A 46,880-nucleotide genomic window follows, 5' to 3' on the forward strand; every position below is an offset into this window, starting at 1 on the left:
AGAATCAGTGTTCAAGACTTACCAGAATGGGTGTTCAAGAGTTACCAGAATCGGTGTTCAAGTTGTGCCAGAATACGCAGCTGGCGCTAAACCCGTTCAACGACGTACGACACACGCCATGCCCCACCAGGCTGACCAGGTTGGGGCCACAGCCATGTCCCTGGATGCGTTGCTGATACCCCTTGAAGCTATGCCAGCTGATATCGCCATGGCCTTCCTTGAACAGGGAGTTTTCAATCAAATGCTGATGGGGCGTATTGCATTTAAACCCGAACGGGCTGAAGCCACAGTTGCCTACCACCATTGTGGTAATCCCCTGGGCAATGAAGGGATCAAAATGTTCGGGGGCATTCTCAATGGCGAAGTAATCCATATGACTGTGGACATCAATAAAACCGGGTGCGATCACCTTGCCGTCACAGTCGATGGGGGAGGCATCGATCATCGTATCGCCCGGCTGGAGTACACGCAGGCGACCGCTATCCATCAATACATCAGCTTTTCTAGGAGGGTTTCCCGTGCCATCCACCAGCAGGCCATTTTTCAGCAGAATTTTATTATTGTTTGTTGCCGTGCCCATGGTTACCTCGCACTTGTGAGACGATAGTACAGCAATAGAATATTGCTCATCACACTAATGCGATTAACGACAGAGTCAATATATTTATCTTAATGGTTATGAAGATGTCCTACTGCGCTTTTTGCATCAGGCCTCCAGCGCTTCCCTTAATACTTCCCTCACCTGGTTTTGCAAAGCCTGGCTCTTTTCTGTCGTTAACCTGGCACGCCGAAGTTGCCGTTCAGCTTTAGCCAGCTGGGCTTTCAGTTCATCGACTTCCCGCTCAAGGGCGCGCCGTTTTTCGCGATCCTCACGCGCCCTGTCCCGCCATTTGATTGCCTGTTCTTTCCATCTGTCAGTCATTGGTTCACCCCGGTGCCTGATGGTGATCCTTACTTATCGTTCACAACAACGGTCACTGAGACTGCCTGCACAGGTTACTGCGAATACGCGACAACTAACAGGGCTGATTGTGGCTATAAGGCGACATTGCTTGCCTAAACCTGACGTGAAGCAATACGCTCGACGTTGGGAGCCAGCGCACAGCCCCCAACGTCGATCCTTATTCACCGAATAGTCTGCAAAATCACAAATCCGTCTTAATGAGAAGCATACACACTGGTCTTCCCATCCTTGGTATAACTGATGGTGTTATACGCATCTTTCCGATCCCCATACTCCATCCCCGGGGAACCCATCGGCATACCAGGCACGGCCAGCCCGCGAATGGCCGGTTTTTCCGTCAACATGCGCTTGATGTCAGACGCCGGCACATGCCCTTCCACCGCATAACCGCCGACAAACGCCGTATGGCAGGAACCCAGCCCGTAAGGCAGGTTGGCTTTCTCCTTGTACTTATTCATATCCTCCACATTGTGGTTCATCACCTTGAAGCCGTTGGCCTCCAGGTGGTTTGACCACTCCGTGCAGCAGCCGCAGGTCGGCGTTTTGTACACCATCACCATGGGAAACGACTCCTCCGCGAAGCCGTTCATGGAGGCCACGGTTAACACAGTACCTAACAGCAGTGACTTAACGTTTTTCATTGCATTCACTCCATTTCTTCCTAACCGGCAGCGCCTGATGACGCTGCATTTTACTTAACCAACGATTCAGGCGTCTGCCTTAACGACGGTTCGCCCATGCCACAGGAAATAGACGGCGGGCACCAGCACCAGCGTCACAATCAGAGAACTGGTGATACCGCCGATCATCGGACCGGCGATACGCTGCATGATTTCCGCACCGGTGCCGTCGTTCAGCATCACCGGCACCAGGCCAAACAGGATGGTGCAGACGGTCATCATGATCGGGCGCAACCGCAACACAGCGCCGTCTATCACCGCATCACGGATGGCCGCCTGCGTAAGCGGCAGCCCCTGTTCCTGTCCCCGCAGACGGCAGTCATCCAACGACTGGTTGAGATACACCAGCATCATGATGGCGTTCCCCACCGTCACCCCCGCCAGGGCGATAAACCCGACACCAACCGCGACCGACAGGTTGTAACCCTGCAATGCCATCAGCCAGATGCCGCCTATCAACGCAAATGGCAGCGTACCGAGAATGGCCACCACCTCGAAGGCACGCCGGAAAGTCAGGAAGAGAATCACCGCGATGAAAAACAGGGTGGCCGGAATAATGATCCCGAGTCGTTCATTGGCCCGCTCCATGTATTCATACTGGCCGGTCCATTCCAGTGCATAACCGGCCGGCAGCGTCAGTTGCTCCCGTACCAGCGCCTGCGCCTCGCGCACCCAGGAACCCAGGTCCCGCCCTTCGATATCCACCAGCACCCGTCCGGCAGGCCGGGCATTCTCGGAACGGATCGCGCCGGGGCCGTCTTCAATCACGATATCCGCCACATCCCCCAAGGCAATGCCCTGTCCGGACGGTGTCACCACCGGTAGGATTTCCAAGGCTTCCACCGAATCCCGGAAGCTTTGCGGGTAGCGCAGATTCACCGGATAACGGGCCAGCCCCTCAACCGTGTTGGTGACGTTCATGCCCCCAATGGCGGAGGTCGCCACCGCCTGGATATCACTGATATTCAGTCCGAACCGCGCTGCCCGCACCCGGTCGATATCCACACGGATATAGCGACCGCCCACTACCCGTTCCGCGTAGACGGAGAGTGTGCCGGACACTGCCGGCAGCAGCTGTTCCAATTCACGACCAATGCCGTCAATACGCTTGAGGTCCGGTCCCGTCACCTGAATGCCGACCGGTGTCTTGATACCAGTGGAAAGCATGTCGATGCGCGTGCGGATCGGCATGACCCAGGCATTACTCACACCGGGCAGTTTCACCCGCTGTTCCAGTTCCGCGCGCAGGCTTTCCGGAGTCACCCCGTCCCGCCATTCGCTGCGGGGTTTGAGCTGCACGACGGTTTCAATCATGGTCAGTGGTGACGGGTCTGTCGCCGTTTCCGCACGGCCGACCTTGCCAAACACCGTCTCCACTTCCGGTACGGTCTTGATCAGGCGGTCGGTCTGTTGCAGCAACTCCCGGGCCTTGCCGACCGAGAGTCCGGCATAGGTGGTCGGCATATACATCAGGTCGCCTTCATCCAGGTCCGGCATGAACTCACTGCCCAGCTTGGTCGCCGGCCAAAGGCCAACCACCATCAGCACCAGTGCCGCACCCACCAGCCACCGAGCATGGGCCAGCGCCCCTTTCACCAGCGGGCGATAGGCCGCCATCAGAACGCGGTTCACCGGGTTACGGTGCTCTTCCATCACCTTGCCCCGCACCAGGTAGCCGATCAGCACCGGCACCAGGGTGATGGTCAGGCCCGCCGCCACCGCCATGGCGTAGGACTTGGTAAAGGCCAGCGGCGAGAACAACCGCCCTTCCTGCGCCTGCAGGCTGAACACCGGCATGAAACTGATTGCTTCAATCAGCAGCGAAAAGAACAGCGGCGGCCCCACTTCCAACGACGACTGTTGCACAATCGCCCAGCGGTTGGCCGCCGTGACCTTGACCCGCTGCAGATGTTTGTGGAAGTTTTCAATCATCACAATGGCGCCGTCCACCATGGATCCAATCGCCACAGCGATGCCACCCAACGACATGATGTTGGCGTTTAGCCCCTGCAGGTACATGATCGAAAACGCACCCAGAATCCCCAGCGGCAGGCTGATGACCACCACCAGCGACGAACGGAAATGCAACAGGAACAGGGCGCAGATCGCTACGACGATGACAATCTGGATCAGCAGCGTTTGAGTCAGGGTCGATACAGCTTCTGAGACCAGCGTTGAACGGTCATAGGTCGTGACAATCTCCACGCCATCCGGCAGGCCCTGCTGTAACTCGGCCAGTTTCTGCTTGACGCCGTCAATGACTTCCCGGGCATTTTCGCCATAACGCATGACGATAATGCCGCCGACCACTTCCCCTTCGCCATTCAGGTCCGCAATCCCCCGGCGCATCTGCGGACCCTGGCGCACGTCAGCGACATCCCCTACGGTCAGCGGCGTACCGTCAGCGGTGACTTTTAATGGCACCTGCCGTATATCCTCAACGCCCTGCAGGTACCCGGTAATACGCACGATATATTCCGCCTCTGCCATCTCGATGGCAGACGCACCGGCCTCGCGGTTACCTTTCTCCAGCGCCTGACGGAGTAGCTGCAGGGGAATGCCGTAAGCCCGCAGTTTGTCAGGATCTGCCACCACCTGGTACTGCCGGACCATGCCGCCCACCGTGGCCACTTCACTGACACCGGGCACCGACTGCAGCGGGTATTTCAGGTACCAGTCCTGCAGGCTGCGCAGCTGCGCTAGGTCATGCTGTCCGGTTCGGTCAACCAGGGCATAATTGAACACCCAGCCGACACCGGTGGCGTCCGGGCCCAGCGCCGTGACAGCTTCATCCGGCAAACTCGACTGCACCTGGTTCAAGTATTCCAGTACCCGCGAGCGGGCCCAGTACATATCCGTGCCATCCTCAAACAGGATGTAGACGTAGGAGGTGCCGAACATGGAGGAACCCCGCACATCCACTGCTCCGGGCACCGCCATCATCGCCGTGGTCAGCGGATAAGTCACCTGGTCTTCCACCAGCTGGGGTGCCTGACCGGGGTAGTCTGTCTTGATAATCACCTGCACATCCGACAGGTCCGGCAAAGCGTCCACCGGCGTGTTCCGGGTCACCCAGGTTCCGGCAAACAACAGCGCCAATGCCGCCAGTAACACCAGGAAACGATTTCCCAGTGATCCGCGAATAATCGCTCCGATCATGGTCGTCTCCTCAGTGCCCCATCTGGCTGTGGTCCATCATGTCATGGTTCATCTCGCCATGTTTCATCTGGCTGTGATCCATCATCTCGTGGTTCATCTCACCGTGATTCATCTGGCTGTGATCCATCATTTCGTGGTTCATCTCGCCATGATTCATCTGGCTGTGATCCATCATCTCGTGGTTCATATCACCATGATTCATCTGGCTATGATCCATCATCTCGTGGTTCATTTCGCCATGATCCATCAGGCTGTGATCCATCGTTTCATGGTTCATCTCACCCTTTGCCATCGCTACAATCCGGTAACTGCCTGCCGGCGTCTTCTCCATTTCAAAGCGGATGGCCTGCCCCTCATCAAACACACTGATGCCGACCTCCGGGGACAGGTCGAAGTCCATGGTCATACCGGGCCAGCCCCATTCGGGTACAGGGTCATGGGTGATCGTAAGCACACCGTCTTTCTTTTGATCCAGGGTACCCGTCGTCCAGACACGGTCACGGGCTAAGGACTCATACCGGGTCAGGTCAGCCGTCACGCTGGACTCCGAATCCAGCAGGAACTGGGCCGAGGTCACAACCCGCTCGCCCTGGTGCAGTCCTCGAAGAATCTCCACCTGTTCACCGACAACCCGGCCGCTGTCCACCCGAACGGAACGGAACTGGCCATTACCCAAAGCCTTGACTACCCGTTCCTGGTCACCGGTTAGGATTAACGCTTCCTTGGGGATCGTCAGTGCCTCAAAGGCATCGGTAACAATGCTGACCCGGGAGTACATGTTGGGTTTCAATGCATCATCGGGGTTATTAAACCGAAGTCGTACACGCAGACTCCGGGTCTGTGCGTCCAATTCCGGGTAGACATAGTCGACTGTGCCCTGCCACGTTTTACCCGGCAGGTAGCCAACAGTCATGGACGCCACCTGACCGGCCCGCACCAACGGCGACTGACGTTCAAACACATCTGCCACCACCCAAATAGACGCCATACTGGCCAGCTCAACCAGCAGGCTGGATGGATTGATATACCCACCCTCACGGATATTGAGTTTCGAGACATAGCCATCCCGTGGCGCATAGACCGACAACGTTCTCTCAATACGCCGGTTGCTGATGATGCGACTGATGGTCTGTTCAGGCACATCCAATGAAGCAAGGCGCTCGCGGGATGCCCGGATCAGCCCAGTATTGCCTGAGCGAAGCGCCGACAGCAGTTCCTCCTGGGCATTGACCAGCGCCGGAGAATAGAGATCAAACAGCTTGTCGCCCTTGCGCACATCATCGCCGACTGACGACACCTGCAGATTTTCGACCCAGCCCTGCACCCGGCTGTTAATCTGCAGCAGGCTGTCTTCGTTATAACCAATACGTCCCACTGTGCTTATCTGTGGCTCAAGGGTCTTCAGGCTCGCAGTCTCAGTGCGCACCCCAAGGTTGTTCTGAACCGCTGGAGAGATAGTCACTGTACCTGGCGTATTGTCTGCCGCGCCCTTATCTTCATAGACCGGCACCAGATCCATACCCATCGGGGACTTGCCCGGCTGGTCGCGCCGGTAATTGGGGTCCATCGGCGCCACCCAATAGAGAGGCTTTTTTTCATGGCTTTCCGCCGCCATCGCATCACTGAGCGGTGCTAAAACATACTGGGCCGCCATACCGGCGGAAAAGGCAACCGCCGATGCCAGACTGATCAGAGTGATTGTCTTCATTACCGTTCCTTCTTTTCGTCTGACAGTGGCTGACTATTCACAGGCAGCAGGTAATGCAAACGCGCTTCACTCTGCCGTGTATCAGCCTGAAGCCGTTTATAGGCCAGGGTGAGATCCAACCGGGACTGGTAGGCCTGTATCACGCTGGTGAAATCAGCGGTATCGGCCTGGTAAGCCTTGAGTGCCGCATCCGCCTGACGCGTAACCGTGGGTAAGATCTGGGTTCTGTAGAGTGCAAGGCGATCTTTCAGCCCGTTATAGCGGGCAGCTTCCGCCTGCAACGTCCCCTGCAACTGCTGCAGCGTGTTCAGGCGTGCCGCTGTGCTGGCCTCACGGCGGTACTGGCTGGCGGACAGCTGGCGATCCTGGCGGTTGCCGGTGAAAAGCGGGATATCGAGCATCACCATGGCGGAGAACCGGTCACGGTTATCGATGCCCATCCCGCCCATATCGCTCTGTTCGCGACCATAGGTCAGCTCAACGCCCCACTGCGGCTTATAGCTCTCCCGGGCCAGGGCAACATCCTGGTCAGACTGGTCAATGGCCAGGTCAGCCACCTGAACCTGCGGATGGGATAGCAGTGCCTGGTCGGTTATTGCGGGCAAGGCGGGCAAGGTGGGTAATGCTTCACTGACAGACACCACCGGCTGTTGATACAACCATCGCGCCAACCGGACGCGACTTTCATTGGCGCTTGCGGCGGCGGTGGCCATACGATCATCCAGCCGCGACAGCACCACTTCCGCCTGCAGCACATCCTGCTGGGTTTTACGACCCTGGCTGTACATGGACTCGGTGACCGTCACCAGGCTTTCAAACAGATATCGATCTTGACGCAGCTGTTGCAGTGACTGTTGCCAGTACCAGGCATCCAGCCAGGCCAAACGGACATCCCGCACCACAGACAAACGACGATCGTCTGCCTGCTGACTGGCAGCGGCTTCCTGCAACTCACCTTTACGGCGGAGAATGGCAGCGTTGTCACCCCGGGGCAGCATCTGCTCAAGCTTCAGTTCAAGCATGCCCTGGTCAAAGGGATCCAGGTTATCCCCCGGCAAGTTCATGGTACCAATGGAGAGTTTGGGATCAGCCCAGCTCCCTGCTGCAACGGCCTGCTCGGAAAATGCACGGGCCTTGGCCTGCAGGGCCTGGGTGCCGGCATCAGATGACAACGCCTGCTGCTCAGCAACTGTCAAGGAAAGCGGACTGCCAGATGCCGACATCGCAAAGACCGACCACCACGCCAACCAGAGCGGGTTACGGTTCAGTGCCGCAAAAAAGCGACGTAAGAAAAACATGGTGTTTCTCCGTTGAGGAGCTGCCTCTCCGGCTTTTTGTCAGACGACCAACCAGAGTCAATGACGCCAATTCAGGCGCAGGCTAACGACAGCTCATGGGCAATAACGGGCTCAAATCAGGGTTATTGCGCCAACGGACTATTCGAGGAAGGCGGCTTTCGCCAGATAGATATCGGGTAGGGAGGTTCGTATGTCCGGCTCAGTGAACACTTGCCAGTTACGGGTTTGCGGCACCGGGTCGAACATCGGTTGCACGACCGTGAACAACAGCATGAAGACCGGTTTCAGATCCGGTGAAGACACCTGCAGGGCAGGCGCATCACCTTCACAGTCAGGACAGACTTTATCTGCCATGGCGGTTGGTGATACCGGATTATCCGGCAGGCAGCAGTCATGCACCATACCATCACCGGTATCCATCGCCATCATCATCGCGCTGTCCATCTCCATGACCATCGTGCTTTCCATGGACGACGGATGCATGGTTTTCCCCTCGGCGACACCCATCAGACAAAACTGCAGCACAGACAGCAGCATCGCAACCAGCAGGGCGATACCGACGTGACGTCTATGATGGTGATGCAGTGTTGTCAGTGTCATAGCTTCAGGGATTAGCGTATTCCGGCTAATAATGTGATGTCGGCAAAAACAAGTCAATCATAAGATCACATCCATTAAACAGTTTCTGACGCTTGATCCAGGGCGTGTTTCATCGGCTTCGTGAGATCGCTTGCCATAAAAAGCGTTGCAGCCGCATGGGGAGCACTGGCGAAATAGGCATGGTGGTAGGATGCCTGGATACTGCCTTTTCGATAGACAGCCTCCCCCGTGTCTGAGCCATAACGCGCCCGCTGACGCCGGGTATGCTGCCACGGTGTCATGGGGGTTGTCATAGTGGAATAATGGAAACTGTGGCCACGCAGTTCCCCTTCCGGCAAATCCAGTGCTTCCAGGCCCAGGTTAACCAGACGCTCCTGCAATGTTGCCGAACCCGGCAGCAGGCCCGCCATCATACCGGTTGCACCATGCTGATCAGTCAACGATTCCAGCAGATAAAGCATGCCGCCACACTCAGCGTACAGCTGTCGGCCAGCCGCCACATGCGCTTCCAGATCCGCTACCAGTGCACAATTTTCCGCCAGTGCCGTCATGTGCAGCTCCGGATAACCACCAGGCAGCCAAACCGCATCACATTCAGGCAGACGATCCCCAGCTACAGGTGAGAATATCTGTAACTCCGCCCCTAACGCTTTCAGGGTGCGAAGGTTTGCCGCGTAGATAAAGGCAAAGGCATCATCACGTGCAATCGCAATACGACAACCGTTGAGTAAGGGTTCCACACTGTCACATTCCGGCAGCGTAAATGTCACGTCGGGAGGCAACGCACCGAAGCCGCGGCTTTCCAGCAAGGCAGCCGCGTTATCCAGTTGCTGATCCAGGGTGGTTGCCAGTTCGCTGGCCTGGACAAGCCCCAGATGACGCTCCGGCAGTACCATGGCGGAATCACGGGGTATGGCGCCAACCAGGGGAATGTCCTCCGGCAAACTCTCCCGCAGTAGCTCAACATGGTAATCGCCGCCTACCTGACCGGCGATAACGCCTGCTAATGGCGTATCCGGTTGATAATGCTTGAGCCCGTATGCCAGCGCACCAAAACTCTGAGCCATGGCTCTGGCATTGATCACCGTCCAAATCGGCAGGCCCAACTGGCGGGCCAGCGCTGCCGGTGACGAATCACCATCAAATAGCCCCATGGCCGCTTCAACGATCAGGACATCATGACAAGCCGCCGCTTCTGCCAACATAAACCGGGTATAGTCATCCGTGGTCATCCATGTATCGACGACATCGACCGGGTTACCGCAGGCCTGCTCATGGATCATGGGGTCTAGGAAATCCGGTCCGCACTTGAACACCTTCACGCTCAGGCCCTTATTGCGGTACAGGCGCGCCAGCGCAGCGGTAAAGGTGGTTTTTCCCTGACCGGAGGCGGGGCTTGCGATCATGACTGCCGGGCATGAAAACGGTTCAATATTGGCAAGCGATAGTGAAGCGGGATGGTCGGTCATGGGCATACGACAACAGCGTCAACATTAACTGGAAGCCGCGAACAATACTCGAAAAGTCTGCCCAGTGTCCCGTGATATACGTCAACAGCCAGTACTTTGTTCACGTGACGCTGGTTGTTTATTGGAAAGGCAATCGGTCATAACGCGATTTGGTTGGCTTTCGCCTTGTCAATCGCCTGCTCCAACTGTGCTGCCGGCAGATCAAAATCGGCTTTTTTCTGCATGGCATGTTTCACATAACCAGCACTTTTTCGGGACAGCACCATAATCTCAATGCGCCGGTTACGCTGATCTTCCGGACTAAAGCCCTGTAATGGTGCCTGATCCGCCATGCCGACAACCTGTAGCACCTTGTTCTCTGGCATACCACCAAACACTAAAGTGCGACGCACCGTATCCGCCCGGTTAGCCGACAGTTTCCAGTTATCCATGGAGGATGCCGGCGACCAGGGAGTAGCATCGGTATGTCCTGAAATAATCATTTTATTGGGAAGTTTGGAGAGGATGGGCGCCATTTCAAGAAAGAGGTCTTCATACAGGTAAGTCAGGTCTGATTTTCCCGCCAGAAACATGGGTTCATTGTTTATCTCAGGAATCGTCAGAATCAGGCCATTGGGAATCCGCTCCACTTTATACGACGACCGCATACCACCACGGCCTTTCTGTGAACCCACTTTAGAGAGTTCCGTGGCCACCCCATTCAATTCATTAACCCCCGGTGCCGTATTGCCCGCCAGTTCAAAACCTTCATACCCTGTCGCCTTGGCACGCACCGGTGTCGGAGCCCCCTGATGCACAGACGTCGCCCCTTCCATACGGATCGGGTTATCACTGGAAGGATGCTTGAACATGCCAGGGTTGGAAAAGTAGTCTGCGATCACTTCCTTTTGTAACCGGTTGGTCGCAGCCACCAGCCACAACACCAGGAACAGCGCCATCATGGCGATAGCAAAATCTGCAAAGGCCACTTTCCAGGAACCGCCGTGGTGGCCGCCATGGGAGACATGCACCACCCGTTTGATAATCAGAGGATGCTCAGACACGGACAATTACTCCCGGCTGCCTCTCAACCACCGCTCCAGTTCAAGAAACGTTGGCCGTAATTCGTCGTACAACACCCGTCGACCGGCATCGACGGCCAGTATCGGTGGACGGCCCAGCTGGCAGGAGACCAGCGCTGACTTCACGCAATCGAACGCCAGGCATTCATTCTGCGCGGTATAGCTGACCGCACTGGCCAGAGGCCCCACAATGCCGTAACAGAGTAGTATCCCCAGAAAAGTACCCACCAGCGCTGCCGCTACATGGGCACCGATTTCGCCTATCGGCCCATCCATAGACTGCATGGTGATAACGATCCCCATTACCGCCGCCACGATACCGAACCCCGGACAAGCATCTGCGATAGACTGTAACGCATCTCCCGGTCGTTTAAGGTCTGCCTCAAGCGTGTGAATTTCCTGCTCCAGCAACCCCTCCAGCTCATGCGGGGTAATATTAGTCATACCGGTGATGCGAAAGTTATCGGTAATAAAGTGTAATAGTCGCTTATGGGCGATGATGCGGGGATAGGCGGTAAAGATCTCACTGTTTTCCGGGCTTTCGATATGGTCCTCAATACCCGCAGCCCCCTTGGTTCGAAGCAGGTCAAACAGCTGGTATTCAAGCTGGAGTAACTCCATGAAAAAATCTTTTTCAAAACCGGCCTGTTTGACGATGACATAATGCAGATGGGTCGCCACCAGTTTCTGAACCGACGATGGATTGGCCACCATAAAAGCACCCACAGCGGCACCCACAATGATAACGATCTCTGCCGGCTGCCAGAGTGCCATCAGTTTGCCGTTGGCCATGGTAAAACCACCGAAAACGCTGAGCACCAGGATCAGGAAGCCCGCCAGTCTCAACATTGTGCACTCTCCCCCGGGTTCAACAGGATACGCAGTTTCAAAAGACACTGTTTGTGGATCTGGCTGACCCGTGCCTCAGTAATCCCCAGACCGGATGCGATTTCCTGCATAGTCAACTCCTGGCCATAATACATAGACAACAGTTGTCGCTCTCGAACCGACAGTTGACTGACTGCCGCCGTTACCTGCGCCTCCGTTTCCCGACGAGACACCACACTTTCGCAGCCGGTGTCACTGGCGGGTTCATCAGGTTCCTGGGGTAACACCTCCAGCTGGCCCATGTGGATGTCATTGAGGCAGTGCTGGTAATCGGTCAATGACATGCCCATGGCCTCGGCAATCTCCCGCTCCACCGGTAAACGTCCGAGGGATTGCTCCAGCCTGACCATGACCTGGCTGATGTTGCCGGCCATTTTCCCGATCCCCCTGGGGCGCCAGTCCTGTCGACGGATTTCATCGATCATCGCGCCCCGGATCCTCGGCAGGGCATACCCCCAAAAGGCGACACCGGCATCCGGCTGGTAACGCTGAAGCGCTTCCAGCAGGCCGGATAACCCCGCCTGTACCAGGTCATCCATCATGTCATCGGCCTGCAGCCGGTCAGATACGTAACGCGCCTGTCGTTTAACGGCCGGCAGCCACTGGGTAATCTGGTGCGACTGCCGTGTACTCGACAATTGCGTCGTCTGATAACGCAATGGCGCACCCTGCTGCGTACCGTTCATCTACTGGATGACCATGCTGGTCAGGAACAGATCATCCACCCGCTGGCGGTGAAGGTGTATTTTCGCCACCTCCCGAATCCGTTCCAGGGCGCCTTTGCGCAGCACCTCCCGCTGACCGGGATCGTCCATGGCCTCGTAGTACTGGGTGGAAAAATAATCACTGAGAGCATCGCGCAATACCGGGTGGTATTGCGCCAGTTCTGCCTGATATTTCTTGCTGGCTACCTGGATGGCCACCTCAAGCTGAAGGTAGTGAATCTCCTGCTCCTGGCTGCGCAGGTTAACCACGATATTATTGAGCGTGACAAAGTAAGGCAGGATCGACTGTGTGGATTCTTCCGCTTGTTTTTCATCTTCTGACAAAAAAAACATCGCTGCGCCTCCGGCAGCCAGCAGTACAGCAATCGCAACAACACCCAGAACCCACTTACCTTTCATACGCTTGAACCACTCCGTACCGGTGGTTGGACATCAGGCAAACAGATCCACCAGCTGACTGGAAGCCTGCAATAACTGAACTGACGACAACGCCCCTTCACGTTCGTTGCCATGCTCCGAGGACTGGGACGCCCTCTGTGGATCACGGGCAGAAGACTCTTCACCACCCGCTAAGCCTGTTCCTAGCCACGTCGCTTTTTCCACATTGACTGCAACACTTCCCGGTGGATACCGCCCTTCGCCCCACCCCGGGTTTTCCAGCATAAGCCTGACACTGTCGCCATGTGCCGAGAGAAGATGGTGATCCGTCGCCGTTTCCGTCATGAGTTGTACAGACAATTGCTGATCCTGTTTTTTCACGGCAATCGTCAGATAGCCCATACCCGGCGGCTCGACCCCCAGCTGCAGGTTATTGTTATCCGCCTTCAAGAGTGCCACGGCAGGATCAGCGGGGGCGGTGGGAACCGGTGACAATGAAGAAGCTGCTGGTTCGGCAGACACCACTGACACCAAAGGTGTCAGTGGCTGTACCGCCCCTCGCGTCTGATTAGGTATCAACAAGGCGGCGCTTGACGGGGCATCACTCTCAATTGCCGGTACGATGGCATTAATAAGCTCCGACAAAAAACATTCAACCTCCCAGGAGCCTTGGTTCGTAACGGGCTCCTGTTGACAGGATGTCAGTTCGCTCACTGGATTATCAGGGAAGACACTCGTGTCTTGATGGATAGATGACAGTGGCAGCCGACTGACCGGAGCGCCCGGCATAACACGACTCTGAATGTTTGATGCATCTTCGATGCTGACAGACTGTCTCAGTGCTGCAACATCAGAGTCAGTTTGGTAAAAGGCAGAGTTCACTATCGCAACAGGTTCGTGTTCGTGGCTCTGATGCAATAAGACTGTATCCACTGCTGTCTTATCGGCAACACTCGGTAACCCGATTTCAGACGACACATCATCCGACTTCGACGTCAGGACGTCGTCTATCGGTACCACTGAGGTCAACGTCGCAGGCGAATCACCATTGTCAGTATCAATGGCAGTCTGCAGGAACGATGAAAATGCCGGCAACGCTCCCGGCGATGACAATCCTCCCTCCGGCTCCAGACAATCATCGGGCACGCCGTCCACGTTGCCAGCGGTCTCCTGCCCTGCAGTATTTTTCGCAAGCGTGCTCGAATCGACAAGGGATAAAAGAGTCAACATAGACTGGCAACTGCAAACGCTGTTTAAGGGAGATGAGCCATACGACCAGCGGTATGGCCTTGGCAATATTAGACTATTTCATCCCAGGCGGATTTGAGCGTTTTCACCAGCGTCACGATTTCAGCAATGATGGCCGGATCATTCGACCGGCTGGCCTGCAGCAGCCGCAGCATGCAGTAGCGGTATAATTCATCCAGATTGCCAGCAATGGCACCGCCTCTGTCATGGTCCAGAGACGACTGCAGGCAGGTAAAAATATCCAGGCAACGACCCACCGTTTCTCCTTTGGCCGCCCACATGTGTCGCTCCATATATCCCTGCGCCTGCATCAGCTGGTTTACTAACGTCGCATACACCAGCAGCAGGCGTTCCCCCTGGTTTGCGGCCATCGAACGGTGACGCAGCGTATTGCCGTAGCCCTCAGCGACCGGATTGTTCTGACTGCCCATGGAATACGCCATCACCGTTTTCCTTTCTGCACATTAAGAAGTTGACTGGTCAGCAGATCAAGACGCTCACCGACAGCCTTGAAGCGCGCAACCTGGCGATCCATTTCAAAGAATTGCCGCTGGGTACGATCCTGAATCACCTGCTCATACAGAGACAGCTGTTCACGCTCCATGGCCACCTGGTCAAGACTCCGGGAGAGGGTATTCACACGGGTACCCAGCACGCCCGACGGGCCAGCCCACTGGGCCATCACCCGGCTGACAGCAGACATGATGCCATCAGGACCAGTAACCACTGCCTTGACATCGTCACCCTGTTGCGCCAGTGCGGACACCAGTGTCGACTCGTCCAGCACCAATGTGCCGTCACGCTGGGTTTCGATACCCAGATCCACCAGCGAACGTACGTCACCGTGGGGAACCGTCTGCCGAAGCACTGTCCGCATCTGGTTCAGCAAATCGCTGGCCATGCGGGCTTCCATCCGACCGGCGCGGTCATCATGAAGCCCTGGCCGGGCTGCCTCCACCAGTGCATTGGACGCTTCCACAAAGTACGACACCTGCTCAATGACCGGTTGGTAATCAGAGGTCACGGACACCCTCACAGTCTGCCCGGGATCCGATCGCTGCAAATCCAAGGTAATACCTGGTATCACATCCTCCACCCGGTTGTCATGGCTGACCAGTTCCACACCGTCCAGCGAGAAACGTGCATCCCGTCCCAGCTCTACCACATGGAAAGCCTCTGCCAACGCAGTACCACGCCCCTGCCCCGCCACCTTGATTGCCTTATCCGCACCCGGTGCTTCAGCACTCAACAATAACTGTTCACCATTGACGTCTTTCAACACATCCATACGGGCGCCATATTGACGGGCCACGGTATTGATCGCAGCAGCAATAGCCTGCAAAGACATGTCCGCCTTGATATCCACCTTGAAGGTACCGCCGGCAACGCTGATTTCCAGAGCGCCCTCGCCCAGGCGGAATACGGGTGAAAACGGGCCGGCCAGGTGTTTTTCCCGCGCGGCCAGTTCATGGACAACAATCTCGTGAGCACCACCGGTCTGGGGCTTGCCGGTAACAGACACTTTTACACGACTATTGTCGACACTCTCTCCCTGCCACGTCTGCCAGGCCTGTCCGGATGACAACAGGGCGGCGCGCTGCTGCAGCGGGGTGGCGATAGACAACAGCTTGCCAAGCCCGGTCAGCTCGACTTCCGCCGCCTTTTCACGTCGCTCAATCTGCGCCTGTTTCGGGGCAACTTCAGCCTGGGTGATGGCCTTCACCATCGCATGGACATCCAGTCCAGAGCTGTTGATATTCAAGGGAGGAGCGTTCATTGGCATCGCCTGTGTGCGCTTTCGGGCATTGTGCGGTGGGACTTGCCGCAAACCTGACAAATTTTCCCTGAACTGTCGTTGATCTGCCGTTATACGACTTATCCGATGCAACGCCCTGACCGGCATAACGCGTAACATGATAATGTCCTCATGCTACGCGACCAGCCGTCTTCACTTAACGGATCAGCATCAAGACATCCCGGGCCATTTCATTGGCCTGGGCCAGATTCGCAATACTGGCCTGCTTGAGGATCTGCTGCTTGGTCATTTCTGCCATTTCCGCCGCATAGTCGGTGTCTTTTATACGGCTGCGGGAGTTAGTCACATTTTCCCGAATGCTCTGCAGGTTAAAGATGGTGTGCTCAAGCCTGTTCTGAATCGCACCCAGCGTACCGCGCTGGGAGTCAATATCGGCAATAGCGTCATCAATGATGCTGACCGCCTGCTGGGCACCGGCCTCCGTGGTGATATCGATGTCAGTGACATACATGGTTCGGGTCTCAACCGTTGACTTGCCATCAATCAGATTGGTCGTCACACCATCAACGGCTGGCCCTTTCAGGTTGATATCACCATCGGCCTGTAACTCAAAGGTACCGGTCACCAGTGCACTGTTATGGGCTGCATCCAGTACCTTGCCATTCACCTTGACGCTTTCATCATTGGAGACATTCGCCCGGAACTGGTTGATTTCGATATTACCGCCCACATCGGAACTGATCAGTACCGAGCCATCGGTATTGTATTTGGCTGAAACCCCCAGCTGCTGCAACCTTGGATTGGCATTGATGGCATCGGCGAACTGCTTGGGTCCCGGGATGGAAAACTGCTCACCATTGATCACTACGGAGACTTCACTGGGCGTCATACCATCACGGCCAGAGCCAATATTGATATCAGTGATCAACGCCTCGGTGTTCGCCTTCGCGACCACACCGGTTTCACCACTGACAGCATTAAACTTGTTGGCGATATTCTGCGCCGTATCCGTGCCATCCACCAAAATTGTGCCCGAACCCACCGGCCCTTTGACGACCATGCTGCCGGCATGACTGAGGATACGTGTCGGGGATGGCATGCCTGCATTTACTTTGCTGAAATCGCTGCCTGATTTGATCACACCAGAAGAGCCACTGGCACTGGTACTGGTACTGGCAAAATCGCCGACTCCATAGTTTCCTCCAATCGTGATGTCACCATCAGCTTTCAACTCGAAGACACCAATTATCGTAGCTGAATTGTTTGTGGCATTTGCAGTGACCGTTTTGCCTCCGACCATGAGGGATTCAGTGGAACCACTCCCTCCCGTTTTATCAAAACCTGAAAGTTCAAGGGTTTCACCTGTCGCATGCGTTACGGTTACAGTATTTGCTGATGTATCGTGAGCAGCAGTCAATCCAGTGAGTTTATTGATTTCTGTTGCCAGGCCAGCCATATCAGATACATTCGAGATTTTTGTTGTTGAGCCTTTGACACCAAAGTTGAAATCAACTGTAGAACCAGCAACATTAAGATTGCTCAATACCACTGACGTTGTTGAAGTCGCTGAAACACCGGTTGTGCCTGTCAGCTTATTGAGTTCATCAGCCACCTGCTTGGCACTGGAATACTGTGCAATCGACCCGGTAGTTCCACTTCCTAGTGGACCGGTTATATCAACGGTCCCTCCCCCCGCAGCGCCAGCATCAGGGGCAGTTCCCTTAGTGGTTGATAGTGCCACAGCACCAAAGTTGTCGCCTGACTTCAAAGTTGCAGAACCTGTAGCTTCTACAACATTCGTTGGTGTCGCCGCAGTCCCAGAAACCACCACTGCACTGCCATCCGTGGATGATAATTCAAACTGTCCCATGGCATAGGCGGACGGTGCCTGCTCAGTCATTACCTGTGTACCAAACGTAAGGTTTGCGCCTTTCAGTTCAGACAATGTGATCGTATCCCCACGAGCGGCCTCCAACTTTGCACCTGAGGCGCTCGCAGTAATACCCGCTGCCTGCAAAGTTTTATCGGCATTCACCGCACTCTCCAAGTCATCCAAGCTCTTCAATCCACTCAGCTGAACACCATTAATGTTGGCTGAAAACGATTGAGCACCCGCCAAGCTAAATCCACTCAAGGAAACACCAGTTGCCGCTGTGGCCGTAACCCCTGTATCCATCGACAGTTGATTCACTTTAGTCGCAATCGACTTTGCGGAATCAGCCCCGTCTATTGCAATGGTTGCAGCCCCTCTGGATCCGGTAATCGTCATGCTGCCAGGATTGCTCAACGTACCGTCGCCGCCAATGGACACTGTGCCAAACTCACTGCCGGAACGGACGACATCCAGCGTTTTGTCGATACCGCCAATGGTAGACGCACGCATGTTGCCAATGCTGACGGAAATAGTTTCATACGCATTCGCGCCCACCTGGAAATTCTTGTTGGTATAGGAACCATCCAGCACCTTGAGGCTGTTGAATGTGGTTGTCTCGGCAATCCGGTCGATTTCTGACTGCAACTGGGAGACCTCACGTTGCAGCGCAATCCGATCCTGTGCATCATTACTGGCGTTGGCAGACTGGAGTGAGAGGTCACGGATACGGTGCAAAATAGAGGTAGTTTCCGCCATCGCCCCTTCAGCGGTCTGACTCACTGAAATCCCATCATTGGCATTGCGAATCGCTACAGACAGACCATTGACCTGGGACGTCATCCGGTTACTGATCTGGAGACCCGCCGCATCATCCTTGGCACTGTTGATCTTGTAACCGGTCGACAGTTTCTTCATTGACGCTTCGAGCCCGTTCTGGGCACGCTCCAGACTTTGCTGGGCAGTCAGGGAAGGTGAGTTGGTGATGATACTCAGCGACATGGTTTTAGCTCCGTATCAGTAACAGGTGCTATCAAACTCGACGCAAATCACCGTGCGCTTAAATACCGTTTTTCTCTATAGGCATGCGTTGCCGTAATAAACGACAGCCATCATCTGAACAGCTACAGGTAATCAAACAGGGAGAGACCTGCCAATTGCACGACACTTTTTCGGGTTGCTTCCAGTGCAGTCATCTCACGGTTCAGTTGTGTCATGGCGGCAGCATAATCCAGGTCGCCTAATTCACCGGCCAACTGTTCAGCATACAGCTGCCGCTGATCAAGGGATTCATTACTGATAGCCATGATATGCTGTCGTGTACCGACCTCCGTTTGTACCCGGAAGACCTGATTCAACCCTTGGTCAACGGCCTGCAGTGATTGATTGAGCTGTTCATTAGTATCTTCACCCGGCGCCAGCAACAGGTTATGGAGACTGCCCAGGGCATCCAGCAGGTTAAAGGTCCCGCCCTGACCATCGTTGATACGGAAACACAGTTCAACCGCGGTATCGTTCGCCAGCATCTGCCAGCCCTGGGCAATTGTCACCTGCCGCTGGCCCGGGTCATCATTGTTAACCACCCAACTGCCGTCCGTTTTCTGCAGGACCGGTGCCTGGTCATCCCGAAAACCACCAAACAGATAGCGACCATCCGGCCCCCGCGAGTTGATCACAGAGGCAACCCCATCCGTCAACCCTTGAACTTCGCCGGCAATCGCCCGCAGGCTGGCAGGATCCATCGCGCCATTTGCCGCCTGTAGGATCAGCTCACGACAGCGCTGCAATAGAGCGCCATAAGCCGTCAGGGTATTATCTTCGCGAGCCAGCAGGGCATCCAGCGAGGCACTGTTTTCCAGGTAACGGCTGTCAGCAACCTGCTCGCGAGAAATACCCTGAAGTCTCACAGCCGTCAGGGGGTCGTCCGCCGGCTGCGATAAACGTGTACCCTCAGCAATACGATCCCATGTCCGGTTGAGGTCACCGGTGGTCTCCTGCAATCGATCCCGGATGTTATCAAACACCTGACCGGTACTGATCCTGAACTCACTCATGTCACAACCTCTCTTGCCTGCGCAATACGGCCACGTTGCCTAGAGTGACAACAACGTATCCAATACCCGTTGCGCAGCCGATAACACCCGGGCATTAGCCTGATAATGCTGCTGAAAACGCATCAGGTCACCCGCCTCTTCGTCCAGATTAACCCCACTGCGCGATTCCCAGGCTGCATCCGCCTCCTGCTTCAGCAAACCAAGGGATTCCGCCTGCTGTGTCGCCTGCCAGCTACGGGTCGCAATACGCCCCAGTAACCGGTCAGAGGATTCCGGCAAAGTGCCTGCACTGAAGGTTTCTGACTGCATGAAGGACATCAGGTGGGTAAGGTTGCTGTTGTCACCAGGGCCATTCCCCGCTGCGGCCAGCCCCAGTCGATCCGGTTCCGATAAGACGGTTCGAATCGCAGCGGTTTCATGTCGCCATGGGGTCAACAGGTAACTGTCGCCTTTCGCGGAACCCGCCGAGAGTTCCAGCACCAATCCTTCAAAGGGCACACGGGTTGTCGCTGTCGCATCCAGCGTACCGGATGCGACTTCGCTGTTATCCGTCACTCTCTGGATGGTGTAATTTAACTGCCCGCCCTGCTCTGTCACCCTAAGTCTGTAATCATTGGGTTTCAGCGCAGCCAGTTGTGATGTATCCACGGCTAGCGTCGCCTTGGCGCTGCCTGATGACTGTTCAGGAATGACCCGCGCACGGCAGGCATCAGACGCATTCACATCGTTAAACAGGGCTGCACCGGCATTCCCCGCCATATCCTGCCCGTCCGCCAGGATCCGGTTGTTGCCGGCACTGATAATGACGGCCTGCCAGCCCAGCATGTTCAATACCGGTAATAACACCTCGGACCGGAAACGCGCCAGCCCATGCATTTCGCCACTGTCGGTTCGTAACGGTTCCAGGGAGCCGTCTCTGTCCAGCTGAGGTTGAATCGCCATGGCATCCTGCGCACTGTTTGGCATCACTACGCCATAACCACACTCGCCCTGCACCAGTGACTGACCGGATCGGAAAAACAGGCTGGTCATCCCGTCCGGCTGACGCAGGCTCTGTACACCGACCTGCGTCGTGAGTTGATTAATCAATTGATCCCGCTGGTCTTCCAGGTCAGCCATATGGGCGCCACGGCTGTAACCATCCCGAATGGTTCGGTTCAATGTCGCCACACTGTCTGAGAGCGCTGACGCTTCCGCAGCTATCGCACCCAACTGGTCATCCACCTGTTGGCTGAAATCCACCAACACCCGCCCAAGATTGTTGTATTTAACAGCCATGGCTGCCGCTTCGCTGATGATCTGCTGTCGGTAAGCGGTCGATGCCGGTTCTGTTTCGGCCGCACTCAGAGCACTGACAAACCGTTCAACCGATGATGACACCCCGGTATACTCATTGCCCAGGTAAGCATCCAGTCGCTTCAGGTAGTCACCGAACTCCCTGGCCTCGCCATAGTCTGCCGAGGTCGCATGACGCTGGTCGACCAGGAAATCACTGGTCACCCGTCGGATATCGTCAATGCGTGTACCCGCCAGCATGACCTGTTGATCCGCAGGATACCATTCGCAGGTTGATTGCAGGACTTCACGTCGGCTGAAGCCCTCAACCGCCACATTGGCCACATTGTGCCCAGCCGTCTCAAGCCGGGTACGGGCGCTGTTCAGGCCACTGAGCCCGATATCCAGAAGGTTCATGGTGCTTCAATCCGTAACTGACGGAGCATATGGTCGGAAAGGCCGCTTTGACTGTGCCGGGTCATGGCTTGCGCCCAGATGCCCGACAACCAGTCATCGGCCCAGCTGCGGTCCGGCGACAATGGGTTATCACCGGATTTAATGGCATCTGCCGTACGGTGCATGCTGTTCAGTAATTCCTGCCAGAGCAGCGTTTCAAACCCCTCAACCACCGCTCTCGCTTTTGCCTGACTCGAATCAGTGGCTTGTACTGACGATACGTCCAATGCCGTCGGTTCTGACAAGGATAATAAGGTATTCATAAGCTCCTCAAGGGTGGGGGGTCAGAGCACATCAATCTCGGCTTCCAGCGCACCGGCCTGCCTGAACGCCTGAAGGATGGACATGAGTTCACTGGGCGTCGCCCCCACACTGTTCAGTGCACTGACCACATCACTGAGTCTTGGGCTATCCGGCAACTCATAAATCGTGCCCTTCTGCTCACTAATCTGTACTTCACTGCGCGGTACCGTGGTGGTCTGACCACGGGAGAACATACCCGGCTGGCTGACCTGAGGCTCTTCCGACACAGTAACAACCAGACTGCCGTGACTAACCGCCACCGGTCGTATACGAACATTCTGCCCAATCACCACCGTACCGGTTCTTGGATTAATGACGACTCTGGCAGGCAATTCCAACTGCGGAATCGTCAGGCTTTCCAGCCGCGACATGAAGGCCACCCGCTGGTCTGTATCATAGGGGGCGGACACCGCCACCCGGGCTGCATCAATGGCATGGGCGGTTCCTTGTCCAAACTCCCGGTCAATGGCATTGACGATCAGACGCGCCTGCCGGAAACCCGTCTCGTTCAGGTTCAGCATGATATGGCCGTAATCGTCAAACAGCGGAATCACGGAACGTTCTACAACCGCCCCACCGGGTATCCGACCTACCGTGGTAATATTCACCGTCGCCTTGCTGCCACTTGCACCTTCCGCCGTGACGCCACCCACCACCAGACTGCCCTGAGCAATGGCATAGACATTCCCGTCCAGCCCTTTAAGTGGCGTCGCCAGCAGGCTGCCGCCACGCAGGCTCTTGGCATCACCAATGGACGACACCACCACATCCAGCGCCTGCCCTGGCCTTACATAGGTATTTAGCGTCGTATGAACACTCACTGCCGCGACATTCTTCAGCCGGGGCTCAGCGTTTTCCGGCAGCTGCACTCCAAACTGTCTCAGCAGGTTATTGACTGACTGGGCGGTAAACTGGGTCTGCCGGGTCTGGTCACCCGAACCCTGTAAACCGACGACCAGACCATAGCCCACCAACTGGTTTTTCCGGGTTCCCTCCGGTGTCACCAGATCCAGCAATGGCATCGCCCGCAACGTCAGGCTGATAAGCCACAGGGCCATAACCGCAAAAGAACCCGCCACTTTCATCATCAAAACGGTGACCACCGGCTGTTAAAGAAACGCCCCATCCACCCCATGACATTGGCCTCGGCCATATCCCCTTTGCCGGTGTAGCTGATCTTGGCATTGGCCAGCCGCAGGGAGGAGACCCGGTTATCCAGCGTAATATCTTCAGGCCGCACAAGGCCGCTCAGGTAAATGATTTCATCGCCCTGCCCGAGTCGGATCTGCTTGTGCCCTTTGACATAGAGACTGCCGTTATCCAGCACCTGTTGTACGACAACACTCACATAACCGGTCAGCAGGTTGTTCTGTTCATTACTGGCCTTGCCGCTGAAATTACGTTTCATATTCATGGAGTTCTGCAACGACCATTCGCTGCCCAGCAGCCTGGCACCGGTACGACCCAATAACACAGGATCAGGCATGTTAATGGTGCTGTTTTTGCCAATCGTGGTATCCGCGGCCTTGCTGGAGCGGGTCAGCTCAGCCAGAACCACCGTCAGGATGTCACCTTCACGATAGGCGCGCCGGTCTTCAAACAAACTGGCAGACGCAGGCCCCCGAAACAGGCTGCCGGGTGATGCGTTATAGGTAGAAGGAGGAATATCTGGCAATTCACTGGACTCCTCAATCGGGCCAGCCATTGGCGACAGCTGGCAACCACTGAGTATCATCAGAACCCACAGTATCCACAGCCTTACCACCAGCGGTTTCATACACCGTGCCTATGAGGAGCGAATCAGAAATTCCATCATGTCATCCGTCGCCTTGATGGCCCGGGTATTCATCTCGTAGGAGCGCTGGGCCACGATCAGGTTCACCAGCTCTTCCACCGCCTGAACATTGGAAGCTTCCAACGTGTACTGCTTCACCAGTCCCAGTCCGTTCTCGCCAGGCGCACCCTCAATGGCATCACCACTGGCTACGGTTTCCACAAAAATATTGCCACCCCGGGCTTCCAGTCCGGTGGGATTAATGAAATTGGTCAGGGTGATCTGGCCGACATTGCGGGGCTCCACCTCACCAGACACGGAAACACTGACAGTGCCGTCTTCACCAATCGTGATATTCAGGGCTTCCTGCGGAATCGTGATAGCCGGCTCCAGCGGCAGGCCGGATGCCATGACCATGTTGCCGTCAGCATTCAGCTGAAACTGACCGTTGCGGGTATAGGCCGATGTACCATCCGGTAACTGCACCTGGAAAAAACCATGGCCGGAGATGGCCAGATCAAGGGGTTGTGTCGTGGTCTGAAGATTACCGCCGCTGAAGACCTTCTGGCTGGCCACAATCCGAACACCCGTGCCCTGCTGTTGGCCTGACGGCAGGTCATTAGTTTCATCTGCCTTGGCACCGGGCTGTCGCAGTACCTGGTAAAACAGGTCCTCAAAGGTGACCCGGTTTTTCTTAAAACCGACGGTATCAATATTGGCCAGGTTGTTAGACGACGTTGATAGGTTATAGTCCTGGGCGGACAACCCGGTCATACTGACCCATAGTGCCGGATGCATCTGACAACTACCTCACCGCTTCTGGCGTTTCAGGAAGACCGCAGGAGTTCATTGCCCCGGGCGGCCATCTGGTCAAACGTCCGAATGGCCTTTATCTGCAATTCAAACTCCCGGGAAAGCTGCAGGTAATCCGAGATTTCCTCGATGGCATTGACATTGCTCTGCTCCAGCGCGCCACCCAGTACGGCCACATCGGGATCGTCAGGTACGGCACCGGGGCCGGTATAACGGAACAAACCATCCGTCCCTTTTTGCAGTGTTCCCTGCGGTGGATTCACCCGCCGCAACCGACCGACCTCCACCAGGTCACCACCTTCCACAACGACCGTGATCATGCCATCACTGGCTATCTGCAAGCCGCTAAACACCGGCAACACCATCACGCCGTCTTCACCGAGCACGGGCAGACCGGCAGTGGTCACCAGTTCGCCAAACCCATTCACAACAAAATTACCGCCCCGGGTAAAGGCTTCATCCCCTGTCGGGGACTGCACCACAAACCAGCCTTCACCGACAATCGCCGCATCCAGCTCCCGTCCACTCCACTGGTTGTCACCCGGCACCAGTCGACTGCCTTTTAATTGCATCTCGGCGCCAGTGCGGGTGCCGGGTATCCTGCCTTCTACCCCTGCGAGGTTAAACGCACGCTCACCCGTCCAGTTGAAATCGGAACGAAAACCCGTTGTCTCAGCATTTGCCAGGTTTGACGCATGAGTCTGCTGGGCCAGCATCGTCTGCCAGGCCGCACCGGCACTTAGGTAAACACCGTAATCCATGATAGAAACTCGCTTCTGGCGGTTAGGCGGCTTTCACGCTGAACAGCGTTACACCGTGAGCAGTGCCTGCATCACCACATCTTCGGCTTTCAGGGTTCGGGCATTGGCCTGATAGTTTCGCTGGGCCACAATCAGCTGCACCAGTTCAGACGACAGATCCACATTGGAGGACTCCAGCCGCTGCGCATTAATGACACCGGCGCCACCGGTACCCGACTGGGTATAGGTAGGGTCACCGGCATCCCTTGTGGCCTGCCAGCTACTGTTGCCTGTTGCGACCAAGCCGTTTTCATTGGTAAACGTCGCCAGCGCCACCTGTCCCTGTGTGGCCTTGAGGCCATTGGAATACAACACCTGGACAAGACCGCCGGTATCCACCTGGACCGCATTCATCTTGCCTGAGGTGTAGCCATCCTGATTGATGGCGGCAATGGAGTAGTCCTGGCCGAACTGTGTCGTGGAAGAGAGATCCAGATTCAACACCAGAGGCAGTGCCCCGCCCCCCGGCTCCAGACCTGAAAGCTTGCTGTCGTTTCCATCCAGGGTAACCAGTCCGCCGGATTTGATGGATCCATCCCCATTAAAGGCCAATTGATCTTTACGGAATACCGGATGGGTAGGGTCAGAGACATCCTTTAACATCTGGTTGTCCAGCCGGTAAAAGAGATCCCAGGTGCTGCTGTCACTGTCTGCCAGCACAGTGAACAGGGTCAGCTGGTGCGGTACCCCCAGGCTGTCGTACAGCCCAAAGGTGGTGGCCCAGTTGTAACTGGACGGTTGCTGTTCATCAAAGACCATTGCCGGAATCGTTGAATCACGGGCATCCAGATTGATGGCGGCGCTGATCTGGGACGTTGCCCGGGCGGGTATGCTCTTTCGCTCAATATGGATATCACCCAGGGCACCTGCTACGACTTCGCCCTTGTCATCCACCTGAAAGCCCTGAACTTTAAAGCCCTGGTTGTTGACCAGATCATCATTACGACTCAGTCCAAAATACCCTGCACGGGAATAGAACGTGTTACCGTCGCCGGACAACACAAAAAAACCACTGCCTTCTATACCCATATCCAGTGAACTGCCGGTGGTCTGCAATATGCCCTGGTTAAAGCGCTGCGATGTGCCCTGGGTCAGTACGCCGGAGACCTGCGCCATCTTGCCGCCGGATTCCGCGTACACATCAGCGAACATACTGCGAAAGGATTTGAAGCCCACCACATCGACATTGGCGATATTGTGGCCGGTCACATCCAGCTCCTGCTGAGCTGCCTTGAGACCGCTCACTCCGATATTCATGGACATCGCGCTACCTCACGACCATGGGTGTATACCAGGGACTATTCGATGCTGCGCACAAACGATGCAGGCACAGGGCCAACACCGGCCAGCTGTAACAGGGTTTCCCCTTGTTCAGCAGATAGCGAAACACTGTTAACACGACTGTTGACAGCAACCGGCAGCGGCGCCTGATCAGAGGCTGCTGACACGAAGTAGACGCCATCCGGCAGGGATTCCCCCCCGATCTCTTTCAAGCTGAACCTCGCCGGATCACGTCCGGAACAGGAAAGTTCACGAACGGCTGCCGTTTGACCCAGGCCGTCCGTCAGCATGACGGTTACCCGGTTGCCGCTCAGTACATCCGTGCCCACTTCAATGGCTATATCCCGATCCCGGCTGTCGCGGGACAACACCAACTGGTCGGTATTCACTGTAACCCTACGCCCCGCGAGACCGGCTGCCTGAAGCACCTGCAACCCATGATCCATCCCGTGCATGGATGACCGGATATCGGCTAGCGACTCCACCCCGGCAAACTGTGCCAGCTGGGTCACCATCTGCGTACTGTCGGACGGATTCAGGGGATCCTGATTACGGATCTGGGCAACCAGCAACTTCATGAAATCCTGTTTGCCGAGATCCCCTGCCTTGCCCGGCCGGGCTGTGGTATCCGCTATTGCGCCATTGCCAGACAACGGTTCTGTTACGATAGCCATGGTTAACGGAGGCTCACCAGTTCAACCAGTTGATCCTGCATGCGCCGGGTCGTGCCCAGCACCGATACAGTCGCTTCAAACTGACGGGATGCGGCCATCATGGCCACCATCTGCTCCACCGTGTTCACGTTGGCGTAATACACAATACCGTTATTGTCCGCCAGAGGGTGGCCCGGCTGGTAACGCTGCTCGGCCGGACGCTCATTCCTGAGCACATCACTGACGGTGACACCAAACGCCGACTGACGTCCACGACCCACGGGGTCTGCACGAAAGACAACATCGCGCTCACGATAGATGTTCGCCTCACTGGACGCCGCTGACCGGGCATTGGCCAGGTTACTGGCCACAGTGTTCATCCGAACCGTCTGAGCCGCCATGGATTGGCCGGCAATGTCATACACCGCAGAAAATGACATACGTTACACCTCACAGACAGGCTTACTGGGAACCATTGATTGCCAGGGATAACCCGTTCAACCGGGCGCGGAGAAAATAAAGCCCACGGTTGAAATCAGTCGCATTGCGCATAAAAGCCAACTGCTCCCTTTCCGGCTCAACCGAATTGCCATTGACCGGCGACTGCAACGGTGCCCGGGTCACGACGTCAGGGGTGGCGGCTAATTGCCCTGCCTTTGACAGGTGAAGTGGATTTGTCCTCACCATACGTGCCTGCGTATCTTCAACGTCCAGCAGATGTCGGAATGACAGATCCTGCGGGTGGTAGCCCGGTGTTTCCTGGTTCACCAGGTTCCCCGCCAATATGGCACTGCGAGATGTTCTATAGGCAAGCGCCTGAGGTTGGTTACCGAGCGCCTGATCAAACTGTATGGCCATCGTAGTATCACTAACGGCCGGTACAAACCGGCAACCATTACATAAACGTCATGGAACAACGGGTTGTCCGTTATACGGCAGTTGCCCCAAAACCAGCACACTGTATATAGAAGCGATCCCATCAAAATACCACCCGGTTTTTACGTTATGGCGCGTGGATCTGCTACATTTGTGTCGTGTACTGCGCCTGCCAGGAATTGAATGATGGTCATAGAAGGAGTCGGTGATACCGGTAACCGCCCTGCGGCTGTTGCACAGCAGACGGACTCAGAGCAAAAGCGGGTAACATCAAATTCAACTACTGCTACTGCCACCTCGCGACCCGACATTGAGATCAGTGCCACAGCACTGTACCTTAGCAGTACAGAACAGGCTGCCATCGGTCAGGTGATCCACAGCGCCGCGTCTGCCGATTCTACCCAGTCACTGACCGCCATCGGTGAGACGGCCAGTGAACCGGAAACCATCGCCCATAAACTCGTGCAACTGGAGCAGCTGTTTTTTAACCGATCATGACCGAATCACTCCTTAAAACTCTGCAGGATGGCTGTACACTCCTGACCACCCTGCGCGCGCAGCTTACCCGCCAGCATAGTGCCCTTGTCAGTCGGCAGACGACACGGTTACAGCACGTGGCCGGACTGATTGAAAAAAGCCACGATTTACTGGCCTGCCATATGGCTCAGTGCCAGGATCAGCTGGCCAGACTGGGTTACAAGACACTTGTTGCCTGGCTCAATAACCCCGGCACCACACTCTCGGCGGAAGCGACCCATGAAGCGCGAAGCCTCCATCGCGAATACCTGGCCCTGGCTCTGCAGTGTCAGCAGCAACGTGACACCAACCGCTGGTTACTCGAGAAACAATCCCAGGTCTGCCAACTTTACGTGAACCAGTTAAACGGCCTGAAACGCCAGCGTTATGATGCCTTGGGCCAACGGATCAATGACCGCGCAGCACACAAACTGGTTCAGTCATAACCACCATCCCAGCGGCATACGGCCTCTTCCATCACGCGATTCAACTGGTTTCTGCGTCGTCTTTGCTGACGGCACTCTAGGCGCTGCTCGCTGACCTCTGTCTGTCGTTTCAGTCGTAATGCATCCGACCTCAGTTGCTGGCTGGTTTTCTCATTGCGATCAAGAATCCCGCCCAAATGCCGCTGCACTGCGGATACCTGGTGGCTGAAACCCAGTCCGTTGGCCAATGTCAGGCCATTGCATTTGGGTTCCGAGAAGGCACCCGGATGACTACTGTCGTCCAGCATGCGGATCAGCCGCTGATGCTGGTCACGTTCTTCAGCCAGATACCGCATCTGTACCATGAGCATCTGCTGTTGTGCCCGTCGGGTTTTGAGCCAGCGGGTCATTGTCTTTTCCTGCATGTGAACATTCCTCAGCGATTCGGGTCAACGCCTGAATCGTGTCAGGCAATGAAACGGACTCCGTCAGTCCCTGACAAATGAAACGGTTTAACTGAGGCTCCAGAGCCAGTACCTGATCCCTAACCGGATCGCTCCCCTGCGTATAGGCACCCAGCTCCATCAGTTCCCGGATTTCATGGCAACGTTCCCAGGCTCGCCGAAAAGCGACAGCCGACGCTTGATGAGCCGGACTCACCACCCGCTCCATGGCGCGACTGATAGACAGGCCAATATCAACGGCCGGGTAATGACCGCCCGCCGCCCGCTGCCGGGTAAGGTGGATATGCCCGTCCAGAATGGCACACGCCGCATCAGCCACCGGGTCTTCCTGTCGATCCCCTTCCACCAGCACGGTATAAAACGCCGTGATTGAGCCCCTGTCGCTGCAGCCATTACCGGCACGTTCCACCAATCTTGGCAACAGGCTGAACACGGACGGCGGATAGCCACGACTGGATGGTGGTTCTCCCACGGCCAGCGCAATTTCCCGCTGGGCCTGGGCGTAACGGGTCAGAGAGTCCATCAATAACAGGACATGGCAGCCTTCATCCCGAAAATGCTCCGCAATGCGGTGTCCCAGCAGGGAAGCACGAAGGCGCATGACCGGTGAGTCGTCTGCGGGTGAGGCCACCACGACCGCTTTCGCCATGCCGGCGACCCCGAGCGTGTGCTCAATAAACTCCCTGACCTCACGCCCCCGTTCACCAACCAGCACCACCACGACCACATCCGCTTCGGTATTGCGGGTCATCATCCCCAGCAACACACTTTTTCCCACACCCGTTGCGGCCAGTATGCCCAGTCGTTGCCCACGACCGGCCGTCATAAGGCCATTCAGCACCCGCACACCTACGTCCAGCGGTTGCGTAATCAAGCGCCGCAGCAAGGGATTGATCGGAGCCCCATGCAATGTGATGCGCTTGTCGCATAACAGCCCTCCCTTGCCATCCAACGGCCTTGCCATGCCATCAAGCACACGCCCAAGTAATGCCTTGCCTACCGGTATTCCCGTATCACCCGACAAAGGGAGCACCGTGTCGCCCGGCCCCAGGCCTTCACCGTACTCCATGGGCATCAGAAAAAAGCGCTGTCGGTCAAAACCGACCACTTCCGCTTCCACCTGCTGTCCGTTCCGGTTCCTGACCAGGCAGCGCTGACCGGTATTAATCTGGCAGCCTTCGGCCTCCAGCAACATGCCACGCAGACGGGTTAACCGACCCGACACCGTAATCGTAGACAGGCGTTGGAGGTTACTGCAGGCCTGTTGCAAGCCTCTCCGCGTGTTATCCCAATGTGTCATTCGCCATTGCCATTGGCGTCCGGCAGCCCGAGGCTTTTGCGCAATTCTGCAATACACACCGCGAGTCGGGCTTCAACCTGAGCATCTACTCTGCCGCCAGGGGTTGAAAGGATACAGCCACCGGCCGTGATCGCATCATCATCCGTCACCTGCCACTGGTCAGGTAACGCAAGGTTCAACGTTTCAAGGTAAACCCTGTCTTCCGGGTTCAGACGTATGGAGGCGGAATCCGTCTGGGGCAACAGACCCAAGGCATGATCCAGTAGCGCCCTGACACCATCGGGCCGGATATTCAGCTCAAGCTGAATCACCTGCTGGCAAATCAGGCGGACCACTGACACCAGTTGTTCATCCAGCTCACGTCCGCAGGCATCGCGCCACTCACTCAACTCCTGCCAACAGGCAGTCAATGCGCTATGCACCAGGTTGACCTTCGCCAGGCTTTCATGGCGGCCACTCGCTAGCCCCTGCTCATAGCCCTGACGATGACCATCTTCCTTCCCCTGTTCCAGACCCACAGAGTACCCTGCCTCACCCCCTTGTTCCCTGCCTTGAACAAAGCCCTCCCTGTAGCCATGCTCACGAGCACGACGAAGCATTCGACGTGCCTGCTGCTCATACTCAAAGGTCGACAGCGGCTGTTCAGACGCATCGGGAACAACGGGCTCCGCTGGAGTATCAATGACTGGAAACTGAAAACGAACGACAGTGGAATTTGACGGCATACACTGAAAATCACACGGGTTCAAAAAATAGGGAGAGTATAGTTAGCGTTTAGCTAATGATCCGATGTGGATTGTAAAATCCTCTCATGACTGGCTTTCTTCCAGGATTAACGGCAGGTGTAATATAAATTCAGCTCCTTCACCGACAGTCGACGTAACGGTTACGTAGCCGTTATGCTCCTCCATAATAGATCGCACAATATGCAAGCCCAACCCCATTCCTTTTCCTACCGGCTTAGTGGTAAAAAATGGATCAAAGAGTTTCTCCATGTTGTCAGCTGAAATGCCATGCCCATTATCTTGTATGATGATATTGGCTTCTGAGTCGACCCGCTGTGTTTTGACCCAGACTTTCCCCGAACCGTCTATGGCATGCGAGGCATTGACTAACAAATTAACAAGCACTTGCAGTAATTTTTGTGGAAAACCCATTATGACTAAAGGTGCTTCAAGAAAAACGTCAATTTCAACTTTATATTTCAATTCATTCTCAACCAATCCGAGGCTTTGAGTAATCAAAGCATTAATATTAACAGGCTCCATCTTCTCATTACCAAGATGCGTATAATTACCCAACCCTTTGATTATTCTCGTCACTCTGACCGTGCCATCCTGACAGGCATGTAAAATCACCTCAATATCTGAAAAAATGAATTCAAGGTCATGATCCTGATAATATTTAGCTGCTTTTTCACTTTCACCTCTCAGCATTAACGCCATACACTCGTTAACAGTAACAAAATACTCGCCAAGCATCTCTATGTTACTTTGTATATACCCAATGGGATTATTTATTTCATGCGCCATACCTGCGGCAAGTTGTCCGACAGAAGCCATTTTTTCCGCCTGAATCAGCTGCTGATTCAATTGCATCAAAGCCTTCTGATTATGCTTCCGTTCATTTATATCACTAATAGTGATTAAGTAATGGCTTTCACCAAATATTGAAATCAAACACCCCGAATACTCCACATAAGGGTGTTTTATATGAGGTGCCAACATACCCTCTTGTACACTACCGACGACACAACTTCGATCAAACTGGCCATCTTCACGGGCGAACGCGGGCAAATAATCACTCAACCTGGCGTTTAAAATATGCTCATCCGTATCAGAGAACAATTTCTCTGTCGCCATATTGATGTCTTTAATAACACCAGCCTGATCGACCAATACAATGGCATTGGGTACTGAATCCATTATCATGGTCAAGCGATTATTAGCTTCATCGGCATTATTTCGCTGCTCTTCCGCCTTATGCATCTCAACCTTAATATGCTGCGTTAAGTTCTGGATAGAACGCGCTAACTCTTTGACTTCTAAAGGGCCATCACGCTGAACAAACTCAACATCCTCATGTGAGATTAATTGTTGCGTGGCAATCGCCCTGATATTCTCCAAAGGTTTTACAATATTTTTACTGATCCAACGTGTACCCAACATGATCATTAAAAGATAGATCACGATTAATACGACCCCCCATACCTTGAGCTGCCTGACAGCATCTGCGAACTCAGTATCGAGTTGGTATTTCTTTTGATCAAGCCTTTCTGCCAGCTGTTCTATGGAGACGATGATAGAAGAGGTGATATCATCAGAGGTATTGATGGCGTGCAACCACGTATCATGAGAAACGGTTGAAACGGTCATCAATGAGGCAATAACCCCATCATTTTTTTTAAGCTTGGACTCAATATCTCGTAATAACAACTGATCTCGCTCATTCTTTAACTCCAGGCTCTGCAAGGTGTTAACCAGGGATTTTGATTGTTCATTGATTCCCCTGGCAAGATATGACTGCTTGCCTGAAAAAAACAAATCCTGCGTTGTAAGCCAGACTTGAAACATGGTTGAAAAATGCTGGAATGTTTTCAATGACATGCCAGACTCATAACGAAAACGAGAGACCTGTTCTACTTTCTGGTATTTAGTCCAAATAAAACCAAAGATACAAACACCTATAACCAGTGTCGATACGGCAATAATCTGATTATAATTGGATATCTTCATAATATATTTAGCACGTCAATGTTTGCCTTTTAAATCAGGCTTCCATACGATCTCCGTCAGCAACAGTGTTTTTAGCGCACACCTTAAAACAACATTGGCAAGATCCTCAGCACCTCCTGCATACGCCAGCAGCTGTTCATTAGCGGAAACGCCATCATCAGCCAAATATGCCTTTAATTGTTCCAGATTCTTACCAATAAACCTGTTTTTAAACGATTGATTCTCGATCAACTTCTTTTTGGGGCTTCGACAGCGTTGAAAAGCAAAATCCACAACCCTGAAATCTTCATCAATGGCCCAGATAATTTCGACCAACCCCCACTTGCTTTGCTCTGACCGGACATGTATGTAACCAAGCTGCTGATTGCCCTTCATTGCAACGTACAACGTGTGTTTGCCTAACTCACCAAAATGCAAGTCATTATTGGGTAGTGCTGCTTTAACCTGCTGCCGGATGTCTTCATCAATCTCTCTGACAATTGACATCTGATTGGTTTTATCGGGATACAATAATTTAATCTGTGCAACAGGATCCCTTAATGAGCAGTAGGCATCAGCCAATACGCCACCACTAAAAAAAGCCAGCATGAATAGCAAGATAATCCGCATATCAATACCTGTATCTGATTTGAGTTCTGAACAGCTTCATTTCATCCAAACCATTAATATTGCTAAACTGGTGCTTGTATTCAACACTGGCTTCCCAATGTGTATCAGGCTCATAGCTGATACCAACCACACCGGTCTCATTATTGTCATCAAAACCGGACTTATCGCTATAAATATACTGGGAATACAACTTCCATGTTTCATCTAACGACAGTTTGTTTATTTCAAATAAACCATACTTTTCATTGTCATCATCCACTTCACCGGTAGCCAGCTCGGCTTTCACCCCCCAAGTGCCAATATAATATTGCATATCAACGGCAAATCGTTGCCTGTTCCTGTTATCAAGCTCACCATCATAAAATGAGAATCCTACAACCAGATTATAATGATCCAATGTACTAATACGACCCGTCACTAACGAAGAGCCATCTACGGATTTCGGATCATCCTTTCCGCCTAATGTGTAGCTGATTTTATATTCAAAATCATCATGTACCTTATTGAGCAGGATACCCCAGTCCAATTTAGTCCCGAGGTTTTCAGCATGGCCATAATCTAGCAGTTTGCCATTGGTATCATTACTGTCCTCCAAACCAAAAGGCATCGTAAAGTGACCCAGGCGGAGGTTCGGTAGCCAGCCCGGAGAAGCGGTATAATTGATATGGGCTTCCCTGACGATGATTTTTCCATCATCCGGAGAATCAAACATAAATGGTGTGGGCTTGTGATGTGACAGCTGAGTAAAATATAACTGTATTACGCTATACCCAATATCGCCGTGTTCACCGCTAAATACTTTATGTGTATCTATCCCTAACGCATAAATCCGGCTTGTTCGATCCGGGGATGAAAACTGGTTATAGCGAGCACTACCATCAATCGTCCAGCGTAAATTATCTGCAATATCAGCCTGGCTGACACCATATATAAACGGAAGCATAAAGCATATTATTAATCGATTTTTCAATGCTGACTCCCTGTCAAAAAGCTCAAATATCCGCACTTTTTCTGTGCTTGTTATTATCAACAAGTATATATCACACGCTACTCATACGCTGACATCCCAAAATATCATGCTAAATTGCTATTTAAAAGGGCTACTTAGTCGACTTATCAATAGATTGATCGTCACCTAATCTACCAGCTTTTCATCCGTAAACGACAGCGTTATTTCACCCCCATTGATCAGTGACTCAGCCCGTTTCAGGATCTCACGCCGGGCGCTATCCACCACGCCCTGGCGGATTCTGCCAAGCCCCTGCATCTCATCCTCAAGGTATTGCACCGCTCGCTTGGGCAGTCCTGAAAAAATAGCCTCTTTGAGGTTTTCATCCGCACCCTTGAGGGCCTGCGCCAGTGTTCGCTGGTCAACATCACCCAGCAATTTCTGCAAGTCTTCCCGTGAAAGGTGTAACAGGTGTTCAAAGAGAAGCATCCGGCGCTCAATGGTTTCGGCCAGTGTTTCATCTACGCCCCGAATGCCCGACAGAATATCCCTGCCGCTCTCCCGGCTGAACAGGTTCATAATGTCCGCCACCTGTTGGACACCACGCAACGGCAACTCCCGATCCATACCGGTCTCATCCAGATATTGTTGCAACAACGCCGCAATACTCTGTAAACAGGCCCGTGACAAACTCTCCAGCCCGGCAATCCTGATCAATAGCGCCTGATGGGTTTCCTCAGGCAATAATCCCATGACCTGTGCTCCCTGCTCTGCCGGTAAACAGGCGAGCACCGCGGCCTGAAACTGGAGTGACTCGCAACGAAGCATACCGGCCAGCACATCCGACCGTGCATACTGAAGCCCTTCCAACACATTCTGCTGCTGTTCATCATACAGCGGCCTTAACAGACACCGGGCCTGCTCGCGTCCCAGGGCACGCTGCAGTGTCTTTTTCAATTGCATCTGGTAATTTCCCGCCAAAACTCCGGCATGGCTGACGGCCTGAACAAAATCGTCCAACAGTCGGATTAAATCGCGGGATTGCAAGGTTTTCAGCGCTGAAACCTTCTCACTGAGCACACGGATTTCTGAGGGCGTCATCTGCTTGAGCACGGCAGACGCATCCTCCTCACCCAGCAGTAACATGATGGCCGCAGCGTCGCTGGGGGTTCGCCGTTCCATCGGCCCCAGGGATTCCCGCTGGCTGTCGGGGCGTGTAATGCCAGGACTAACCATCAGGAGGCCGGTTTCTCAGACAACCACTGTCGTAAGACATGGGCGACTTTGCCAGGTTCCTGCCGCGCAAGTTGCTTCAGAGTCTCTACCCGGTGCTGGAAGCCGACGGCATCGTCATCGTAAGGCATTTCTGTGGCAGCAGGAGACTCACTGAGGCCAGACATATCATCCACCGAGCCCTCACTGCCAGGTCCTGACTGAGCCGTCACCTTACCGGGAGGATGCCTAGTCTGAAGCCAACGGCGAACCAACGGACGAAGGCCGACCAGTAATAGCAACACAATGATCAGTGCCAGTATTACACGCCCGCCCCACGTAATCATGGCGGGCTGTTGCCACCAATTCACCTTCTCCAGATTATTCTGCGCCTCTGTGACAAACGGCAATGACTCGACACTGACCTGATCGCCACGGCCTGCGGTATACCCCACGGCCTGTTTCACCAGTACCGTCATCCGCCCAAGCTCCTCGTCGCTCCAAGGTTGCGCATCCTGAGTCTCTTTCGTTTTCTGCACCGCTTGCCGTGTATTGAGCAATACTGCCACCGTTAAACGGCGGAGTTCTCCCGGCAGCCGCTGTTCACGGCTGACCGTACGATCTACTTCATAATTCCGTACGTACTGTTTTTCCTGAACAGACGTTTTTCCTGTCGTATCCTGCACATTTTCGAGCGCACCGGGCGTTCCGGTGGGCAGTTCATTCCCCGATACCAATTGCTGCATGGATTCACTGCGCACCGCTTCGTTGTCAGGACTGTAGCTCTCACGGGTCTGCTCGCCCGATGTCATATCCAGTTCGGCAGAGACCTGCACACGCACATTACCATTCCCCACAAGCGGAGCCAGCAGTCTAAGCACCCGGGTCTCCAGCCGACGTTCAATGTCAGACTGGTATTGCAACTGGCGCCGCGCCTCACTCAATAACGTTGTTTCATCGAGCTCGTCACTGATCGGTGCACCCAGCTGATCCACGACACTGATATTATTTCTGTCCAGGTTCGCAATACTGCCTGCGACCAGATTAACAATGCCTTCGATCTGCAGCGGGGTCAGCCGGGCACCGGCACTGAGCTCCAGTACAACAGAAGCCCGGGGTTCCGGTGACTGACGCAGAAACACAGTCTGCTCCGGTATCGCCAGATGCACCCGGGCACTGCGTACCGGTTGCAGTGTCATGATGGTTCGGGCCAGTTCCCCCTCAATCGCAGCAATGTAACGCTGTCGCTCCATGAAGTGGCTGATGCCCAGAGGAGGCGATTCCGTTAACAGGGCCCGTCCCTCCGGAAGGGAGGGGGCAATACCGCCGGCCGCCAATGCCATCCGTGCTTCCGGCAGTTCTGCGGATCGCACCATCACCTGACCCGTATCAGGGTGTACTCGATAGGCAATCCCCGCCTTGTCGAGCTGGTCGATGACGACACCGGCATCATACTGCTCCTGTCGTCCATAGAGGGGACGATAATCACGGTCCTGCCACCAAAGCCAGGTCACGGTAACAATGGCCAGGAATGCGGCACCGAACAACAGACCCACGGTCAGGCGCCGGTTTTCAGGGCGGCGAAACAATGCAAGCTGTTGCTGGAGTGAATGCCATGCGTCACGTACCCGACGGCCGGCCTGTCCTGTTGTGTGCGTCTCTGCCATGGTTGCGATGGTCACTACAATTGCAGGTTAAACACTTCGTGATACCCTTCTACCAATCGATTGCGCACCTGCAGTAATAGTTGAAAGGACAGGCTGGCCTTCTGCACTGACAGCACCGTACCCACCAGATCCTCTTCCTGCCCTGATTCCACCCGGTTCATGCGATCCGATGCCGTTTGCTGCAACGCATTGACCTGATCCAGCTCCGCCTTGAGCATCCGGGAAAAATCTGTCCCTCTACCAGACGCGGCATTGGCACCAGTGGGAGAGGTCATCGCCTGAGAATCTGCCCGCCCGACGGCCAACGGCAAGTCCAGTGCAATAAACACAGGATGTACGACATCAGCCATCATTCACTCCTTTCATAACACCCTGGTTTGATGCCTGATCAGGCAAGGCCTCCTGACACTGCAGGGTAACCATGACCCGGCGATTATCATGCCGCCCTGTTTGGGTGGCATTACTGGCGGCAGGATATCGTTGCCCATGGAAACGCAGGTGAGCCACCATGGCGGCAGGCACGCCTTCGTCAACGAGGTAATCCCGGACCGCCTCGGCCCGTTGGCGCGAAAGACGCAAGTTCAGAAGCCTGTCCCCAGTCGCATCGGTATGGCCGTCAATCGTCAATGCCGTCACCTTCTTGTCGGCCCGAATATAGCGTGCGATGTCCCGTAACTGTTTCATCTGTCCGGACGTCAGTTGCCATTTGCCTGAGTCATAAAATAGCTGTGTCCGTCGAATCTGCGCAAAATTTACCGGCAGCAGATCGCCCAGACATCGTTTGAATTCAGGCAGGACGTCACGGATACCGGTGGTCGACAGGTTTAGCAACACTGGTTGGTTCGGATCCGTCATTTCAACGTTCAGCCACATGCCATCGACCAGGTTGTCGAGCAATTCAGGAAAGAAGCTGCCAAGGTCAAATGCCACCCCGTGGTCGGTTGCACGATAAATGTCGGATAGCAATTCCTGCCGTCCGGTGTGCTGCCAGGGCGCATCCACGGTAGTGACCAGCCCTCCGCCCTGGAACGGGGCATACCCCAGCAGGTCCAGCGTCAACTCCCTGACCGCACCCGCCTCCGCGCGCAGCGACACCGCCCCCAGGCTGGCCGTATTGAGCAGGAGCCGACAACTGAAAAAACGCCGCGTTTTGACTGTCCACTGGGCTTCATCCAATGCGACTGTTTGTTCCATGGCAAACGCGTCAGGTTTCAACAAGAGACAGGATAAAAGGACAGCGGCCAACAGCCGAAAGCGCCTCCAAAATACGGGATAAAACGTTATAAGCGTCATTGTGACCTTAAACTGCAATTGAGCCTGCACGTCGGAAATTTTAGATTATGATTAGCTGACCAATGCAGTATGAATGGTTGCTGACTTCCCGTGGACATTTGCAATAATGACTCAACATCTCACACCCGGGATGCCAACGCCCCGTGCGGCGAAACCACAATCAGCCCCTGCAGCCTGGCCCATCCCCGATTTCAGGCCACCTATCTACTCAACCTGCAGGACCAGCTGGTTACACCGTTCCTCCGTCTTGTCCCTAAACAGTTGTCACGGGAACTGGAACTCTCCGGCATGCAGCTGGAATACCTGGGCGCGACCATTGAGACGTTCGATGAAAAAGAACCCGATACGGCTCGTGCAATGATCAAATGCTTTTCCGTTTCTATCGCCACTGATGGTGGCCAAAAACAGGATGGCTTCGGTTATCTCTCACTGGCGCCGGAATTATTGTCAGCATTGTTCGAGCGTTTTTTTGGCGGCCGTGGCGACATTTCCCAGGGCTCACCGACCGACCCCGTATCCACACCGCCCACCCGGGCTGAACACTACCTGTTCGAGTCCATCGCCCAATGCCTGCTGCCCCTCTGGCAGGAAATCTGGCATCCATTACCATCTATGAGTCTCAACCTGCTGGACACAATGACTACCGATGAAACGCCATCGGAAGGGCGGTTGATGCGATCGCGCTACCGGCTGAAGCTGACAGAAGACACCACAGGTACATTCGAGATCAACATGCCCATGTCCCTGCTGGAACACATAGCACCAGGAAAGAAACATCACCCAGCCGCACACCAGCACTGGCACCGGCGCCTGACAACCGCGCTGTCGCAGACACCGGTGGAACTCAGGGCGATTCTTGCTGAGCAAACCCTGCCCCTGCAGAAGATCATGGGCTTCAGGAAAGGCGACATTGTCCCCCTGCCACTTCAGGAAACGGTTGTCGTCAATGCCGAAGACCAGCCGGTGTTTACTGCACGCGTGGGTATTGGCAGTGGCCACCTTGCACTGGCGTTTCTGGACAGCCTCAGCGCCTCCTGACAGCTCTCAACGTTAACAACCTGACCGTCTGCAGGAGCTTGTGACATGCACGACACCGGGGAAACCGATATCGCCACCGCTGAAGAGGAAGACACACAACAGAAAGAAGCCCCCATAGAACAGGCAAAGACAACCGATGATGACGTCCTGATAGCACACGATGACGACACCAGTGAGGATGTGCCAACATCTCCACAGACAGATGACACTCTCGAAAATGGCCATTCACCGGATTTTATTGGCCCCATACCGCCTGAAGTGGCATCTACGGTACAAGCGCGTGAGCGGTCAGCGTCCGGGGAGAACGAGCCTTTCCTTTCAGAACCGCAATCACCCTGTGCATCTCCTGCTACCGAAACCGCTGCAGAAATTGAGACTGATGCCAGTGATATTGATCTGGTCAAAAACATACCGGTACACCTGACCCTGGAAGTCGGCGGCCGCCGTATAACGATCGGTGAACTGATGGCCATGAAACCCGGTGATGTGATCAGCCTGGACCGCAGTGAGGAGGAACCGCTGGATGTCAAAGCCAATGGCATCCTGATCGCCCGGGCCGAAGTGGTGTTAGTCAACGAGCGCTACGGGATACGGTTGCTGGATATCGTCAGCCCCTCTGTCCGTCTCAATAAAACGGTCTGCACCGGGCCATCATCATGAAGTCACTGCCGTATATTCCGTCCCTATGCGCCATACTGTGCTGTACCCTGCTCATGGCGGGATCGGTCCACGCAGCGCCTACTCTGCCATTGATCTCGGTGACTGACGGCGATGTCACCCGTGACTACACCGTGAACCTGCAGATACTGCTGATTCTGACGGCATTGACACTGTTACCCACGGCACTGCTCTGCATGACCAGCTTTACCCGCTTTATCATTGTGCTGGCGATTCTACGCCAGGCCCTGGGGCTGCAGCAGACACCGCCTAACCGGGTACTGATCGGCATCGCCCTGTTCCTGACCCTGTTTGTCATGCGCCCGATATTCGACACCATATGGACAAAAGCCATTGAGCCGTGGATGAATGAACAGCTGACGTTTAAGGAAGCCGTGGCCACGGCACGGGATCCCATTCACCGCTTCATGCAGATCAATACACGGGCCACCGATCTGGAACAGTTCATCACCCTGAGTGGTGCTGACATGAACGCCGCACCAGATGACATCCCCCTGACTACCCTGATTCCCGCGTTTCTGACCAGTGAGCTGAAAACCGCCTTTCAGATCGGTTTTCTACTGTTCCTGCCCTTTCTTGTGATTGACCTGATTGTCTCCAGCATCCTGATGGCGCTGGGAATGATCATGCTGTCCCCCCTGGTCATCTCCCTGCCCTTGAAGCTGATGGTCTTTGTACTGGTTGACGGCTGGAACCTGACCGTCAGCAGCCTTGCCGGCAGTGTGACCACCTGACCTGGATACCGGAAACGTGACGTATGACACCCGATATCGCTGCTGACCTGCTTCGCAATGCCCTGATCGTCGTCGTTCGGGTAGTCGCGCTGCTGATTGTACCGGGCCTGCTGGTCAGCCTGATGATCAGTGTTATTCAGGCCGCGACCCAGGTCAACGAACAGAGTCTGACCGTACTGCCACGCCTGATTGTGACGCTGCTGGTGATGGCTTTCATGGCGCACTGGCTCATCCGCGAACTGAATGACTTTTTTCTGATGGTCGCCAGCCAGATCACCCAGGTTGTTGCATGATGAATGATGGTCCTTTGATCTGATGGCGGATTTAACCCTGTCACTTACTCAGATGGATGAGTGGCTGTGTCGAGGTATCTGGGGCGTCACCCGACTCGGCAGCGCACTGATGATCATGCCGCTCACCAGCGATCTGGTGCCTGCCACCCTGCGTCTGGTTATCGCTATTGCGCTTGTACTACCCATATTTCCCACGATTACCCTGCCACAGCCCGGTATTGCCGCATTCTCTGCGGAAGCCATGTTGATCACCGCCGGGGAGTTATTGACAGGCCTGGTGCTGGGTTTCATCCCCGCCCTCTACCTGTCACTGTTCGCCCTGGCGGGAAACCTGGTTGCCATGCAGATGGGGCTGGGCATGGCACAACTGAATGATCCCGTCGGCGGTATCAGCGTGCCGGCACTCAGCCATTTCTACCAGTTCGGCGCACTCACCCTGTTCATCGCCATGAATGGTCACGGTGTCGTCTTCAGCATCCTGCTGGAAAGTTACCAGACCCTCCCGACTGGATCATTCACGCCATTGCAAACATTGCTGCCAACACTGGTGAAACAGGCCGCCTGGTTGTTTTCTGCCGGCCTGCTGCTGGCGCTGCCGGCTATATTCAGCCTGCTGATCGTCAGCCTGGCCCTGGGGTTTCTGACCCGGGCGGCGCCCCAGCTGAACATGATGAGCATTGGTTTTCCCGCCACCTTACTGGCAGGCCTGATTATTCTGCTGATCACCAGTCACCGGTTTGCCGATGCGGTCGGCCGGTACACGACAGAAGCACTACTCATGATGCGACAACTGACAGGATAAAGCGCCAATGGCGGACGAGAACGAAGACGACGCACAGGAGAAGACCGAAGAACCCGGTGAGCGTCGCCTGAAACAGGCCCGTGAGGAAGGCCAGGTTCCCCGGTCCAAGGATATGACGGCTGCGGTTGTCATCCTGGTGCTCAGCCTGCTGTTTACTGCCCTGTCTCAGTGGTTCACTGACCCCCTGCTGCAATTCAGCCAACATTGTTTGCAGTTTCAGTGGACAGACGCCACTGATCCGGGTCACATGCTTGCCTTGATGAGTAGCGCCAGTGCCCTCCTGCTGTCCCTGCTCTTTACCTTGACCTTGATCGTTTTGCTGTCTGCCATCGTGGGCGCCTGGCTGATGGGCGGTGTGATTTTCAGTGGAAAAGCGGTTCGCCCGAAATGGCAACGTATCAATCCAATCAAGGGTCTACGTCGTTTTTTCTCCAGTAAGGCGCTGATGGAGCTGGTGAAAGCCCTGCTGAAGACCGGGCTACTGCTAGCCTGTTTGTGGTTTTTTATTCGTTATGCCACTGCCTCCCTACATTCACTCAGTGGCAACGATGTCTGGACTGGATTGCCACTGGGTTTCATGCTGCTTGGCCACGCCCTGCTGATGTTTGCGGTGGCATTACTGTTCACCGGCCTGATTGATATGCCCTTTCAATGGCACCATCACCGCAAGCAGCTGATGCAGACCCATCAACAGGCACGGGAAACCCATAAGGAAGAAGAAGGCAAGCCCGAGGTGCGTCGCCATATCCGGCGAATGCAGCGTGAAGTCTCCACCCGCCGTATGATGGCCGAGGTACCCAAGGCCGACCTGGTCATCACCAACCCGGTGCACTATGCCGTTGCCATTCGTTACCGGGAGTCCGAATCCAGGGCACCAGTCGTGCTGGCCAGCGGGGTGGATGAACTGGCAAAAACCATTATCTCCGTCGCCCGACATCATCACCGCACCGTAGTGCTCTATCCGGTACTGGCCCGCGCCCTGTATTACACCGTCAAACCCGGCGAAACAATTCCTGCCGATCTCTATCTGGCGGTGGCCAAGATACTGGCTTATGTTTACCAGCTGAAACGCTACCGAGCCGGTGAACGGGAAGATCATCCTGATCTGCCGGTTATTGACCTGCCGGAACACTACCGCCGCCAACAGACGACATCCGCCAACCATGTACCCGGGTGATACGACAGACCAGCACCGTTTCGGCTACCTGGCCACCCCAGCCCTGTTGCTGCTGACGTTGGCCATGGTCATCCTGCGGATTCCGCCGTTTCTGCTGGATACCCTGTTTACCTTCAATATTGCGTTTTCCCTGTTAATGCTACTGCTGGCGATCCAGATTGATCGACCACTGAACTTTTCAGTGTTTCCCAGCCTGCTACTGATCGCTACCCTGCTACGGCTGGCACTGAATGTCGCCTCTACCCGGGTCGTGCTGTTGCAGGGACATACCGGAACAGACGCCGCCGGTCGTGTGATCGAAGCCTTTGGCACCGTGGTAATTGCTGGCAACTACGTAGTGGGGTTTGTGATCTTCACCATCCTGGTGATTGTCAATTTTGTGGTTATCACCAAGGGATGTACCCGGATTTCTGAAGTCACTGCCCGCTTCACCCTGGACGCCATGCCCGGCAAACAGATGGCCATTGACGCCGACCTGAATGCCGGCATTCTGAATCAACAGGAGGCTGGGGAACGGCGGGAAGCAGTGAGTCGCGAAGCCGACTTTTACGGTGCGATGGACGGCGCCAGTAAGTTTGTCCGGGGCGATGCCGTTGCCAGTCTGTTGATCCTGGCGATCAACATCATCGGCGGCATTGCCATTGGGCTTTTCCAGTATGACCTACCGTTGGCCACCGCCTTTCATACCTATGGGCTGTTAACCATCGGAGATGGGTTGGTGGCCCAGGTGCCATCACTACTATTGTCGACCACCGCCGCCATCATGGTGACCCGGGTATCTGGCAGCGGCAATATGCCGGCACGGATTCGCAGCGAATTACTCAGTTCCCCAAGGGCCTTTCTGGTCTGTGCCGGTATCCTGATTATTATGGGGCTGGTGCCGGGTATGCCACACCTGGCCTTCGCGGGGCTTGGCTTACTGGTTGCCCTGCCAGGATTAAAATCACTGCGTCGTGAAAAAACCGAGCAGAAAACCGGCGCGCCGGACACTGGCACAGCGCCTGAACCCACAGAGCCCCCTCTGGACTGGCGGGAACTTCACCCGGCCGACGCCCTTGGCCTCGAAATCGGTTACCGGCTGATCCCACTGGTGGACAGCAGTCGCACCAGTGAATTGACCAGCAGCATCCGCGGTGTGCGCAAGAACCTGTCGCAGAAACTGGGGTTCCTGATTCCCAGTGTCCACATTCGGGATAACCTGGATCTCGATCCGGAGCATTATGTCATCACCCTGCACGGGGTACAGTTCGCCACCGGCCGGGTCATACCCGACCATTTACTGGCTATCGCCACCCGGGAAGCCAGCGGAGAACTGGAAGGCACCGCCGACCATGACCCCTGTTATGGTCTTGATGCCGTATGGATTACCCGGGAACAGGAAGAGGATGCCATGCGACAGGGGTACACCGTAGTGGATGGCCCCACCATCATTGCCACCCACCTGGGACAGATTATGGAAGATCATGCCCATGAACTGTTTGGTTACGATGAAGCCCAGGACTGGCTGGAGCAGTTACGTGAGCTCTCCCCCCGGCTGGCGGATGAACTGATCCCCGACAAACTGAGCCTGGGACAACTTATGCGCATCTGCCAGGCATTACTGATAGAACAGGTACCGTTAACCGATATGCGCACCATTGCCGCCACACTGATTGATACGGGGAATAAAGACCGTAACCCACTGGTGATGGCCCAGGACGTTCGGGTTGCCCTGCGTCGCATGATACTCAACAGCCTGGCAGGTATGGACAAGGTATTGCCTGTCACAACCCTGTCACCGGCATTGGAAAAACTGTTGTTGGAAGCCTGGCGCCAGGCCAGCCAGAATGGTGGTTACAGCCCTGATGCGATTCCGCTGGAACCGAGCCTCACCGCTCAGCTGCAACAAAAGCTGCCCACCGTTGAACAACAGATGGAAAGCCATGGTCAACTACCGGTGCTATTGGTGGTGCCACAGCTTCGGCCATTACTGGCGCGCTTTGCCCACGTCTGCACCAAACACCTGAGGGTATTGTCGTTCAGCGAGATACCGGACGACCGGCAGGTGAATATCGTCAGTCAGCTCGGATAATTCAGGCTCCCGCTGGCTATCCCTGCAGAAGCCAAGACCCTACTAAATAGACAGCGCCTGAGTGAACAGACTGGCAACCTCTTCATTACCATTCTGCTGCAGGTAACTTGAAGCTAATTCAACCAGCGGCAGCAACTGTTCCAGTGGCACACCATATTCATCCAAAATGCCTTTCATGTAATTAGCACCCTGCAGGGCTTTACCTGTATCGCCTGCATGAGACATCAGACTTCCCAGCAGGCCATTCTCTTCCTGCATGGCTGGCGCCAGCGCTATGAGGGCATCAATGCCTGGTACTGCATCAGACACCTGCGAGAAATCGCTGCTGCTCAGATTATCTTTGGCTAAATGAAAGAGACCACCCAGGCTATGTTCCGCCTGCGTCTGCGTCAGATTTAATTGCTGCATGGCAAGGTCGACCAAGGCCTGCGTCATTGGCTGTTCTGTATTCGCCGTAGTGGTCTGGGTCATGCTGTTAGCCACCGATGTGGCAGTCTGTAGCCAGTCACCGGCAACCGCCGCTGATGGTGTGAGCAATGTTGCCGCAAGACAGGCAGCTATCCCCGTGGAAAGAATCGTCTTCAATGGCCACCTCCGTGCCGTTTTTTGCGTTTTATCCTGATTATTGTCGTTTTATTTGCCGGGCAAGGCTACTGTTGCCGTATTCGAATAGCAAACCATCACGCGAAGTAAGCTAAAGCTTAAAAACGCCCTTTATATTCACTATTGCTGTTTCATTAATAGAGCGGTAAGTACTCAAAAACCGGTACATAAGGCGATTTCACGTTCTGCCGCCTAAGCTCATCCCCATGTTCCCATTACCGCCTG

General features: G+C 54.9%; 47 protein-coding genes. 9 read left to right on the plus strand and 38 right to left on the minus strand.

The genetic code is table 11. The features are described from left to right. Positions 1 to 34: 34 nt before the first annotated feature. From ABD892_RS22065 to flgB, 27 genes are all read right to left on the minus strand, one after another. Positions 35 to 580 carry an amidohydrolase family protein gene (locus tag ABD892_RS22065; RefSeq protein WP_345198343.1) on the minus strand — a complete coding sequence of 182 codons (546 nt, stop codon included), beginning with the start codon at positions 578 to 580 and terminating at the stop codon, positions 35 to 37. A gap of 126 nt (positions 581 to 706) precedes the next feature. After that, a complete protein-coding gene (locus ABD892_RS22070) occupies positions 707 to 922 on the minus strand; it encodes a hypothetical protein (protein ID WP_345198345.1) in 216 nt (71 codons plus the stop codon). 236 nt (positions 923 to 1,158) lie between these two features. Further along, positions 1,159 to 1,605, minus strand: a complete 447-nt coding sequence (locus tag ABD892_RS22075; RefSeq protein WP_345198346.1) for a DUF411 domain-containing protein — start codon at positions 1,603 to 1,605, stop codon at positions 1,159 to 1,161. Positions 1,606 to 1,671: 66 nt separating this feature from the next. Next, on the minus strand, positions 1,672 to 4,803 hold the full coding sequence (locus ABD892_RS22080; protein WP_345198347.1) for an efflux RND transporter permease subunit: 3,132 nt from the start codon (positions 4,801 to 4,803) through the stop codon (positions 1,672 to 1,674). Between the two features lie 10 nt (positions 4,804 to 4,813). Continuing rightward, complete coding sequence (locus ABD892_RS22085) at positions 4,814 to 6,511, minus strand: efflux RND transporter periplasmic adaptor subunit (protein ID WP_345198348.1); 1,698 nt, start codon at positions 6,509 to 6,511, stop codon at positions 4,814 to 4,816. After that, positions 6,511 to 7,809: a TolC family protein gene (locus ABD892_RS22090; RefSeq protein WP_345198350.1), complete on the minus strand. Its 1,299-nt coding sequence runs from the start codon at positions 7,807 to 7,809 to the stop codon at positions 6,511 to 6,513. Before ABD892_RS22090 ends, ABD892_RS22085 begins: the two co-directional genes overlap by 1 nt. 138 nt (positions 7,810 to 7,947) lie before the next feature. Continuing rightward, on the minus strand, positions 7,948 to 8,409 hold the full coding sequence (locus ABD892_RS22095) for a hypothetical protein (protein ID WP_345198351.1): 462 nt from the start codon (positions 8,407 to 8,409) through the stop codon (positions 7,948 to 7,950). A gap of 74 nt (positions 8,410 to 8,483) precedes the next feature. Beyond that, entirely contained in the window at positions 8,484 to 9,878 is a 1,395-nt protein-coding gene (locus tag ABD892_RS22100) for a cobyrinic acid a,c-diamide synthase CobB (protein WP_345198352.1), read from the minus strand. Positions 9,879 to 10,015: 137 nt separating this feature from the next. Further along, positions 10,016 to 10,921, minus strand: coding sequence for a flagellar motor protein MotB (locus tag ABD892_RS22105; RefSeq protein ID WP_345198353.1), 906 nt, complete (start codon positions 10,919 to 10,921; stop codon positions 10,016 to 10,018). A gap of 6 nt (positions 10,922 to 10,927) precedes the next feature. Next, positions 10,928 to 11,788 (minus strand): flagellar motor stator protein MotA, encoded by an 861-nt coding sequence (gene motA, locus ABD892_RS22110; RefSeq protein ID WP_345198354.1) that lies wholly within the window; start codon positions 11,786 to 11,788, stop codon positions 10,928 to 10,930. Continuing rightward, positions 11,782 to 12,513, minus strand: coding sequence for a sigma-70 family RNA polymerase sigma factor (locus ABD892_RS22115; protein ID WP_345198355.1), 732 nt, complete (start codon positions 12,511 to 12,513; stop codon positions 11,782 to 11,784). Before ABD892_RS22115 ends, motA begins: the two co-directional genes overlap by 7 nt. Next, positions 12,514 to 12,951 carry a flagellar basal body-associated FliL family protein gene (locus ABD892_RS22120; RefSeq protein WP_345198357.1) on the minus strand — a complete coding sequence of 146 codons (438 nt, stop codon included), beginning with the start codon at positions 12,949 to 12,951 and terminating at the stop codon, positions 12,514 to 12,516. A 33-nt stretch (positions 12,952 to 12,984) separates the two neighbouring features. After that, the gene (locus tag ABD892_RS22125) at positions 12,985 to 14,085 is read right to left on the minus strand and encodes a hypothetical protein (RefSeq protein ID WP_345198358.1); all 1,101 of its coding nucleotides are present in this window, start codon (positions 14,083 to 14,085) and stop codon (positions 12,985 to 12,987) included. A 143-nt stretch (positions 14,086 to 14,228) separates the two neighbouring features. Continuing rightward, complete coding sequence (gene fliS, locus ABD892_RS22130) at positions 14,229 to 14,621, minus strand: flagellar export chaperone FliS (protein ID WP_345198359.1); 393 nt, start codon at positions 14,619 to 14,621, stop codon at positions 14,229 to 14,231. Further along, positions 14,621 to 15,955 (minus strand): flagellar filament capping protein FliD, encoded by a 1,335-nt coding sequence (fliD, locus tag ABD892_RS22135; protein ID WP_345198361.1) that lies wholly within the window; start codon positions 15,953 to 15,955, stop codon positions 14,621 to 14,623. Before fliD ends, fliS begins: the two co-directional genes overlap by 1 nt. Before the next feature lie 175 nt (positions 15,956 to 16,130). Further along, positions 16,131 to 18,806, minus strand: coding sequence for a flagellin N-terminal helical domain-containing protein (locus tag ABD892_RS22140; protein WP_345198362.1), 2,676 nt, complete (start codon positions 18,804 to 18,806; stop codon positions 16,131 to 16,133). A 122-nt stretch (positions 18,807 to 18,928) separates the two neighbouring features. Continuing rightward, a complete protein-coding gene (gene flgL, locus ABD892_RS22145; protein ID WP_345198363.1) occupies positions 18,929 to 19,858 on the minus strand; it encodes a flagellar hook-associated protein FlgL in 930 nt (309 codons plus the stop codon). A gap of 39 nt (positions 19,859 to 19,897) precedes the next feature. After that, a complete protein-coding gene (locus ABD892_RS22150) occupies positions 19,898 to 21,550 on the minus strand; it encodes a FlgK family flagellar hook-associated protein (protein WP_345198365.1) in 1,653 nt (550 codons plus the stop codon). Then, positions 21,547 to 21,852: a hypothetical protein gene (locus ABD892_RS22155; RefSeq protein ID WP_345198366.1), complete on the minus strand. Its 306-nt coding sequence runs from the start codon at positions 21,850 to 21,852 to the stop codon at positions 21,547 to 21,549. Before ABD892_RS22155 ends, ABD892_RS22150 begins: the two co-directional genes overlap by 4 nt. Positions 21,853 to 21,873: 21 nt before the next feature. Beyond that, on the minus strand, positions 21,874 to 22,950 hold the full coding sequence (locus ABD892_RS22160; protein WP_345198368.1) for a flagellar basal body P-ring protein FlgI: 1,077 nt from the start codon (positions 22,948 to 22,950) through the stop codon (positions 21,874 to 21,876). A gap of 29 nt (positions 22,951 to 22,979) precedes the next feature. Then, a complete protein-coding gene (locus tag ABD892_RS22165) occupies positions 22,980 to 23,669 on the minus strand; it encodes a flagellar basal body L-ring protein FlgH (protein ID WP_345198369.1) in 690 nt (229 codons plus the stop codon). A gap of 9 nt (positions 23,670 to 23,678) precedes the next feature. Continuing rightward, the gene (gene flgG / locus ABD892_RS22170; protein ID WP_345198371.1) at positions 23,679 to 24,464 is read right to left on the minus strand and encodes a flagellar basal-body rod protein FlgG; all 786 of its coding nucleotides are present in this window, start codon (positions 24,462 to 24,464) and stop codon (positions 23,679 to 23,681) included. A 29-nt stretch (positions 24,465 to 24,493) separates the two neighbouring features. Continuing rightward, on the minus strand, positions 24,494 to 25,240 hold the full coding sequence (locus tag ABD892_RS22175) for a flagellar basal body rod protein FlgF (protein ID WP_345198372.1): 747 nt from the start codon (positions 25,238 to 25,240) through the stop codon (positions 24,494 to 24,496). A gap of 48 nt (positions 25,241 to 25,288) precedes the next feature. Continuing rightward, positions 25,289 to 26,542, minus strand: a complete 1,254-nt coding sequence (locus ABD892_RS22180; RefSeq protein ID WP_345198373.1) for a flagellar hook protein FlgE — start codon at positions 26,540 to 26,542, stop codon at positions 25,289 to 25,291. A 35-nt stretch (positions 26,543 to 26,577) separates the two neighbouring features. Continuing rightward, positions 26,578 to 27,234, minus strand: coding sequence for a flagellar hook assembly protein FlgD (locus ABD892_RS22185; protein WP_345198375.1), 657 nt, complete (start codon positions 27,232 to 27,234; stop codon positions 26,578 to 26,580). A gap of 2 nt (positions 27,235 to 27,236) precedes the next feature. After that, positions 27,237 to 27,653 carry a flagellar basal body rod protein FlgC gene (gene flgC, locus ABD892_RS22190; protein ID WP_345198376.1) on the minus strand — a complete coding sequence of 139 codons (417 nt, stop codon included), beginning with the start codon at positions 27,651 to 27,653 and terminating at the stop codon, positions 27,237 to 27,239. A 22-nt stretch (positions 27,654 to 27,675) separates the two neighbouring features. Then, positions 27,676 to 28,071 carry a flagellar basal body rod protein FlgB gene (gene flgB / locus ABD892_RS22195; protein WP_345198377.1) on the minus strand — a complete coding sequence of 132 codons (396 nt, stop codon included), beginning with the start codon at positions 28,069 to 28,071 and terminating at the stop codon, positions 27,676 to 27,678. 201 nt (positions 28,072 to 28,272) lie between these two features. Between flgB and ABD892_RS22200 the strand changes: the two genes are divergently transcribed. Continuing rightward, complete coding sequence (locus tag ABD892_RS22200) at positions 28,273 to 28,587, plus strand: hypothetical protein (protein ID WP_345198378.1); 315 nt, start codon at positions 28,273 to 28,275, stop codon at positions 28,585 to 28,587. Beyond that, positions 28,584 to 29,051: a flagellar export chaperone FlgN gene (flgN, locus tag ABD892_RS22205; RefSeq protein WP_345198379.1), complete on the plus strand. Its 468-nt coding sequence runs from the start codon at positions 28,584 to 28,586 to the stop codon at positions 29,049 to 29,051. The genes ABD892_RS22200 and flgN overlap by 4 nt, the downstream gene beginning before the upstream one ends. On the opposite strand, the gene ABD892_RS22210 is transcribed toward flgN, so the two are convergent. The 10 genes from ABD892_RS22210 to ABD892_RS22255 form a co-directional block, all read right to left on the minus strand. After that, the gene (locus ABD892_RS22210) at positions 29,042 to 29,440 is read right to left on the minus strand and encodes a hypothetical protein (protein WP_345198380.1); all 399 of its coding nucleotides are present in this window, start codon (positions 29,438 to 29,440) and stop codon (positions 29,042 to 29,044) included. The genes flgN and ABD892_RS22210 overlap by 10 nt on opposite strands. Beyond that, positions 29,370 to 30,794, minus strand: coding sequence for a FliI/YscN family ATPase (locus ABD892_RS22215; protein WP_345198381.1), 1,425 nt, complete (start codon positions 30,792 to 30,794; stop codon positions 29,370 to 29,372). The genes ABD892_RS22210 and ABD892_RS22215 overlap by 71 nt, the downstream gene beginning before the upstream one ends. After that, the gene (locus ABD892_RS22220; protein WP_345198382.1) at positions 30,791 to 31,519 is read right to left on the minus strand and encodes a FliH/SctL family protein; all 729 of its coding nucleotides are present in this window, start codon (positions 31,517 to 31,519) and stop codon (positions 30,791 to 30,793) included. The genes ABD892_RS22215 and ABD892_RS22220 overlap by 4 nt, the downstream gene beginning before the upstream one ends. A gap of 84 nt (positions 31,520 to 31,603) precedes the next feature. Next, the gene (locus ABD892_RS22225) at positions 31,604 to 33,529 is read right to left on the minus strand and encodes a sensor histidine kinase (protein WP_345198383.1); all 1,926 of its coding nucleotides are present in this window, start codon (positions 33,527 to 33,529) and stop codon (positions 31,604 to 31,606) included. Between the two features lie 15 nt (positions 33,530 to 33,544). After that, a complete protein-coding gene (locus ABD892_RS22230; protein ID WP_345198384.1) occupies positions 33,545 to 34,138 on the minus strand; it encodes a hypothetical protein in 594 nt (197 codons plus the stop codon). Between the two features lies 1 nt (position 34,139). Beyond that, positions 34,140 to 35,108, minus strand: a complete 969-nt coding sequence (locus ABD892_RS22235) for a hypothetical protein (protein WP_345198385.1) — start codon at positions 35,106 to 35,108, stop codon at positions 34,140 to 34,142. A gap of 165 nt (positions 35,109 to 35,273) precedes the next feature. Further along, positions 35,274 to 36,323, minus strand: coding sequence for a flagellar motor switch protein FliG (locus ABD892_RS22240; RefSeq protein ID WP_345198386.1), 1,050 nt, complete (start codon positions 36,321 to 36,323; stop codon positions 35,274 to 35,276). Further along, a complete protein-coding gene (gene fliF / locus ABD892_RS22245) occupies positions 36,323 to 37,966 on the minus strand; it encodes a flagellar basal-body MS-ring/collar protein FliF (protein WP_345198387.1) in 1,644 nt (547 codons plus the stop codon). The genes ABD892_RS22240 and fliF overlap by 1 nt, the downstream gene beginning before the upstream one ends. Positions 37,967 to 37,980: 14 nt before the next feature. After that, positions 37,981 to 38,316 (minus strand): flagellar hook-basal body complex protein FliE, encoded by a 336-nt coding sequence (gene fliE, locus ABD892_RS22250; RefSeq protein WP_345198388.1) that lies wholly within the window; start codon positions 38,314 to 38,316, stop codon positions 37,981 to 37,983. Then, positions 38,309 to 39,160 (minus strand): OmpA family protein, encoded by an 852-nt coding sequence (locus ABD892_RS22255; protein ID WP_345198389.1) that lies wholly within the window; start codon positions 39,158 to 39,160, stop codon positions 38,309 to 38,311. The genes fliE and ABD892_RS22255 overlap by 8 nt, the downstream gene beginning before the upstream one ends. A 189-nt stretch (positions 39,161 to 39,349) precedes the next feature. Here ABD892_RS22255 and ABD892_RS22260 point away from each other — a divergent pair, with 189 nt between their 5' ends. Genes ABD892_RS22260 through flhA form a run of 7 tightly spaced genes read left to right on the plus strand, consistent with a single transcriptional unit; the run spans position 39,350 to position 46,052 of the window. Beyond that, positions 39,350 to 40,297 carry a FliM/FliN family flagellar motor switch protein gene (locus ABD892_RS22260; RefSeq protein WP_345198390.1) on the plus strand — a complete coding sequence of 316 codons (948 nt, stop codon included), beginning with the start codon at positions 39,350 to 39,352 and terminating at the stop codon, positions 40,295 to 40,297. 45 nt (positions 40,298 to 40,342) lie between these two features. Next, positions 40,343 to 40,957, plus strand: coding sequence for a flagellar motor switch protein FliN (gene fliN / locus ABD892_RS22265; protein ID WP_345198391.1), 615 nt, complete (start codon positions 40,343 to 40,345; stop codon positions 40,955 to 40,957). Next, a complete protein-coding gene (gene fliP / locus ABD892_RS22270; RefSeq protein ID WP_345198392.1) occupies positions 40,954 to 41,709 on the plus strand; it encodes a flagellar type III secretion system pore protein FliP in 756 nt (251 codons plus the stop codon). Before fliN ends, fliP begins: the two co-directional genes overlap by 4 nt. Positions 41,710 to 41,732: 23 nt before the next feature. Beyond that, positions 41,733 to 42,002 carry a flagellar biosynthetic protein FliQ gene (locus ABD892_RS22275; protein ID WP_345198393.1) on the plus strand — a complete coding sequence of 90 codons (270 nt, stop codon included), beginning with the start codon at positions 41,733 to 41,735 and terminating at the stop codon, positions 42,000 to 42,002. A 22-nt stretch (positions 42,003 to 42,024) separates the two neighbouring features. Beyond that, complete coding sequence (fliR, locus tag ABD892_RS22280) at positions 42,025 to 42,804, plus strand: flagellar biosynthetic protein FliR (RefSeq protein ID WP_345198394.1); 780 nt, start codon at positions 42,025 to 42,027, stop codon at positions 42,802 to 42,804. A gap of 7 nt (positions 42,805 to 42,811) precedes the next feature. Beyond that, a complete protein-coding gene (locus ABD892_RS22285) occupies positions 42,812 to 43,981 on the plus strand; it encodes an EscU/YscU/HrcU family type III secretion system export apparatus switch protein (RefSeq protein WP_345198395.1) in 1,170 nt (389 codons plus the stop codon). Then, positions 43,887 to 46,052, plus strand: coding sequence for a flagellar biosynthesis protein FlhA (gene flhA / locus ABD892_RS22290; RefSeq protein WP_345198396.1), 2,166 nt, complete (start codon positions 43,887 to 43,889; stop codon positions 46,050 to 46,052). Before ABD892_RS22285 ends, flhA begins: the two co-directional genes overlap by 95 nt. Positions 46,053 to 46,094: 42 nt before the next feature. On the opposite strand, the gene ABD892_RS22295 is transcribed toward flhA, so the two are convergent. Beyond that, positions 46,095 to 46,637, minus strand: coding sequence for a DUF2780 domain-containing protein (locus ABD892_RS22295; RefSeq protein WP_345198397.1), 543 nt, complete (start codon positions 46,635 to 46,637; stop codon positions 46,095 to 46,097). Positions 46,638 to 46,880: the final 243 nt, after the last annotated feature.

The sequence above is a fragment of the Kistimonas scapharcae genome, assembly GCF_039540975.1.
In the GTDB taxonomy this organism is placed as follows: Bacteria; Pseudomonadota; Gammaproteobacteria; order Pseudomonadales; family Endozoicomonadaceae; genus Kistimonas; species Kistimonas scapharcae.

Excerpts from the sequence above, each read along its gene's own strand:
- fliS (WP_345198359.1), bottom strand. The coding sequence starts at position 14,621 with ATGGCGTATTCCATGGGCAGTCAGAACAATCCGGTCGCTGAGGGCTAC.
- ABD892_RS22165 (WP_345198369.1), bottom strand. The coding sequence starts at position 23,669 with ATGAAACCGCTGGTGGTAAGGCTGTGGATACTGTGGGTTCTGATGATA.
- fliP (WP_345198392.1), top strand. The coding sequence starts at position 40,954 with ATGAAGTCACTGCCGTATATTCCGTCCCTATGCGCCATACTGTGCTGT.
- ABD892_RS22240 (WP_345198386.1), bottom strand. The coding sequence starts at position 36,323 with ATGGTTAGTCCTGGCATTACACGCCCCGACAGCCAGCGGGAATCCCTG.
- ABD892_RS22075 (WP_345198346.1), bottom strand. The coding sequence starts at position 1,605 with ATGAAAAACGTTAAGTCACTGCTGTTAGGTACTGTGTTAACCGTGGCC.
- ABD892_RS22150 (WP_345198365.1), bottom strand. The coding sequence starts at position 21,550 with ATGAACCTTCTGGATATCGGGCTCAGTGGCCTGAACAGCGCCCGTACC.
- fliF (WP_345198387.1), bottom strand. The coding sequence starts at position 37,966 with ATGGCAGAGACGCACACAACAGGACAGGCCGGCCGTCGGGTACGTGAC.
- ABD892_RS22225 (WP_345198383.1), bottom strand. The coding sequence starts at position 33,529 with ATGAAGATATCCAATTATAATCAGATTATTGCCGTATCGACACTGGTT.
- ABD892_RS22285 (WP_345198395.1), top strand. The coding sequence starts at position 42,812 with ATGGCGGACGAGAACGAAGACGACGCACAGGAGAAGACCGAAGAACCC.
- ABD892_RS22230 (WP_345198384.1), bottom strand. The coding sequence starts at position 34,138 with ATGCGGATTATCTTGCTATTCATGCTGGCTTTTTTTAGTGGTGGCGTA.
- flgC (WP_345198376.1), bottom strand. The coding sequence starts at position 27,653 with ATGTCATTTTCTGCGGTGTATGACATTGCCGGCCAATCCATGGCGGCT.
- ABD892_RS22065 (WP_345198343.1), bottom strand. The coding sequence starts at position 580 with ATGGGCACGGCAACAAACAATAATAAAATTCTGCTGAAAAATGGCCTG.
- ABD892_RS22220 (WP_345198382.1), bottom strand. The coding sequence starts at position 31,519 with ATGCCGTCAAATTCCACTGTCGTTCGTTTTCAGTTTCCAGTCATTGAT.
- ABD892_RS22210 (WP_345198380.1), bottom strand. The coding sequence starts at position 29,440 with ATGACCCGCTGGCTCAAAACCCGACGGGCACAACAGCAGATGCTCATG.
- fliE (WP_345198388.1), bottom strand. The coding sequence starts at position 38,316 with ATGGCTGATGTCGTACATCCTGTGTTTATTGCACTGGACTTGCCGTTG.
- ABD892_RS22185 (WP_345198375.1), bottom strand. The coding sequence starts at position 27,234 with ATGGCTATCGTAACAGAACCGTTGTCTGGCAATGGCGCAATAGCGGAT.
- ABD892_RS22275 (WP_345198393.1), top strand. The coding sequence starts at position 41,733 with ATGACACCCGATATCGCTGCTGACCTGCTTCGCAATGCCCTGATCGTC.
- ABD892_RS22095 (WP_345198351.1), bottom strand. The coding sequence starts at position 8,409 with ATGACACTGACAACACTGCATCACCATCATAGACGTCACGTCGGTATC.
- motA (WP_345198354.1), bottom strand. The coding sequence starts at position 11,788 with ATGTTGAGACTGGCGGGCTTCCTGATCCTGGTGCTCAGCGTTTTCGGT.
- flgL (WP_345198363.1), bottom strand. The coding sequence starts at position 19,858 with ATGAGTGAGTTCAGGATCAGTACCGGTCAGGTGTTTGATAACATCCGG.
- ABD892_RS22115 (WP_345198355.1), bottom strand. The coding sequence starts at position 12,513 with ATGAACGGTACGCAGCAGGGTGCGCCATTGCGTTATCAGACGACGCAA.
- ABD892_RS22085 (WP_345198348.1), bottom strand. The coding sequence starts at position 6,511 with ATGAAGACAATCACTCTGATCAGTCTGGCATCGGCGGTTGCCTTTTCC.
- flgN (WP_345198379.1), top strand. The coding sequence starts at position 28,584 with ATGACCGAATCACTCCTTAAAACTCTGCAGGATGGCTGTACACTCCTG.
- ABD892_RS22180 (WP_345198373.1), bottom strand. The coding sequence starts at position 26,542 with ATGTCCATGAATATCGGAGTGAGCGGTCTCAAGGCAGCTCAGCAGGAG.
- ABD892_RS22215 (WP_345198381.1), bottom strand. The coding sequence starts at position 30,794 with ATGACACATTGGGATAACACGCGGAGAGGCTTGCAACAGGCCTGCAGT.
- ABD892_RS22100 (WP_345198352.1), bottom strand. The coding sequence starts at position 9,878 with ATGACCGACCATCCCGCTTCACTATCGCTTGCCAATATTGAACCGTTT.
- ABD892_RS22255 (WP_345198389.1), bottom strand. The coding sequence starts at position 39,160 with ATGGAACAAACAGTCGCATTGGATGAAGCCCAGTGGACAGTCAAAACG.
- ABD892_RS22120 (WP_345198357.1), bottom strand. The coding sequence starts at position 12,951 with ATGAAAGGTAAGTGGGTTCTGGGTGTTGTTGCGATTGCTGTACTGCTG.
- ABD892_RS22160 (WP_345198368.1), bottom strand. The coding sequence starts at position 22,950 with ATGGCCCTGTGGCTTATCAGCCTGACGTTGCGGGCGATGCCATTGCTG.
- fliR (WP_345198394.1), top strand. The coding sequence starts at position 42,025 with ATGGCGGATTTAACCCTGTCACTTACTCAGATGGATGAGTGGCTGTGT.
- flgB (WP_345198377.1), bottom strand. The coding sequence starts at position 28,071 with ATGGCCATACAGTTTGATCAGGCGCTCGGTAACCAACCTCAGGCGCTT.
- ABD892_RS22090 (WP_345198350.1), bottom strand. The coding sequence starts at position 7,809 with ATGTTTTTCTTACGTCGCTTTTTTGCGGCACTGAACCGTAACCCGCTC.
- flgG (WP_345198371.1), bottom strand. The coding sequence starts at position 24,464 with ATGCATCCGGCACTATGGGTCAGTATGACCGGGTTGTCCGCCCAGGAC.
- ABD892_RS22080 (WP_345198347.1), bottom strand. The coding sequence starts at position 4,803 with ATGATCGGAGCGATTATTCGCGGATCACTGGGAAATCGTTTCCTGGTG.
- ABD892_RS22175 (WP_345198372.1), bottom strand. The coding sequence starts at position 25,240 with ATGGATTACGGTGTTTACCTAAGTGCCGGTGCGGCCTGGCAGACGATG.
- ABD892_RS22070 (WP_345198345.1), bottom strand. The coding sequence starts at position 922 with ATGACTGACAGATGGAAAGAACAGGCAATCAAATGGCGGGACAGGGCG.
- ABD892_RS22140 (WP_345198362.1), bottom strand. The coding sequence starts at position 18,806 with ATGTCGCTGAGTATCATCACCAACTCACCTTCCCTGACTGCCCAGCAA.
- fliD (WP_345198361.1), bottom strand. The coding sequence starts at position 15,955 with ATGAACGCTCCTCCCTTGAATATCAACAGCTCTGGACTGGATGTCCAT.
- fliN (WP_345198391.1), top strand. The coding sequence starts at position 40,343 with ATGCACGACACCGGGGAAACCGATATCGCCACCGCTGAAGAGGAAGAC.
- ABD892_RS22155 (WP_345198366.1), bottom strand. The coding sequence starts at position 21,852 with ATGAATACCTTATTATCCTTGTCAGAACCGACGGCATTGGACGTATCG.
- ABD892_RS22200 (WP_345198378.1), top strand. The coding sequence starts at position 28,273 with ATGATGGTCATAGAAGGAGTCGGTGATACCGGTAACCGCCCTGCGGCT.